This is a genomic window from Streptomyces sp. NPDC045695, from assembly GCF_056432025.1.
The window spans coordinates 54,024-110,132 of record NZ_JBWKJU010000013.1 but is presented as its reverse complement, the minus strand read 5'-3'; the positions used below and the strand labels follow the sequence as shown (position 1 = coordinate 110,132).

The window sequence follows — 56,109 nt, the reverse complement described above, 5'->3', positions numbered from 1 at the left end:
CGCACCAGCATGCCCGCGCACAGGTCGACGGGCTTGACGACCAGCGGGTAGCCGATCTCGCGGGCGGCGGTCGCCGCCCGGGCGGTGTCCGCGCAGACGGCGAACCGCGGGCCGGGCACGCCGGCCGCGGCCAGCACCCGGCGGGTGCGGTCCTTGCGGCAGGCGTCCTCGACGGCCGTGGCGGTGGGGCCGGGCAGGCCGAGGCGCTCGGCGATCCGTGCGACGGCGGGCAGGTAGTAGTCGCAGGAGGACACCACGCCGTCGAAGGGGAGGACCTCGTGCAGCCGTTCGACGAGCGGGAGCAGCGTGTCCGTGTCATTGGTGTCGGCCGTGACGACGTTGCGCGCCGCGAGCAGCGGGTGCGGGCCGTCGGCCGGGGCGGAGCGCAGGTAGTGGTGCAGGTCCCGGGTGAGGAAGCTGAACTCGTGGCCGCCTTCACGGATGGCCCGTGGCAGGAGCCTGCTCATCGACCCCACCCAACTTTCGACAACCAGCAGATGTCCCACGGGACTTCCTCTCCGACCACGGTGACGGCCCGCGCGGGCCGCTTGCAGACCGGACGTTATCTGAAATCGTTTTCATTTCCAATAGCGTGGTTTTCCGCTACGGTGGAGCGATGGAGGATCTGAAGCACCATCAGGCACCCGGGACCACGGAGTCACACGGGGCGCTCCTGCACCGGAGAGCCGCGGCCTACGAGGTGCGCCACGCCGGGCCGCAGGACGTACGGGGCGCGCGCAGTGTCATGCTCGACACCTTCTACCGGGAGTTCACCTACGGGTACGTACCCGACTGGCACGGCGACGTGGTCGACATCCGCGGCACCTACCTCGACCACCCGCGGCACACCCTCGTCGTGGCCGTGCGGGACGGGGAGGTGGTGGGCACGTGCGCCCTGCACTCCCGGGGGCCCGCCCACCCGCCGCATCCGCGCTGGCTGGCCGAGCGCTACGCCTCGGGCCGCACCGCGCAGCTCCTGCGGGTCTACGTGCGCCCCGCCCACCGCAGGCACGGGCTGGCCCGCGCCATGGTGCGGGAGGCGTGCGCGTTCGCGGCCGGGGTGCCGGGCTACGAGCGCGTCTACCTGCACACCAATGTGGACGTGCCCAGTGCGGAGGGGTTCTGGCGGAGCCTGGCCACCGAGGTATTCGACGCCCGCACGACGGGTGAGCACGGCGGCTACGGCACGGTGCACTTCGAGATCCCGCTGCCGTAGCCGGGCCGGTGCCGGCCCGACGGGCCGCGCCCGGGGAACGTACCTATGCTCGAAGAAGGGGCTGATCCGAGCCCTGGAGGGCGGCTGGCATGAGCGAGGCGAGCGACGCGGTCCGGACCGACCGCTCCCTGAAGGCCGCGCACCGCGCCATGTGGGCGCTGGGCGACTACCCCTCCGTGGCCTCCCACGTCTTTCCGGACCTCGGGGCCCTGCTCGTCCGGGAGTGCGGCGTGCGGCGCGGCGACCGGGTGCTCGACATCGCCACGGGCTCCGGCAACGCCGCCATTCCGGCCGCCCTGGCCGGGGCCGACGTCGTGGCGTGCGACCTCACGCCCGAACTGCTCGAAGTGGGGTGGCACCTGGCCACCGTACGCGGCACCCGGGTGGAGTGGACGGAGGCGGACGCGGAGGCGCTGCCCTTCGCGGACGGCGAGTTCGACACCGTCATGTCCTGCGTCGGCGTCATGTTCGCCCCGCACCACCGGCTCGCCGCCGACGAGATGCTGCGCGTCTGCCGCTCCGGCGGCACCGTGGGGCTGGTCAACTGGACTCCCGAGGGGTTCATGGGCCGACTGCTGGCCACGTTGGAGCCGTACGCGCCCCCGCCGCCGCCCGGGGCCGAGCCGCCGGCGCTGTGGGGGGACGAGGAACACGTCCACGAGCTGCTGGGCGACAGGGCGGGCGACGTGGTCTCGCGCCGGCAGACGGTCCGGGTGGAGCGGTTCGCCAAGCCCTCGGAGTTCCGGGAGTTCTTCAAGGCCCTGTACGGGCCGACGATCGCCGCCTACCGCGCCGTCGCCAAGGAGCCCGACCGGGTCGCCGCCCTGGACAGGGAACTGGACGCCCTCGCCGCGGAGCACACCGCGGACGGCGTCATGGAGTGGGAGTACCTGCTGCTGACGGCTCACCGCCGGGACTGATCTGCAGGTCCGGATGGGCGTCCCACCACTCCCTGTGGAAACGGTTGTTGTCCACGTTGGCCAGGTAGGCGCGGGCCGCGGCGCGGTAGAGCAGGTCCGCCTGGCCGGCCGAGACCGCCGAACGGTTCCAGGCGAGCCGGATGCGGCCGGTGATCGGGGTCCCCGTGAGCGGGCGCATCACCGTACCCGCCACCTGCGGGGCCGTGGGCTGGCTCAGGGAGATCGCGCGGCCGGCGGCGATCAGGTCGTACTGCATCATGCGGTCGGTGATCCGGTAGCGCAGTGACGGGGTGAAACCGGCCTTCGCGCAGGCGTCGACGAGGGCCTCGGGGCCGCCGTCGTCGTCCTCCACGGGCGTCATCCAGGCCTCCGCCGCGAGATCGGCGAGGTCGATGCGGTCCCGGCCCGCGAGCGGGTGCTTCGCCGACAGCCGGATGCAGAACGGCTCCTTGGGGACGAGCGTCCTGGCGAGGGCGCCCGCGGGGAGCCGCACCTCGTGGTCGTTGACCTCTCCGTAGACGATCGCGTCGTACTGCCCGGTGCCCAGCATCCGCGCCAGCGCGGTCACCGAGTGCTCCAGGTCCACGGTGATCTCCTGGCCCGACATGGACAGGTCCGTCTCGGCGAGCAGACCGTCGAGCAGGACCAGCAGGATGCAGCCCAGCCGCAGCGGGCTGCCGGTCCCGATCGCGCGCGCCTCCGCTCCGAGCGCGTCCATCTCGCTGAGCACGCGACGCGCCTTGGCCAGCACGAACTGGCCCAGTGCCGTGGGCTCCACGCCGCCCCGTCCCCGCACGAACAGCTCGCCGCCGGTGACCTGCTCGATGCGCCGCAGCTGGGCGGAGAGGGCGGGCTGGGACACTCCGAGCCGCCGCGCCGCGCCCCCCAGGCTGCCCGCTTCCGCTATCCGGCAGACGGCTTGCAGATGCCTCAACTCCAGCTGCATCCGGGCAGCGTACGCAGCGGGCCGCCGCCGCACCATAACGCGGGACTTATGCCTGCCGGGATGTCCCAATCTCGTCATGTTCACGCTCATACTCGGCCGCGAACGCACACTCATCCCCGACCCCCCACGATCGGAGTGGACGTTGCAGCCCACCAGATGGACGGCAGCCGTGGCGGCCATGGCGCTGACCGCGAGCCTCGCCGGCGCCCTGGCCGGGACGGCATCCGCGGCGCAGCAGGCGCAGCCCGCCCCGTCCCCGCAGGACACACCGGCCGCACGTGCGGTCGCGGCCGCGGACCGCGCCGTAGACAGCGGCCTGGACTCCCTGGTCAACTCCTCGCAGGAACACTACGAACGGCGCATGGTCACCCCTTGGGTGCAGGACCTCTACTCCGTCGCGTACGAGCGCAGCTACCGCGGCCTTCCGGTCGTCGGCGGCGACGCGGTCGTGCTCGCGGACGGCTCCGGCAAGGTGCGCACCCTCCAGTCCGCCTCCTCCGTACGGATCGACGTCGCGACCCGGCCGTCGGTGACCGCGAAGGACGCCGAGTCGACGTCGCGGGCGAAACTGACCGCCGTCGACAAGGTCGACAGCAGCCGGCTCGTCGTCCGGCTGAAGGACGACAAGCCGGTGCTGGCCTGGGAGACGGTGCTGATCGGCCGGACCAAGACGGCTCCCAGCAAGTTGCACGTCTTCGTCGACGCGCGGACCGGCTCCGTCGTCGACAGCTACGACGACGTGGTCGCGGGGACCGGCAACAGCAAGTGGAACGGCCCGAACCCGCTCACCGTCGACACCACCAACTCGGGCTCCACCTATACGCTGCGCGACCCGAACCGCACCGGCCTGAGCTGCGCGGACTACAGCAGCGGCACGGTCTTCACGAAGTCCTCCGACTCCTGGGGCACCGGCAACCCCACGAACAAGGAGACCGGCTGCACGGACCTGATGTTCGCCGCGCAGAAGCAGTGGGACATGCTCGGCCAGTGGCTGGGCCGCAACGGCATCAGCGGCAACGGCCGCCACTTCCCCGGCAAGGTCGGCCTGAACGACCTCAACGCCTACTGGGACGGCAGCTCGGTCACCATCGGGCACAACCAGGCGAACGAGTGGATCGCCGGCGTGGACGTGGTGGCCCACGAGTACGGGCACGCCATCGACTCCAACACCCCCGGCGGCACCAGCGGCCAGGAGTCCGGTCTCGGCGAGGCCACCGGCGACATCTTCGGCGCGCTGACCGAGGCGTACATCAACGAGCCGTCTCCGTACGACACTCCGGACTACACCGTCGGCGAGGTGATCAACCTCGTGGGCGAAGGGCCCATCCGGAACATGTACAACCCGCCGGCCGTCAACAACGACCCGGCCTGCTACAGCTCGGCGATACCCGGCACCGAGGTGCACGCGGCCGCGGGCCCCCTGAACCACTGGTTCTACCTGCTGGCCGAAGGCACCAACCCGGGCGGCGGCAAGCCCAGCAGCAGCACCTGCAACCAGACCACGCTGACCGGCGTGGGCGTGCAGAACGCCGGCAAGATCTTCTACGGCGGCATGCTGCTCAAGACCAGCAGCATGTCCTACAAGAAGTACCGCACGGCGACGCTGAGCTCCGCGAAGTCGCTCGACGCCACCTGCGGGCTCTTCAACAAGACGAAGGCGGCCTGGGACGCCATCAGCGTGCCCGCCCAGTCGGCGGACCCGACCTGCACCCCGAGCGGCCAGAACAACGACTTCTCGATGACACTGAACCCGTCGTCGGGCACCGTCCAGCAGGGCGGTACGGTCACCACCACCGTCGCCACCACCGTCACCACCGGCACCGCCCAGTCGGTGACGCTGACCGCCACGGGCCTGCCGTCCGGGGTCAGCGCCTCCTTCAACCCCGCCACGGTGCAGTCCGGCCAGTCCTCGGTCCTGACGCTGACCGCCACCTCCAACGCGGCGCCCGGCGCCTCCACCGTCGTCATCAAGGGACAGGGCGCCACCCTCTCCCACACCGTCGACTACACGCTCAACGTGGGCGGGACCCAGCCCGGCAACGACCCGCCGGACATCAGCGTCGCCAACGTGCAGGCGCACCTGGCGCAGTTCAACACCATCGCCACCCAGAACGGCGGCCACCGCCGGGCCGGCAGCGCCGGCTACACCCAGTCCCTGGCCTACGTGAAGGGCAAGCTCCAGGCCGCCGGCTACACCGTCACCGAACAGAACTGCTCCTCCTGCACCTACCCGTCGAACAACCTGATCGCCGACTGGCCCGGCGGACCCGCCGACCAGGTCGTCATGTTCGGCGCCCACCTCGACAGCGTCTCGGCGGGCCCCGGCATCAACGACAACGGCTCCGGCTCGGCCACCCTGCTGGAGAACGCGCTGGTCCTCGCCCAGAAGAACCCGACGATGTCCAAGCACGTGCGCTTCGCCTGGTGGACGGACGAGGAGCAGGGCCTCAACGGCTCCGAGTTCTACGTCGGCCAGCTCAGCAGCGCCCAGAAGGCCGCCATCAAGGGCTACTACAACTTCGACATGGTCGCCTCCACCAACGGCGGCTACTTCATCAACAACGTCAACTCCACCACCGGCGCCCCGCTCAAGGCGTACTGGACCTCGCTGAACCTGGCGCCGGAGGAGAACACCGAGGGCCAGGGCCGCAGCGACGACTACTCCTTCCAGCAGGCCGGCATCCCCACCTCCGGCTACGCGGCCGGCGCCAGCGCCCGTAAGACCTCGGCGCAGGCCACCAAGTGGGGCGGCACCGCGAACGCCGCCTACGACCCCTGCTACCACAGCTCCTGCGACACCACGAACAACATCAACGCCACGGTGCTGGACCGCAGCGCCGACGGCGTCGCCTACGCCGTCTGGAAGCAGGCCGTCGGCGGTGAGACCCCCGCGCAGGACTTCTCCATCGGCGTCTCCCCGTCCGCGGGCAGCACGGCCCCCGGCGGATCCACCTCCGCCACGGTCAACACCTCCACGGTGAGCGGCGCCGCCCAGACCGTCGCGCTCTCCGTCTCCGGCGCGCCGGCGGGCGTGAGCGCGACGCTCAACCCGGCGTCCGTGCAGTCCGGCAGCTCCTCGGCGCTGTCCGTCCAGGTCGGCGCGGGCACCGTTCCCGGTACCTACACCCTGACGGTCACCGGTTCCGGCACCGTCAGCCACACCACCACCTACACACTGACCGTCACCGGGAGCGGCGGCTGCACGCCGCGCCAGCTCGTGGTCAACGGCGGCTTCGAGAGCGGCTCCAGCCCGTGGACCGCGACCTCCGACGTGATCACCAACCAGTCCGGCCAGCTTCCGCACAGCGGCAGCTACAAGGCCTGGCTGAACGGATACGGCTCCTCCCACACGGACAGCGCCTCCCAGTCGCTGTCCATCCCGTCGGGCTGCGCCTCGTACCGGCTCTCGTTCTTCCTCCACATCGACACGGACGAGAACGAGAACGTCGTCTACGACCGGTTCACCGTCTCGGTGGGCGGTCAGACCCTGGAGACCTTCTCCAACCTGAACGCGAACTCCGGCTACGTCCAAAAGACGTACGACCTGGCGGCGTTCGCGGGCCAGAGCGTCACCCTGAAGTTCAACGGCGTGGAGGACCAGTCCCTGCAGACCTCCTTCGTCGTGGACGATGTCACCGTCCAGGTGAGCTGATGTGTCCAGGTGAGCTGATGTCCGCCTGACCCGCGCGAGCGGCACGCAGTCCGGCCCGGTCCCGCACCTCGGGGGCCGGGCCGGACGTGCACCGGCCGGTACGCGCCGCCGGCCGACCGGGGCTCGCGCCCCGGAGCCGACGAGTGGCACCGGGCCGCCGGCCGGAAGACAATGGGGGCACCGGCCCGGTCGACGTCCGTGGGGCCCTTCGTCAGCGCCCCCCTCGCACCTGTGGTGACCGGGCCTTCGCCAGTACGCATGAGTCCTCGGAGGAGTCATGGGGAGTACGGAGCACACGGGATCGTTGCAGTGCTCAGGCACGAACGACGACTTCACGGCGGAAGTGACCTACGAAGACGACCGGCGCCGCGTCACCATCGACGGCACGCTGTCCTGTCCACGCCCCGCATTCGAACTCGCACTGGACCACGGGAATCCCGGCATCAACCCGGACCCGAAGGAGCTCGTCCTGGTGCTCGTGGAGACCGAGCCGACGGGAACCGTTATCCAGGTGGTGACCGAGACCAAGGTGCACGGCGAGTTCACCATCAAGCCCGAGGTGGAGCGGGTGCGCATCCAGAACCTGGTCCTCACGCTGCCACTGGACCAGAAGCGGCCCGAGCCGGAGGCGGTCTGAGTCAGGACCGGTCGGTCACTTCCGGCGCGCGCCCCGGCCGCCCTCGGGGGCGATCATGGCGGTCAGTCCGTAGTCCAGCTCCGCGCCGTCGACCAGCAGGGCCTCGACCGTGCGCGTCGCCGGGTCGATGTCGGCCTCCACGCCCTGTCCGCGGTAGCGGGGGTAGCCGGAGGTTCCCCTCTCGCCGGTCGCCTCGACCACGGCCGATCGCAGGGCCTTGTCGGCCGCGGAGGCGCCGCCCAGGTTCTGGATGTGCTCGGGCACCAGCAGGATCTCGAAGCTCTGCGGCTCAGTGGTCATGCTTCGAAACTACCCGATCAGGTGCCCCGGAGCGGGCGGGCACACGCCCCACCTCGTACGCTCTGCGGGACCCGGCACGCAGACGAAGAGGAACACGATGAGCGGCGCTTCCCCGGACAAGATCCTTCTCGTGGCGAAGGAACCCACCCTCCGGGGCCTGCTGGAGCGCCTCCTCGTGGCCAGAGGGTTCACCGTGGTCGACGGCGCGAGCGGGAAGGACGTCATCGCCCTGCTGGGCAGCGAGGCCCCCGTCGCCCTGGTGATCTGCGAGCGCACCGGGCCGGGCCTGGACGAGGTGGCGATGTTCGAGGAGATCCGCCGCCATCTCGACCACGGGCGCGTACCCATCCTCGCGCTGCCCCCCGCGGACCCGGAGTGCACGGTCCGCGCGCTGGAGGCCGGCGTGAGCGACTGCCTCGCCAAGCCGTTCCACCCCACCGAGTTCCTGGCCCGCGTCGAGCGCCTCGCCCGGCCGGCGGCCGCGGCCGGTCCGGCCTGACCGGGGAAGGCGCCGCTCGGGCCGGGGGCGCCTCAGACCGGGCGGTAGCCGCGGTCGCGGACCAGGCGGGCGGCGAAGGCGGTGAAGGCGCGGGAGGCGGCGCTCTCGTAGGCGCCCTCCCGGCGCAGCAGGGTGACCGTGCGGGAGGGGAGGGCGGGGTCGAGCGGTACCGGGCGCAGGTACGGGTGGTCGTGCGTGACGGCGTCGGGCAGGACGGTGGCCAGCGGCGTGCCCCGGAGGATCTCGGTGAGGGCCTGGACGGAGTTCGCCTCCACCGCGATGTGCGGGCGCACACCGTGGGCGGCGAGGTAGGCGTCGACATGGACGCGGGTGGCGAAGTCCCCGCTCAGCAGCGCCAGTCGGCGCGCCGCCAGCTCGCGCACGGGCAGCGGCCCGGGCCCGGTCTCGGCGGCGGTGACCAGGCTGAGGGTCTCCGTGAACAGGGGGGTCGCCTCGATGCCCGGCAGGTGCGGCCGCTGGAAGGCGAGGCCGAGGTCGTGCTCGTCGGCGAGCAGGCCGGCCTCGATGCGGTCCTGGGGCGTCTCTCGGACCGCGAGGGTGATGCCGGGGTGGGCGGTGTACAGCCCGGCGACGAGCGGGCCGACGAGGTACGCGGTGAAGGTGGGCGTCAGGGCGAGGCGCAGGTGGCCGCGGGAGAGGTCGGCCAGGTCCTGGACGGCCCGCTCGGCGGTCGCCAGCTCCCGTAGCGCGCCGCGCGCGTGGTGGACGTAGGTCGCACCGGCGTCGGTGAGCCGCACGGTGCGCCCGGTGCGGTCCAACAGCTGGACCCCGACGGTGCGTTCGAGCTGCTTCACCTGCTGGGACAGGGTGGGCTGGGAGATCCGCAGCTCCTCGGCGGCGCGCGTGAAGCTGCCGTGCTCGGCCACGGCGATCAGATAGCGCAGGTGACGCAGTTCCAGAGCCATGGCCCCGACTATAGATGAAAACAATGGCTGAGATGGGTAGGGCGTCTTGGACACAATAGATGCAGTTCATGCATGGTGGAACACGTCAAGCCCCCCGGGGCGCATCCCACCAGAGGGAGTGACCATGCAGGCCCAGCACGATCTTTCGGACGGCGTCGCACGCTTCCAGCACGAGGTCTTCCCGGCGAAGGTGGAGCTCTTCGCCCGCCTGGCCGAGACCCATCGGCCGGACACCCTGTTCATCGGCTGCTCCGACGCCCGCGTGGTGCCGGAACTGATCACCCAGAGCGAGCCGGGCGAGCTGTTCGTCATCCGCACCGCCGGAAACCTCGTCCCCGCCTACGCGCCGGGCCCCGACGGCGTGACCGCCAGCATCGAGTACGCCGTCGCCGTCCTCGGCGTCAGCGACATCGTGGTGTGCGGGCACTCCGCCTGCGGAGCGATGACCGCACTGGCCGAGGGTACGGACCTGAGCGCCACCTCCTCCGTCGCGGGCTGGCTACGGCACGCGGACGCCTCGGTGGCCCGTACGGCGGGCGCCGGACCGGACCGGCTGGCCGCGCTGGTCCGCGAGAACGTGCGCGCCCAGCTGGCGAACCTGGCCACCCATCCCTCGGTCGCCCGCGCCCGGGCCGCGGGCGCCCTCACCCTGCGCGGCTGGGTCTACGACATCCGGACCGGCGGGGTCGCGGAGGTCGCCGGCGCGGACCACCCGGCCGCCCTGGCCCTCTGACCCCGCCCACCCGCCCCCGCTTCCCCCACCGCTCACCTTCACACAAAGGACACCTTCCGCATGCTGCACGCCCAGTTCGACCCCACCGCCCGCCAGGACCTGGCCGCCGCCATCACCCTGGCCAAGGCCCGCAAGGACCTCTCCTGGCAGGAACTCGCCGATGCCGCGGGCCTGTCGGTCGCCTACGTCACCGCCGCCCTGCTGGGCCAGCACGCCCTGCCCGAGACCGCGGCGCGGTCGGTCGCCGGACTGCTGGACCTGGACGAGGACGCGGTACTGCTCCTCCAGACGATCCCGACCCGCGGATCGATCGGCGGCGCCGTCCCGACCGACCCGACGATCTACCGCTTCTACGAGATGCTCCAGGTCTACGGGACCACCCTGAAGGCGCTGGTGCACGAGCAGTTCGGCGACGGCATCATCAGCGCGATCAACTTCAAGCTGGACGTCAGGAAGGTCGCCGACCCCGACGGCGGCGAGCGCGCCGTGATCACGCTGGACGGGAAGTACCTCCCGACGAAGCCCTTCTGATCTCCGACGGCTCCCGGTACCCCTATTCGGGCATGCATGCCACAGAGCCTCCGGCCCAGTCGGGCCGGAGGCTCTGTGACGTGCAGTGCAGTGTGGTGCGGTGCCCACGGTGACGGCCGCTTTCGGCCGGCGCGCGCCGGTGGTCGGAACGGATCCGCGGATGCAGGTGGAACAAGCCGGGGCCCCGTGGGCACTCGCGCAGGCGTCGGAGGCCCCGGCTCGCAGAGGGGACTGCGTCAGCTGCCGGCCGAGAGGTTGCCCGACAGGACCGGGATGTTGTCCAGGATGTGGGAGAGCGGCTCGTCACCCTTGGCCTGGGTGGAGTTCTCGGTGCACTGCTGGTTCTGCGGGTTGGACAGGACGTTGACGTCCTGGACGCCGATGTTGGCGATGAGCGCGAACACGGACTGAACGTTGACCTTGGCGGGCAGGCCGATGCAGGGCTTGTTCAGGGTGCCCTGGACCAGGCCGAGCTGCGGGCTCAGGTCGCCGTGGGTCTTCTGGTTGCCGTAGATCTGCTGGGAACCATTGCCGTTGACCGTGTTGATCCCGTTGTCGTTGCCAATGGCCATCGCCGGAGCAGCCAGGGCGGCGCCCGCGCCGATGATCGACGCGGTAACTGCGGCGGTGGCCATCATCTTCTTGATCATCAGTGGTCCTCATGTCGCACGAGTGCATGGTGGTGAGCGCTTTGATCAACGCCCGGCGCGACCACAGGTTCCGCCGCTTCACCCGAACAGCGGCATGTCGAATGAGGCGGGCGGGTACGGGGGACGATGGGCAACGGGGACGATGGGCGGCGTAACGGGCGGCCGCGGAACCGAGGGAACGAGTCCGGGACGCGTGCGTGACGCCGTCCATGACGCGGGCGCGGGAGAGGCGGGTCGCAGGTGGTGGCCGCACGGTACGTCACAGAGCTGGTTCAGGCGTTGGAGCGGTACGCGGGACGGCCCGCGATCGGGGCCGGGCCGGTCGTCATGGAGTTCCAGGAGGTGCTCGACCACGCCGGCCGGCTGGCCGGGGTGCTCGCCGACGCGGGCGTCGGCCGCGGGTCGGGGCTGGCCTGCGTGGCGGGATCGAACCGGGCTGAGGTGCTGCTGGTGCGGATCGCGGCCCACCTGCTGGGCGCCCGGCTCACCCAGGTGTTCACCGGACCGGCCCTGCACGGCCTGGACTTCATCCTGCGGGACTGCCGGCCGGACCTGGTGGTGCACGACGGGCCGGCGCCCGGGACCGCGGCGCCCCGGCTCGGCCTGGACGAGCTGGTGCGGCGGGCCGCGCAGCGGGAGGCCGCGGCGGTGCCGGTACGGGCCCGCGAGGACGACATGGCCCGGGTGACCTACACCGGCGGGACCACGGGGCGACCCAAGGGGGTGGCGTCCACCTTCGCGGCCATGGCCGCGCGCAACGCCGTACGCCCGGCGGGCTGGGCGGAGTCGGTCCACCTGTCGGTCACGTCGCTGGCGCAGCGCGCCGGCGGGCGGTGCCTGGAACAGCTGCGGGCCGGCGGGCGGGTGGAGCTCCTGGACCCGTTCGGCACGCGGGAGTTCGCGGCCGCGTGCCGCCGCCTCGGGCCGGTGTCCACGTACCTGACGACCTCGATGGTGTACCGGCTGCTGGACGACCCCGTGACGGCCCGCGGGGTGCCCGGGCTGGAGACGGTCTCGTACGGCGATTCGCCCATCCTCCCGGACCGGCTGCGGGAGGCGGTGACCCGCTGGGGCGGCCGCTGGCAGCAGGGCTACGGCATGAACGAGGCCGCGGTGATCTGCCGCCTCACCCCCGCCGACCACGACGCCGCGGTGGGCCGGCGGCCCGAGCTGCTGGCCTCGGTCGGCAGGCCCGTCGCGGGCGTGGAGGTCGAGGTGCGCGACGATGGGGGCTCGGTACTGGCGGCCGGACGCAGCGGCGAGGTGTGGATGCGGTCGGCGGCGATGATGTCCGGGTACTGGGGCCGGCCCGAGCTGACGGCCGAGGCGCTGCGCGACGGGTGGCTGCGGACGGGGGACGTCGGGCACTTCGGCGAGGACGGCTACCTGTACCTCGACGACCGGGTCAAGGACGTGGTGATGGTCGACGGGGACAACGTGTACTGCTTTCCGGTCGAGGCCGCGCTCGCCCGGCATCCGGCCGTGGCGCGGGCGGTGGTGGTGGGGCGGCACAGCGACCTGACGGGTGAGGAGGTGTGCGCCTTCCTCGTGCCGGCGACGGGGTGTGCCCCCAGCGCCGAGGCGGCCGCCGAGGCCTGCGACCTGGTGGAGAAGGAGCTGGCCCCGGCGCACCGGCCGACCACGGTCTTCTGGGAGCGGACGATCCCGCTGACCGCGCGGGGAAAGCCCGACAAGCGCCGACTGCGGGAACACGCCGAGGGCGGTGCGGACGCGCCCCGGCGGTAGCGCCGGGCTCCTAGGCCGTCTAAGCGGCCGGTACGACCGAGGCCCTTATCGCGGCGGCCCACTCCCCCAGCAAGGTGGCGTGCCGGATGCGCTCCGCGTCGGTGAGACGGCCTTCGGCGCGGGCGAAGAGGCAGCGGATGTCGCCGTTGATCTCGGCGAGGGAGCGTTCCGGTGCGGGGCTGTGGTCAGGGGTCGGGCTCACGTGATCAAGAGTAGGCGGCAGGTACGACACCCGTGGACCATGTCCGTCATGCGGACGCCAGGTTCCGGACTGCGGATCATCGCTCCGCGAGCCGGGCGGCCCTCGGCGACCCGGATCAGCCAGCCGCGCGGATGGCCGGGACGGCCTCCTTGGGCCACTGGCGGGCGGCGGTCCTCGCTCGCGGGCCGGGATCGGCCGTCATGTCTCGGTCCCCGAGGTGGTGTCGACGGGCTGCACGACGACCGGGTAGTGGGGCGCGCCCTCGGGCAGCGGGCACGCGTAGGCGCGAGCGGCGATCTCGGCGGCCCGGGCGAAGTCGGGGACGTCGACGATCCAGTAGCCGGCCAGTACCTCCTTGGCCTCCCCGTAGGGTCCGTCGGAGATCACGGGGGCGCCGTCGGCGCCGGTGGTCACGAGGCGGGCCTGTCGGGGTTCGGCGAGGCCCTGGCCGTCGACCCATTCACCCGACTCGGCGAGGTCGTCGTTCAAGGCGCTCATGTGGTCGAACATCGCCTTGAGGTCCGCCTCGGACCAGGCCGGGCTGCCGCTGCTCGCCTTGCCGGACATGGCGTCGTAGTCGGCCTGCTTGCCGAGAACCATCAGCATGTACTTCATGGGGTGCCACCCTTCTGCCGGCCGGCCCCATTCCGGGGCCTCTCGCACGGGACGTCGGAGCCGTCGTTCCCATTGCGACACGTCGGCCGTGTCCGCGCGCGGGGGACGGGAGGCCGGGCAGGGGGCCGGACGGGGCGGGCAGGGGGCCGATTACGCTGGCCCCATGAAGATCATTGACCTGGAGCCGAGCGATCCCCGGCTGACCGATGACCTGCTTCCCGTACTGCTCGAACTGCGGCCCCACCTCACCCCGGAGCTCTTCCGCACGATCCTCGCGGAGGGGCAGGGCCAGGGGCTGCGCTTCACCGCGGCGTACGACGCGGACGGCGGATGCGTGGGCGCGGCGGGCTGGAGGATCGTCGCCAACACTTCCACGGTCCGCATGCTCTACGTCGACGACCTGGTCACGGCCTCCGCCGCCCGCTCGACCGGCGTGGGCCGCGCGATGCTGGCCCATCTGGAGGACCACGCCAGGGCGGCCGGCTGCACGGTCCTGACGTTGGAGTCCGGCACGCAGCGGACCGACGCCCACCGCTTCTACTTCCGCGAGCGGATGGCCGTGACGGCCTTCTCCTTCGACAAGCCGCTCGTCTGACGGGGACCGGGCGCCCGGTGACTCCGCGGTTCCGTGACGCCGTGACCTGTGACCTGTGACGCCGTGACCGAACCGTCCTCGTCCCGAGTCCGGATCGGCCTCGCCGGGCCGGTGGCCGCTTGTTAGGTTCCTGCCACTGTCGACCGCGAGGGGAACCGTTTCATGCCAGTATCCGCAGGGCCCCGCAGGGGCCCGGGCGTCGTCGCCGTGGCGGCCGTCCTACTGGCGGGCGCCGCCGGGTGCGCGGACGGGGCCGGCAGGGGCACGGCGGCGGCTCTGGCCCCGGCGTCCTCTTCCGCGCCTGCGTCGCCCTCTCCCTACGCCACGGCCACGGCCTCGGGCTCCGCGCCCGCTTCCGCTTCCCCGTCCGGGCCCGTCACGCCGTCGGCCCTGAGCACGACCCGGGCGACGACACCGCCCGCCGTCCCCACCGGGCTGACGGTCGCGGTCGACACCCGGGGCGGCCGGCTCGCCCTCGCACGGGGTGGCGCTCCGCAGGAGTTCACCGTCACCCTGCGGAACGGGAACTCCGCCGCGTACCGCCACCTCGTGGTCGCCTTCCAGATGGAGTTCCTCGTCGGTAAACCCGGCGACCAGCCGGGCAGCGGGCCGGGCTTCCTGCTGGAACGTTTCGATACGGCCTCGGGCGCCTGGCGCCCGGCCACCCTCCGCATCGCCAACGACGCCGAGCCACCATCCGCGTTCACGGGCGGTGCCCCGCTCGCCCGCGAGACCGTCCGCGTCGAGCGCTACCGGCTGAGCGCGACCGCGGGCGGGCCGACGGGCACCACCCCGGTGATGGTGTCCTTCATCGACGCGGACGGCGACCGGGAGGCCGCGGCGCACGTGAACCTCGGGCACAGCACCCGCTGAGGACCGTCACGCAGTGCGCGCTACCGCTCCCGCGCCCCGGGAGCGTCCTCGGACGCGCAGGGCGTACCCGACACCGGCTCGCCGAGGGCGCGCGCGGCGGTCCGCCAGGCTGCGGTGACGGCCTTCCGGGCCCGCTCGGTGGCCTCCAGTACCCGGTCGGGACGGTCGGGAAGGTGGAACGGGGAGCCGATGTGGACGTGTACGCAGGGCCTGCGGAGCGGAGCGGTGAGCACTCCGGCGAGCTGCTTGGCGCCGCTGCCCGAGCACAGGCGGCGAGCGCCGGCCTGGCCGACGGGCACGACGGGGGCGCCGGTCGCGGCGGCGAGCCGGGCCAGGCCGCTGCGGAAGGGACCCGGGGCCGACTCGCCCGCGTCGAGGCGGACGGGCAGCCCGCCTTCGCCGTACAGCAGCACGCTGCGGCCGGAGGCGAGGGCGACGGCCGCGGCGTCCAGGGAGCCGGCGGCGCGGGCGGTACCGCGGTGGACGGCGATGTGCCCTTCGCGCCGGAGCGCGGCGCCGAGCAGCGGTACGCGCCACAGGCCGCCGGTGGCCAGGATGACGGGCTCGATCCCGTACCGGCGCAGCGCGGCGACCACGACGGCGGGGTCGGCGAGGGAGGTGTGGTTGGCGACGAGGATGCTGCCCGGAGCGGGCCGCGGCCCGGGGGCGGCGGTGACCGTCAGGTTCCCGAAGGCGGGTACGACGGCGGCGGCGATTCGGCTGAGCATGGACGGCCCCGTTCGGTGGTGCGGCGACGTGCTTCGGTGGTGCGGTCCATGGTCGGACGGGGGCGGTGCGGGGTCATGAGTAGGCGTACTCAACCCCGCCTGGTGCTGCGGGGGTCGGCGCGTGCGGTGCGTCGCCCCCGCGGGGGAGGTCGGAGTATGACCGAACGGTCACAAGATCGGAGGCGGGGAACGACCACGGGCGCGGCGGACATCTAGCAGGTCGGCGTGGCTCCGCGACGGGGCTTCGCCGACGGAATCGGAAGAGACCGGCGGGCTGTTCGCCACCGCGTGGGCGGTGGGGCGGCCGGCCGGGTGCGAGCGGCAAGGCGGGGCTTGGATGAAGGCGATAACGGTGGCGGGCGGCTCTTCGGACGATCCGGAGGTCGAGGGAACCGCGCTCCCCGCAGAGGGCGAGGCGGACGAGGCAGCCGAGGCAGCGGCAAAGCGCCCCGCCGAAGCTCCCCGAACCGACCCGCACCCCGGTCCGGGCACCGACACGGCGGCCCAGACGCCTGCCGAGACCCCCGAAGCCGAAGCGGAAGCCGAGGCGCCGGACAACACCGACGCCCCGGTGGAGCCCGACCGGGCCGAGCCGCAGCCTCCCGCCGAAGCTCCCGAAGACGAGGCGGATGCCCAGCCGGAGGGCGACACCGCGGACACGGCCGCGCAAATGCCTGCCGAACCGGCCGCCGACGGCGAAGCCGACGCCACGGTCGGGGCCGACGCCACGGCGCACACGGCTCCCGAAGCTCCCGCGACCGAGCCGACGCCCCTAGTGGCGCCCGACGTGGAAGCCGAAGCCGAAGGGCCGGACACCGACGCCACGGTGGAGCCCGACCAGGCCGAGCCGCAGGCCGACGCAGCGGCGCAGGTTCCCGCCGAAGCTCCCGAAGGCCAGGCGGACGCCCAGCCGGATGGCGACACCGCGGACACGGCGGCGCAGACGCCCGCCGAAGTGGAAACCGCAGCCGACACCGAAGTGCCGGAAACCGACGCCACGGTGGAGCCCGACCAGGCCGAGCCGCAGGCCGAGCCGCAGGCCGACGCAGCGGCGCAGGCTTCCGCCGAAGCACCCGGAGACGAGGCGGACGCCCAGCCGGATGACGACCCCGCGGACGCGGCCGTGCAGACGCCCGCCGCAGCGGCCGCCGACGACGTCGAAGCGCCGGATGCCGACACCCCGGTGATGCCCGACCGGGCCGAGCCGGAGGCCGCCGACACGACGGCCGAGGCTCCCGTAGCCGAGCCGGCCGATGATGCCGGGGACGGCCCGGAGCCCGAGCCGCAGGCCGGACCCGCGCAGGCCAAGTCGGCCCGGCCCGCGCCCTCCTGGGCGCGGGAGGTGGAGGCCGATGCCGAGCGGACCAGCCGGTTCGTGAGGCTGAAGGGGCTCGACGCCGCCGCGCCCGCGGCGGCTCCCGCACAGCCCGATCGGCCGGCGGCCCCGCTCGACCTGCTCGCCTCGCTCACCGACAGCGCCGCCGCGCCGCAGAGCCCGCGCCGGACCGCGCTGCGGCGCGTGAAGGTGTGGACGCCGGTCCTGCTCCTCCTCGCCGGTGCCTACGCCGGCGCCCAGCTGCTGCGCCCGCTGCCCACCCCGCACATCGTCGCCGCCGAGACCGGCCGTACCGGCAGCGTCGAGGGGCAGTTCTCGATCCCCTGGCCCGCGAAGGGCCAGGGCGCCGTCCGCATCTCCGGCTCCGGCTCCGGCTCCGGCGACATCGGCACGTTCGGCGAGCAGAAGCCCGTCCCGACGGCCAGCGTCGCCAAGGTGATGACGGCGTACGTGGTCCTCAAGGGCCACCCGCTGCGCAAGGGCGAGCCCGGGCCCGTCATCACCGTCGACGCCAAGGCCGTGGCCGACGGCACCGCCGAGCACGAGTCCCGGATCGTGGGCCTCACCACCGGTACCAAGTTCAGCCAGCAGGACATGCTCAAGATGCTCATGATCCCGTCGGGGAACAACATCGCCCGCCTGCTGGCGCGCTGGGACACGGGCACCGACAACGAGGCGGCCTTCGTCGCGAAGATGAACGCCGCCGTCCGCGAACTCGGCATGAAGGACACCACGTACACCGACCCGAGCGGCTTGGACGCGGGCACCGTCAGCACCGCCGCGGACCAGCTCAAGCTCGCCGAGGCGGTCATGAAGGACGAGGCGTTCCGCGCGATCGTCGCGCTGCCCAACGCCACCATCAAGGGGCTGCCCGAGCCGATCCTCAACAACAACGAGAGCCTGCTCACGGCCCAGGGCCTCAGCATCCGGGGCATCAAGACCGGCTCCAGCACGCCTGCGGGCGGGACCCTCATGTGGGCGGCGTACAAGTCGATCGGGGACGAGACCCCGCTGATCCTGGGCACGTTGATGGACCAGCGCGTGGACGGCCCGGACCCGGACGCCATCAACAGCCTGGCGCTGGTGAAGACGAACAGCAAGAAGATCATCGAGGCGGTGCGGACGGCACTCGCGTCGGCCCCGGTCGTCCGCAAGGGCCAGACCGTGGGGTACGTGGACGACGGGCTCGGCGGCCGTACCCCGCTCGTGGCCACCAAGGACCTGAACGTGATCGGCGTACCGGGCCAGCAGGTGAGGCTGTCCCTCGTCGCAGGCGCCTCACCGCTGCCGCACACCGCGAAGGCGGGCTCCGAGGTCGCGGTCCTGACGGCCGGCGACGGGGAGGGGGCCAAGAGCGTGCCGGTGGCGGTCCGGGGCGCCCTGGCCGAGCCCTCGCTCGGGACGAGGCTCACGCGCCTCGGCTGATCGGACGGGCAAGGAGGTGACCACGTAGGGAAGGGCGGCCGCGGCGCCGGGCCGCGGCCGCCCGTCCCGTCAGGCGCCGGGCGGGACGCGGGAGGGGCGGCCCGCGCCGCGCGTCAGGGAGTAGCCGAAGATGCCGGCGATCGCCCCGAGGATTCCGCCGGCCGCGGTCCAGATCCAGCGGTCCGACCACCAGCCGCCGGACCAGCCGTCCTCCGGCTCGCGCAGGGTGCCGGTGACGGTGGCGGGGACCAGCGGCGTGGAGAGGGCGCCGTCCACCGCGTGGGCGCCGCCGGTCTCCTTCACTTCCGCCTCGACGGCCGCGCGTACGGGCAGGCCCTTGTCCTCGTCCGGCAGGTCGACGACCGTCAGGCGGACGTAGTAGCTGCCCGGCAGCGGATCGTTGGCCCACGGCTCGGCGCCGGCGCGGACCGTGCGCAGGGTGCAGGACAGTGCGACCGAGGCGGCGTCCTTGGCCGCGGCCTCGCTCTGCATGCCGTAGGTGCACGCCTGCCGACGGCGCAGTCCGTCGTACACGTCGAGCTGCCACGTCGACGCGCCGTGCCGGGAGGCCGGTTCGGGCAGGGTGACCGTGGCCTTCACCGTGACGCGCTGCTGGGCGTCGACGGGGAGCACCCAGTAGAGGTAGTCGCCGGAGGAGGCCTGCGCCGTGGCCTTCTGGCCCGGGCGGAACGCCGTGGCGGTGCGGAAGCTGGTGCCCGCCTCGGTCGGTGCTTTCTCGCCCGCGTCCTTGCCCGCGTCCTTCCCGGCGTCCTTGCCCGAGCTCGCGCCGGGAGTGGCGCTGGGCGACGGCGTGTCCGCGACGGCCGTGCCCACGGCCGCTCCCGCCACCGTGAGGGCGGCGGCCGCGGCCAGCAGGGCGGCGGTCAGTGTGCGTACGGTACGCATCAGTTGGTCCTCCAGACGGAGATGCGCCAGCGGGAGATCCATCCCCACACCAGGCCGGCCAGCAGCCCGCTGAGCGCCAGCACGGCAAGGAGCCACCAGCCCCGCCCGAGGCCGAAGGCGGCGGCGTCGGACGCCTCGTCGGGGCCGTCCACCAGATCGATGGTCAGCTCGACGGGCATGCCCGGGGTGGTCTTGACGGACGCGGGGGCGGAGAAGGAGTTGCTGACCTGGAGGCAGACCGTCTCCGCCGCGTTCTTGGAGTCCGAGTCCTCACCGTCGGCTTCGGCCTTCGGGTAGCGCAGGCCGGTCGACAGGACGTCGGTACGCCCGTCACCCCCCTCGGAGCCGCGCACGATCTCGCGTCCGTGGACGGTCGTGGCCCGCAGCAGGACGCCGTAGTCGTTGTTGACGGCGCGGTCGGCGGCGATGCTCGCCGAGGCGCGCAGTTCCTGGCCCGGGCGGACGTCCACCCGGTACCAGCGGTGTTCGCCGAAGCTCTCGCGGTCGCTGTAGAGGCCGGGCTTCAGCAGCGGGGCGCCCTCGCAGCGCTTGGCGCCCTCGGTCGCCACCGGGTTGACGACGGGGTCGGCGGCGCGGTCCACCAACTGGCGGACCCTGCTCGACAGTTCCGCCTTGTGCTGTACGGAGGTGTAGGTGCCGCCGGTGGCCTCGGCGATGCAGGTCAGCTGGGCGCGGGTCTTGGCGTCCGGGACCAGGCCGAGGGTGTCGATGACGAGGTGGATGCCCTTGGCGGCGATGTCGCGCGCCACCTCGCACGGGTCGAGCGGGGCGCAGGTGTCCTCGCCGTCGGTGATGAGGACGATCCGCTTGGTGGCGTCGCCGCCCTCCAGGTCCTGGGCCGCCCCGAGCAGGGCCGGTCCGATCGGCGTCCAGCCGGTGGGGGCGAGCGTGGCCACGGCCGTCTTCGCCTCGGTCCGGTTGAGCGCGCCGACCGGGTACAGCTGCTTGGTGTCCTTGCAGCCGAGCGCCCTGTCCTCGCCCGGGTAGGTGGCCCCCAGCGTCCGTATGCCGAGGCGCACTTCGTCGGGCACGGCGTCGATGACCTCGTTGAAGGCCTGCTTCGCCGCGGCCATCCGGGACTGGCCGTCGATGTCGGTGGCCCGCATGGAGCCGCTGACGTCCAGGACCAGATCGACCTTGGGGGGTTCCTTCGCCGTCGGTCCGTCGGCGGCGGTGGCGCTCGCCGGGAAGAGCCCGACGGCCAGGGCGGCGAGCAGGCCGCACGCCCTTGCCGCCAGCCGTTTCGTTGTGATCATCGCCGGATCGTATTGAGGATCGTCCGGCAATCCAAAACGTGATCCGGGCACCGGCTTTCAGGAGGGCGGGGCCGTTATCCGGACGCCTCGGCGCTCGCGGCGAAGACGGCGGCGAGGTGGGCGGCCAGCAGCTGCGGGGACGGTGGGGACAGGCGCGCGCCGAGGTATCCGTCGGGGCGGATCACGAAGGCAGTGGGCTGTTCGGCCGCGTAGCGCAGGGCGAACTCGCCCAGGGCGTCCCAGCAGGCCGGCAGCTCGGTCGCGTCGGCCGGGGCGTCGACGGGCAGGACCGCGCAGACCTCCACGCGGCCGCGGGAGGACTCCCTCGCCGTCAGGGCGAGTTCGTCGAGGCCCGTGCCGTACAGCAGCAGTACGTGGTCGCGGTCCCGCAGCAGGTCGTACAGGCGCATCGGGTACGAGGCGATCTGCCGGGTGAGGCCGCCGCAGTCCGGCGCCCGATCGCCCGGCCGCGGCCCCTGGCCCTCGCCGGGCGGGTCCACGACGGGGCTGCCGCGGTAGCCGACGAGCAGTTGGGCCTCGCGCAGCAGCACGGTCAGCCGGTCGTCCGGGTCGGCCTGGACCCCCTCCGTGGCGTGCCGCACGGTGCGGGCGACGACTTCCTCGCCGACCGGCCGGCGCTCCGCGTCGTAGCTGGCGAGGAGGCCGGGGTGGGCCGCGCCCTCGACGGCGAGGGCGAGCTTCCAGGCCAGGTTCCAGGCGTCCTGGATACCGGTGTTCATGCCCTGGGCGCCGGTGGGCGGGTGGATGTGCGCCGCGTCGCCGGCGACGAAGACCCGGCCGTCGCCGTAGTGGTTCACGATGCGGTGGCTGATGCGGAACACCGAGGCCCACCGGATGTCGGAGGCGGTGGCCGGGCGGGGCGAGAGCCGGTCCAGGACGGCCTGGATGTCGGCCAGTTCGGGAGCCCGTCCGTCTTGCAGGCCGTGCGCGACGCCGTCGGAGCCGGTCGCGGCCCGGGCTTCGGTGGACAGTTCGGGCGGCACCGTCATCGACGTCCGGTACCGGCCCGCGCCGGGCAGCGGGATGCACACAAGGCCGTCGTCGATCGCGCCGGAGGCGTCGCGGTGCAGGGAGCGCACGCCGTACTCGTGCGGCAGGTCCCAGTCGAGTTGCACGTCGGCGAGCATGTACTCCTCGGGGAAGGCGGCGCCCTCGAAGGTGAGCCCGAGACCCTTGCGGACGATGCTGTGCGCGCCGTCGCACCCCACCAGGTACTGGGTGCGCACCTCTTCCTCCGTGCCGGAGGGGGTGTGCAGCCGGCAGGTGACCCCGTCGGCGTCCTGGGTGAATGACACCAGCTCGGTGCCGCGTTCGACCGTGGTCCCGAAGCGGCCCAGGAACTCGTCGAGGATGCGCTCGGTCTCGTACTGGGGCAGCGCCGCGAACCCGTAGGGCACCTCGGGCGGCACGGCGAGTTCGAGGCGGGGCTGCTCGACGCCGTTGACGTAGGTGAGCTGCCCGCGCAGCGGGACGGCGGCGTCCAGGGCGGCGCGCAGCAGTCCCATGCGGTCCCAGAGCTCCAGGGTGCGCGGCTGGATGCCCACGGCCTTCGCGAACAGCAGCCGGGCGGGCAGCCGGTCGATGATCCGGCAGGAGACTCCGCGTCTGCGGAGCTCCGCGGCCGTGGTCAGCCCGACCGGGCCGGCGCCGGTGACCAGTACGTCCGTTGCGTAGCTGTGCGCCACTGGCGCCTCCCGGCGTGCGGCCCCCGTGCGGATCGGTGCTCCTCCATGGTGGCCGCCCGCCCGGCGTCCGGCATCTTCACCCGGTGACGGGGTCGGCCGTCTTTACTCGATGACGAGGTCGACCTCGATGTTGCCGCGGGTGGCGCGGGAGTAGGGGCAGACCTCGTGCGCCTGCTTGACGAGCAGGGCGCCCGTCTCGCCGGCCAGGGACTCCGGGAGCTCGACGCGCAGGGTGACGCCCAGGCCGAAGCCGGCGCCGTCCTTACCGATGGAGACCTCCGCGGTGACCGAGACCTCGCTGGTGTCGGCCTTGGCCTGGCGGCCGACCAGGCCGAGCGCGCTGGCGAAGCAGGCGGCGTAGCCGGCCGCGAAGAGCTGCTCCGGGTTGGTGCCCTGTCCGTTGCCGCCGAGGGCCGGGGGCATGGCGAGGGCGAGGTCGATCTGGCCGTCGGAGCTGACGGTGCGGCCCTCGCGGCCGTTGGCGGTGGCGACAGCGGTGTAGAGCGCGTCCATGAGAGTCCCTCTCGCAGAAGTGAACCGTGGTGGCGGCCGGTGTCGGCCGCGCTCCTCTAGTAGAGCACGCAATTCAGTTGTGCACAATTCAATGCCGCTCAAGGCCGCCCGGGTACACTGGGTGACATGACCGAGCAGCCGACCGCCACCCACCCCGACCAGGACTTCCTGCGCCTGGACGGCCAGATCTGCTTCGCGCTGAACGCCGCGAGCCGCGCCTTCGGCGGCCTGTACCGCGTCATCCTCAAGGACCTGGGCCTCACCTATCCGCAGTACCTGGTGATGCTGGTGCTGTGGGAGCACGGCGAGCTGCCGGTGAAGGAGATCGGGCAGCACCTCCGGCTGGACTCGGGGACGCTGTCGCCGCTGCTCAAGCGGCTGGAGGCGGCCGGCCTGGTCCGCCGCGAGCGCAGCGCGGCGGACGAGCGCTCCGTACACGCCCACCTGACCGAGGAGGGCGCCGCGCTGCGCGCCCGCGCGGCGGAGGTGCCCCGGCGGATCGCGGCCTCGACCGGCTTCGAGCTGGGCGAGATCCTCGACCTCCAGGCCCGGCTGAACCGCCTCACCGCCGCCCTCGACGCGGCCGCGCCCCAGGAGGCGCGCGGGGCACAGGAGGAGTAGGGCCACAGGAGCGGGTCCGGGGCACAGCAGGCGTGCACGCCTCCCGCGCCGGACACTGGTCCGGGGGCCGGGAGGCTGGAGGTACGCGATGGACCCGGTGGCCGCGCTGGACCGGATCGCCTTCCTGCTGGAGCGGGCGCAGGCGCCCACGTACCGGGTGCGGGCCTTCCGTACGGCCTCGGCCGCGCTCGCACGGATGGGTGAGCACGAGGTGGCCGACCGGGCGCGGGCCGGTTCCCTGGAGGCCGTCAAGGGCATCGGCCCCAAGACGGCCCAGGTCGTGCGCGAGGCGCTCGGCGGGGCGGTGCCGTCCTATCTGCAGAAGCTGGAGGACGAGGCCGCGGCGCACCCCGAGGGGCCGCCCGCCACGCCCGCCGCCGCCGCGCTGCGGGCGGCGCTGCGCGGGGACTGCCACGTGCACTCGGACTGGTCGGACGGTGGCAGTCCGATCGAGGCGATGGGCCGCACGGCGGCCGAGCTGGGCCACGAATGGGCCGTGCTGACCGACCACTCGCCCCGCCTGACGGTCGCGCGCGGGCTCTCGCCGGAGCGGCTGCGCGAGCAGCTGGAGGTGGTGGCCGAGCTGAACGAGACCTGGGCGCCCTTCCGGCTGCTCACCGGGATCGAGTGCGACATCCTGGACGACGGATCGCTGGACCAGGAGCCGGAGCTGCTGGAGCGGCTCGACCTCGTCGTCGCCTCGGTCCACTCGAAGCTGCGGATGGACGCGCCCGCGATGACCCGGCGGCTGCTGAAGGCGGTGCGCAATCCGCTGATGGACGTACTGGGCCACTGCACGGGCCGGCTGGTGACCGGGCGGACCCGGCCGGAGTCCCGGTTCGACGCCGAGGCCGTCTTCGCCGCCTGCGCGGAGGCCGGCACCGCCGTGGAGATCAACAGCCGGCCGGAGCGCCTGGACCCGCCCCGGCGGCTGCTCCGGCTCGCCGTGGCGGCCGGGACCTTCTTCGCCATCGACACGGACGCACACGCCCCGGGACAGCTGGACTGGCAGATCCTGGGCTGCGAACGGGCCGTGGAGTGCGAGGTTCCGACCGAGCGCCTCATCAACACCTGGACGGCGGACCAGCTCCTGTCCTGGACCCGCACCCGGCGCGCGCCTTAGGCGGTGTCCGGGTCACCGCGCCTTCGGCGCCCACGCACCCACGTCCGAAATTGTACGGGCCATGTCGTTCCGGACACTCGCGCCCGTCGGCCGCCACCGCCAGGATGTACGTAGTTGAACATTCGACGACAGCGGGAGAACGTGATGACGACGGGTCAGACGGTGGCGGTTTTCGGCGCGTACGGGCACACCGGGCGCTTCGTGGTGGCGGAGCTGCGCAGGCGCGGGTTCGTCCCGGTCCTGTCCGGACGCGACGCGGACAAGCTGGAGGCGCTCGCGGCGTCCCACCCGGGTCTCGACGCCCGGCGGGCCACGGTCGGCGATCCGGCCTCGCTCGACCGCGCGCTGGCCGGCGCGGCCGCCGTCGTCAACTGCGCCGGGCCCTTCGCCACGACCGCCGCCCCGGTGATCGAGGCGGCCCTGCGCGCGGGGATCCCGTACGTGGACGTGGCGGCCGAGATCGAGGCCAATCTCGACACGCTCACGCAGTTCGCGGAGCGTGCCCGCGCCGCGGACACCGTGGTGATCCCGGCGATGGCCTTCTTCGGCGGCCTCGGCGACCTGCTGGTCACCGCGGCGATGGGCGACTGGACGGCGGCCGACGAGGTGCACGTCGCCTACGGGCTGAACAGCTGGCACCCGACGGCCGGAACACGCGACGCGGGAACGGTCTCCCGGGAGCGCAGGGACGGGCGGCGGGTGCGCTACAGCCAGGGGCGGCTGGAGTACGTCACCGACGCCGCGCCGACCCTGAAGTGGTCCTTCCCCGACCCGATGGGAACGCGGGCGGTGATCGGGGAGTTCAGCATGGCCGACGTCGTCACCGTCCCCAGCCACCTGTCCGTCCCCGAGGTGGTCTCGTACATGACCGTGGAGGCGGCCGGCGACCTGGCCGCCGCGCAGACGCCGGCGCCGACCGCGGTCGACGAGCAGGGGCGTTCCGCGCAGACCTTCCTCGTCGACGTGGTCGTACGCTCCGGCGGCGAGGAGCGGCGCGCCGTGGCGAGCGGCCGGGACATCTACGCCGTCAGCGCCCCGCTCGCCGTGGAAGCGGTCCACCGCGTCCTCACGGGACGGACCAAGGCGGTCGGCGCCCTCTCCGCCGGGGCGGCCTTCGACGCGGCCGACTTCCTCCGCGCCCTGTCCGCGGACATCTCACTGGAACTGCACCCGTAGCGGCGGGGCGTCCTGGTCGGCTCGCCGCGCAGGCCGCCCTCACCCCCCGAGCCCGGCCACCAGCAGCACCACGTCGAGCCCGGCCACGGCCATCGTGGCCAGGAACGGCAGCCGTCCGCCGGGCCGCCGGCCCGCGAGGAGCAGTGCCGCGGCCGTCGCGACCAGCAGCACCCGGCCGTACGCCGTCACCGGGCCCGGCGGCCCCAGGACCAGGGCGGCGGTCGAGCCGAGGACCAGCAGGCCGGCCAGCGCGGCCGAGACCCGTACGCCGAGCCGCTGCGGCAGCCCCACCACCCCGGTCGCGAGGTCGTCCTCGATGTCGGGCAGGACGTTGGCGAAGTGCGCGCCCGCACCCAGCAGGACCGCGGCGGCCGTCAGCCACGGCGGCGGCCAGGGCGCGCCGGGCAGGGCGAGGGTGACGAAGGCCGGCAGCAGGCCGAAGGCCAGGGCGTACGGGAACCAGGAGGCGGCCGTGCTCTTCAGCCGGAGGTTGTACGCCCAGGCGGCCGCCACGGCGAGGAGGTGCACGGCGCCGGCGAGCAGCCCACAGGCCAGCGACAGCGCGACGCACAGGAGCAGCGCCAGGGCCGCCGCCCGGGTGACGACGGCGGCTGGGACGGCGCCCGTCACCAGGGGTTTGTCGCGTCGGCCGGTGGCGAGGTCGCGTCGCAGATCGGCCCGGTCGTTGCACCAGCCCACCGACAGCTGCCCGGCGGCCACGGCGGCCACCGTGAGGCCCGCCCCCGGCAGGCCGCGGCCCGCCGCGACCGCCAGGGCGGCGCTGAAGACGGTCACCGCCGCCGCGGGAAGCGGGTGACACGCCGCCAGCAGGCCGGTCACGGTGCTCGCCGGCGCTGCGCTCTCGGGGAGCCGGGTCTTGTGCTGGGTTCGCGGGGACACGGCGACACGCTATGCGGCGCCGCGCCCGGTACGCCCGATTCCTGTCGATGTGTCAGTTCTTTTCTATGGTGAATCAATGACACGTGTCCTGGCAGTGCGCAGCGTGTTCCCGCCCCACCGCCACCTCCAGTCCGAGATCACGCAGGCGCTGGCCGGCTTCCTGCCGTCCGGCCCCGAAACCGCCCTGTTGCGCCGGGTCCATGCCTCGGTGCGCGTGGAGAGCCGTCACCTCGCCCTCCCGCTGGAGCGGTACGGGCCGGGGAACGACTTCGGCACGACGAACGCACTCTTCCTGCAAACGGCCCTGGAGCTCGGCTCCCGGGCCCTCGAACTGGTCCTCGCCGACGCCGGCCTGGCGGGGCGGGAGATCGATCTGGTCATGTCGACCACCGTGACCGGGCTCGCGGTCCCGTCCCTGGAGGCCCGCCTCGCCCCCGGCGCCGGGCTGCGCCCCGACGTGCGGCGGGTGCCCCTGTTCGGCCTCGGCTGCGCCGCCGGGGCCGCCGGGGCCGGGCACCTCCACGAGTACCTGTCGGGCCGTGCCGGGCACGCGGCCCTCCTGCTGTCGACCGAGCTCTGCTCGCTCACCCTCCAGGCCACCGACACCTCGATGGCGAACCTGGTGGCCGGGGCCCTCTTCGGTGACGGCGCCGCCGCCCTGGTGGCGGTGGGCCGCGACCATCCCCTGTACGCCACGGGCGCCGGACCCGAGGTGGTGGCCGCCCGCAGCCGTCTCTACCCGGGCACCGAGCACCTCCTCGGCTGGGACATCGGCCACTGGGGCATGCGCATGCTGCTCGGCCGCGAACTCCCCGACCTCGTCCGGCTGCACGTGGCCGAAGAGGTCGAGACCTTCCTCTCCGCGCACGACCTCAAGCCGCCGGACGTCGACGCGTGGATCTGCCATCCGGGCGGCCCGAAGATCCTCGACGCGCTCGCGGACGCGCTGGCACTGCCCGATACGGCCCTGGCGGCGAGCCGGCGTTCGCTGGCGACCGTGGGCAACCTCTCCTCCGCCTCGGTCCTGCACATCCTGGACGGCATCCAGAGCGCGGGGCCACCACCGCCGGGTTCGGTCGGGCTGATGCTCGCCTTCGGCCCCGGCTTCGCCTCCGAACTCGTCCTCCTGCGCTGGTGATCCCCATGAACCCCGTGAACCCCGTGAGCCCCGTGAACCCCATGAATCCGATGGACCCCATGAACCCGTACCTGCTGCTCATCGGCCTCGTCGTCGCCGAACGGCTCGCCGAACTGATCACGGCCCGCCGCCACACCGCCTGGAGCGTGGCGCGGGGCGCCCGCGAACACGGCCGCGGCCACTACCCCGCCATGGTCGCCCTGCACACCGCGCTGCTCGTGGGCTGCGTAGTGGAACCCTGGGCGGCCGACCGGCCCTTCCTCCCTTGGCTCGGCTGGCCGGCCCTCGCCGTCACCGTGCTGGCCCAGGGCCTTCGCTGGTGGTGCGTCGCCACGCTCGGACAGCGCTGGAACACCAGGGTGTTCGTCGTTCCGGGCCTGCCCCTGGTGGAGGCCGGACCGTACCGGCTGCTGCGCCACCCCAACTACGTGGCGGTGGTCGCGGAGGGGATCGCCCTGCCGCTGGTGCACACGGCCTGGCTGACCGCGCTCGGCTTCACCGTCCTCAACCTGCTGCTGCTGCGCGTGCGGATCGGCTGCGAGGACGCCGCCCTGACGGACGCGGGCCGGCTGCGCGCTCCCGCGTCCGTCACGTCGGCGAACACCGCGTCGTGATCGACCTGCTCATCGCGGGCGGCGGTCCGGCCGGGCTGGCCACCGCCATCCACGGAGCGCTCGCCGGCTTGGAGGTCGTGGTCGTCGAGCCGCGGCCCACGCCCATCGACAAGGCCTGCGGGGAGGGCCTGATGCCCGGCGCCGTACGCCACCTGCACGCCCTGGGCGTGCCGGTGACCGGGCAGCCCTTCCGCGGCATCCGCTACGTCGACGGCGTGAGCGGCCGGCACGCGGAGGGGCTCTTCCACAGCGGCCCCGGCCTCGGCTCCCGCCGCACGGCGCTCCAGGCGGCGCTGGCCGAACGGGCCGCACAGCTCGGCGTACGGGTTGTGCGCCAGCGCGTCGAGCAGGTGCGCCAGGACGAGCACCAGGTCAGCGCGGCCGGGCTCACCGCCCGCTACCTCGTGGCGGCGGACGGCCTGCACTCCCCCGTCCGGCGCGGCCTCGGCCTGTCGGCGCCGCCCGCGCCCGGCCGGCCCGCGCGCTACGGGCTGCGCCGCCACTACGCCGTCGCACCCTGGAGCGACCTCGTCGAGGTGCACTGGTCGGCGCAGTGCGAGGCCTACGTGACCCCGCTGGCGCCCGACCGGGTCGGCGTGGCCGTCCTGACCACCCGACAGGCCCCGTTCGACGTACAGCTCGCCCGTTTCCCCCTGTTGGCGCAGCGTCTGGCCGGACGCGCCGACACCCCGGCGCGGGGCGCCGGACCGCTGCGCCAAGGGGCTCGCGTACGGGTGGCGGGGCGCGTGCTGTTCGTGGGGGACGCGGCGGGGTACGTGGACGCGCTGACCGGGGAGGGGATCACCCTGGCGGTGACGGCGGCGGGCGAGCTGGTGCGCTGCGTACGGGCGGGCCGGCCGCAGGCGTACGAGCAGGCCTGGCGGGACCTGTCGCGCGGCTACCGCGTCCTGACCGGGTCCCTGCTCTGGGCCCGCCACCAGCCGCGGCTCGCCCCGCGGATCGTCCCGCTGGCCGCCCGCCTCCCCCGGGTGTTCACGCGGGCGGTGAACCTGCTCGCGTGACCCCCGTGCTCCAGCGGCCGGCCCCGGTCACCCGCCGTCACGCCCCCGGCGCCCCGTAGGCGCCCGCCCGCCCCGCCGCCGCGGCGCCGGCGGCGGCCCGGCCGGGGAGGGCCGGGTCCGGGGCCGCCCGCAGCAGGAGCAGCTCGTGGTAGAGCGGGGCGGTCGCCGCGACCAGCAGCGCGCGGGCGTCGGCCGGGCCCGGCAGTTCGCCCCGCCCGGCGGCGCGCGTGACGACCACCGCGCAGCGTGCGTAGCGGTCCTCCCAGAAACGGGCCAGGGCGCCCGCCGCCTCGGCCGAGCGGAAGCCGGCGGCGATCAGCGCCGTGGTCAGGCTGGGCCCGCCGCCCGCCAGGGCCTCGTAGACCTCCTGGTTGAGCGCGGTGAGGTCGCCCTCCAGTGATCCGGTGTCGGGCGGGCTCCACGTGTCGTCGGCCGCGGCGTCGAGTACGTCGGCCAGCAGGCCACCGACGTCGCGCCAGCGCCGGTAGACGGTGGTGCGGTGTACGCCGGCCCGCTCGGCGACCGCGTCGATCGTCAGCCCGTCGTACCCGCCCGCCATCAGCAACTCGCCCACCGCCGCCAGCACCCGGGCCCGGACGCGGGCGCTGCGGCCTCCCGTCCGGCGCCGCGGTGCGGCCGGATCCGGATGGCCTTCGTGGCCGGAACTCTCGCTTGTGTATTCAGCAGCGTCCATGGAACGATCTTAAAGCAACATTCGTCGCTATAAGGAGTCCCCGATGATCCTCACTCGCCCCTGCCGCCACCACGCCGCCCTCCCTTCAGCCCCCGAACCGCCGGAGCCGCTCCATGACCGCCCAGCTCACCGCGACTGACCTCGGCAAGTCCCACGCCGGCCGCACCGTCCTCGCCTCCGTCGACTGCTCCGTCACCGACGGAACCCGCCTCGGCATCGTCGGCGAGAACGGATCCGGCAAGTCGACCCTCCTGCGACTGCTCGCAGGTGCCGAACGTCCCGACACCGGCACGGTCACCGTCCGCGCCGACGGCGGCATCGGCTACCTCGCCCAGGAGGAACACCTCCCCGCCGACCTCAGCGTCCAGCAGGTCCTCGACCGCTCCCTCGCCGGACTGCGCGCCATGGAGGACCGCATGCGCGGCCTGGAGGCACGCATGGCCGACGGCGACACCACCGACGAGACCCTCACCGCCTACGCCGACCTCCTCACCGCCTTCGAACTGCGCGGCGGCTACGAGGCCGACGCCCGCACCGAACGCGCCCTGCACGGCCTCGGACTGGTCGGACTGCCCCGCGACCACACCGTCGGCGGCCTCTCCGGCGGCGTACAGGTCCGCCTGCGCCTGGCCGCACTGCTGGCCTGCGCCCCCGAGGTCCTCCTCCTCGACGAACCCACGAACCACCTCGACCACACGGCCCTCACCTGGCTGGAGGACCACCTCCGCGCCCGCCGCGGCATCACCGTCGCCGTCTCCCACGACCGGCAGTTCCTCGAACGCGTCACCACCGCCCTCCTGGAGGTCGACGGCGACCTGCACCGCACGGTCCGCTACGGCAACGGCTACGCCGGCTACCTCGCCGGCCGCGCCGCCGAGCACCAGCGCCGCTCCCAGGCCCACACCGCGTGGCGCGAGGAGACGGACCGGCTGCGGGAGTCCGCCGCCGTCACCGCCCGCAAGGTCGCCCCCGGCCGGGCCATGAAGGACGGCAACAAGATGGCCTACGACCGCGCGGCCGGCCGGGTCCAGCAGTCCCTGGCGAGCAGGGTCCGCAACGCCGAGGAACGCCTCGCCCGCCTGCTGGCCAACCCGGTCCCCGCCCCACCCGACCCGCTCCGTTTCACCGGCGTGCCGCGCACGACGTCCACCGCCCCTGCGCCGGGCCCGTCCCTCACGGCGTACGACGTGTCCCTGACGGGCCGTCTGGCACCGGTGGACCTCAGCCTGCCGCCCGGCGGCCGGCTCCTCATCACCGGCCCGAACGGCGTCGGCAAGAGCACGCTGCTCGGCGTCCTCGCCGGCACCGTCACCCCCGACCGGGGCCACGTGGTCCGCCCCGGCCGGACCGGACTGCTGACCCAGCACACCCACCCCGGACCGGCCCAGCGCCCCCTCCTCGCGGCCTTCGCCGCGGGCCGCGCCGGCACGCCCGAGGAGCACGCCGAACAGCTCCTCTCGCTCGGGCTGTTCGCCGCCGAACAGCTCACCACCCCGGTCGGCTCCCTCTCCGCGGGCCAGCGCCAGCGGCTCGCCCTGGCCCGGCTGGTCACCGAACCGGCCGACGTCCTGCTCCTGGACGAGCCCACCAACCACCTCTCACCCGCCCTGGCCGAGGAGCTCGACGAGGCCCTCGCCTCCTTCCCGGGCGCCGTGGTCGTCGTCAGCCACGACCGCCGCCTGCGCACCCGCTGGCAGGGCGACCGCCTCTCCCTCCGAGCCGCAGCCCCGGCCGCCGCCTGACCTCCACTTCGAAAGGTCCCCCTTGACCCAGACCCCGCCCCGCCTGATCCACACGTACGCCCTCACCACCCCGGGTGCCGGTCCCTACGCCCTCACCGCCGGCCCCGACGGCGCCATGTGGTGCACCCTGGTCCACGCGGGCCGCATCGCCCGTCTCACCCCCGACGGCCGGATCGACGAGTTCCCCCTCGACTCCCCCGACTGCGCCCCCACCCTGATCACCGCCGGCCCCGACGGCGCCCTGTGGTTCACCCGCTACCGCGACCACCGCATCGGCCGCATCACCCCCGACGGCGAAGCCCGCTCCTACCCCGTCCCCGGCTCCGGCCCGGGCCCGTACGGCATCACCGCCGGCCCCGCCGGCGCCGTCTGGTTCACCACGCTGCACACCGCGACCGTCACCCGCATCACCCCGGACGGCGAACTCGCCGAGCACGCCCTGCCCGACGGTTCCTTCCCGTCCTTCCTCACCACCACCTCCGACGGCGCCCTGTGGTGCACCCTCAACCAGGGCAACGCCCTCGCCCGGATCACCGTCACCGGCGAGACCGCCCTCCACCCCCTGTCCACTCCCGGCGCCGCCCCCGTCGGCCTCGCCGCGGCCCCGGACGGCGCCCTCTGGTTCGCCCAGATCGGCACGGGCCGCATCGGCCGCCTCACCCCCGGGGGCCTCACCGAACACCCCCTGCCGGATCCTCAGTGCCGCCCGCACGCCGTGGCGGTGGCCCCGGACGGCTCCTGCTGGTACACGGCTTGGGCCACGGGCCGCATCGGCCGCGTCACCCCGGACGGCACCGTGACCGAGTTCCCCCTCCCCAGCCCCACGTGCGAACCCCACGGCCTCGCCTTCGCCCCCGACGGCACCCTCTACGTCGCCCAGGAGAGCGGCGAGGTCACCCGCTGGAACGTCACCTGACGGCACGGCGGTGAGCTGACCACCGCCAACGGCGGAGGACCGGACCGGCCGGCATGAGCGGCTCGATCCGGTCCCCCGTCACATCAGTGCTCACTCACCGGACGGATACGTCCGATCAACTGACCGACCGATCACAGGGACACGCCTCCGGCTAGGTCGTCTGGCGGTTCGGTCTTCCGGTTGCGCCGCCGCGAGGATGATGGGGTCATTCATGGAAAGCTCCGTTCGCCGACGCGCGGGTCTACACATCGCGCGCCGGTCATCGTGCGTCATGGGAAGCGCACGCTTTGTTACATTGACTGACAGTTCTGCTCACTGCGCCATTCGGGGCGGGCAAACGGGTGTCGGCCCCCGCACCCCAAGGGGAAAGGGGCGAGGACCCTGCCCGACCTCGGCAAGATCCGCCGCTGGTGCGTCGCGCTGCTGCTGCCCCTGGTGATGCTGTCCTCGACGACGCTGCCGGCGGGCGCCGCGCCCGGTGCCGAGCGGCCCGTCGTGGACACCGACCGGGGGCCGGTGCGCGGACGCTCGCACGGGGCCTACCGCACCTTCGAGGGCATCCCCTTCGCCGCTCCCCCGACCGGCGCGCTGCGGTGGCGGCTGCCGGAGCCGGCGCCCCGCTGGAAGGGCGTGCGCGACGCCGGAGCCGCCGGTTCCCGCTGCGTGCAGCTGCCCGTGCTCGCGCCCGGCGGGCCGCTCGGCTCCGAGGACTGCCTCTTCCTCAACGTCACCGCTCCGACCGGCCCCGGGGCGCGGGGCGGGCTCCGGCCCGTCATGGTCTGGTTCCACGGGGGCGGTTTCTTCAGCGGCGCGGGCGATCATTACAAGCCCGAGCGGCTGGCCGTCGAGGGCGGCGCCGTGGTCGTGACCCTCAACTACCGGCTGGGCGTCTTCGGCCTGTTCGGCCATCAGGAGCTCGGCGGCGCGCCCGGTTTCGCCCTGGCGGACCAGCGGGCGGCGCTGCGCTGGGTGGGGGCGAACGCGGAGCGCTTCGGCGCGGACCCGCACAACATCACCGTCTTCGGTGAATCGGCCGGCGCCCTCAGCGTCTGCGCACACCTCACCTCCCCGGCGTCGGCAGGCCTCTTCCACAAGGCCGTCGTGCAGAGCGGATCGTGCTCGACCACGACACCGCCCCGCGCCCTGCTACCCGGCCTCGGCACCTACGAGCCCTTCGTGCCCGAACGGCGCACGGTCGCGGACGGCGCCCTCGCGGCGGCCCGGCTCGGCTGCGACCGCCCCACCGGCGTGATGGACTGCCTGCGCCGGCTCGACGCCCGCACGCTCGCCACCCCGGAGCTGATGCAGGGCTTCTCGCTGGTCTCCTACGGCAACAGCGCGCTGCCGGTGGAACCCCGGCGGGCGCTGGAGGCCGGGCGGTTCCACCGGGTGCCGGTGATGCAGGGCACCACGCAGGACGAGATGCGCCTCTTTCTGGCCCAGACCCTGGCGGCTTACCCGATCGATGACGCGAGCGCCTACCGGGCCCGCCTGGAGCGGTCCTTCGGCATCTCGACCGCCCGCGCCGTGGAAGCCGCCTACCCCGTGTCTGCCCACTCGACCCCGGCCGTGGCCTGGGCCACCGTGCTGACCGACGCGTCGTTCCTCTGCCCGACGCTGCGGGACGGCGAAGCACTGGCCCGCCACGTGCCGACGTACGGCTACCGGTTCAGCGACCGTGACGCGCCCGACTTCACCGGTCTGCCGCCGGCTCCGGGGCTGCCGTTGGGGGCGGCCCACGGCTTCGAACTGCCCTACCTGTTCACGATGGCGCCGCTGTCCGGTCCGCAGCGGGAGCTCGCGGACCGGATGACCGGCTACTGGACGGAGTTCGCCCGCACCGGCGTGCCGCGGGCGCCGCAGGCCCCGCACTGGCCGAGGTACCGGCCGACGGGTCCGGTGCTGTCGCTGGCGCCGGGGGCGGACCGGATCCGCACGGTGGACGCGCGCACCGAGCACCACTGCGCGCTGTGGGACGCGCGGTGGCCGGGGGTCACCAGCTCTGGGTGATGACGGTGCGTTCGGGGGTGCGCAGGACCACGGTGCCCTTGTCCCCGTAGACCTCGTGGCGCCACGCGGTGAACACCTCGGCGATGCGGCGGGCGTCCTCGGCGGCTCCCTTGCCCACGGAGCGGGTGGTGAAGGTGATCCAGGCGTCGCCGACCGTTCGGACCTTCCGGACGTAGGTCTGCTGGACGGCCATCTCGTCCGATTCCCTGCGGTGCTCGGCGTAGTAGGTGGCGAAGTCCTTCGTCATGTCGAACCAGTCCGCCGGGCCGCAGGGGCCACCGCCGTTGGGCGCCTCACCGTCGGTGGGCGGACCGGCGTAGGAGCCGCTGTCCTGATCGGTGGGCGGACCGGCGGGCGCGCCGGTGTCCTGGTCCGTGGGAGGGCCGGCTGGCGCACCGGTGTCCTCATCCGTGGGCGGGCCGGCCGGGGCGCCGGTGTCCTGGTCCGTGGGCGGGCCGGCGTGCGCGCCCGGGTCCTCGTCCGTCGTCAGGTGGAGGTCGCATTCGGCCGGTGCGGCGGTCGGTGCGGCGGTGGGTACGGGGGCGGGCGCCGCGGCCTGCCCCGCCCGTGTCGTGCCGCACCCCGCCAGCACTGCGCACAGCAGCCCAGCCACCACCGCTCGCCCCGTTACGGACCCCGCTGTCATCGTCATGACCTTCCCCCTTTGCTCATCAAGAGCTGATTGGACCGGTCGCGGTTCCACTCGCCGCGCCCCGGCGACCTACGGTGGAGCCATGACCGCTGCCGCGTCCCGCCCGCTGCTCTACCTCGACGTCGACGGACCGCTCATTCCGTTCGGCGCGGGCCCGTACCCGCAGGGCGACGATGCCCATCCCCTGCTCGCCCGGGTCGATCGCGCGCTCGGACCACAGCTCGCGGCGCTGGCGTGCGAGCTGGTGTGGGCCACGACCTGGGGCGAGGAGGCCAACGAATGCGTCGCGCCACGGCTCGGCCTGCCGGATCTGCCCGTGGTGGCGTGGCCGGAGCCCTCCGACGAGGACGGGCGGGGCCCGGTCCACTGGAAGACCCCCGCGCTGGTCGGCCACGCGGCCGGACGCCCCTTCGTCTGGGTCGATGACGAGATCACCCGCGCCGACCGGGCGTGGGTGGCCGCACACCACCCCGGCCCGGCCCTTCTGCACCGCGTCGATGCGGGCCGGGGGTTGACCGACGCGGACGTCACCGTACTGCGGGCGTGGTTGCGTCGGGAGGGGTCGTAGCCGTCCAGGATGCGGCGATCAGGGAGCGTTCCGCCGCCGCGAGGTGGGTGGCGGCGGCCAGCCAGGCCCAGGCGTAGCCCTCGGGCGAGGGGTCCGCGAGGCGGCCGAAGGCGTCGCGGGGCCGGCGGTCGGCCTCGGCGGCGAGGGCGGCGGCCAGGTCCGCCGCGGCCGTGAGCCCGGCCCGGCGCAGCGGGCCGTACGCAGCGAGGGGCTCGGTACCGCGGGCGGCCTCGGCGACGGCTCGGCGGCCGCCGGCGACCCCGGTCTCCAGGAGGCGTCGCACCCGCCACAACGGGGAGTCGGCCAGCGGGTCGGGACCGGCGGCCACTGGCTCCCCGGCGGGGACGGCCGGGCCGGACGGGGCGGCCGTCGGTGGCGGGAAGTGGCTGCCCTGCAGACGGTCGTAGCCGAGGTCGGCGCGGCCCAGCCACTCCTCGGGCAGCCGCAGCGTGTAGGGCGCGCCGGGCACCGGACCGACCGCGAGGGGCCGCAGCGTGGCGGCGCGGTCGAGGTCGGGGCGGCCCAGCACGCGCACCAGTAGGCCGGGGTACGCGGCGATGCGGCGCAGGTTCGCCGTGTGCGCCAGCTCGGGGTGCGGATGCGCGGGCAGCAGCCGCAGCAGCGGCGCGTGGGGCCGGGTCTCGCGGACCAGCAGGTGCTCGCCCGACGCGCCGACGACCATGACGTCGCAGCCGAGCAGCGGGGGCTCGGCCGCGTCCGCCGCGGGGGCCGGATGGGCCGCCCCGGCCAGCAGTTCGGCGACGGCTTCGGCCGGTGGGCGGGCGAAGAGCGGCGCGGCGGGCCCTTCGGTCCAGGGCGTGCCGCGCAGCGGGGTGGCCTTGACCGCGCGTCCGGCGCCGAGCCGGCCTTCGGGGGAGACCGTCGCCCCGACGATGCGCAGGCCGCCGCGGGCGAGACCGGCATGGTCGAGGGCGGCGCCGCCCAGGGCCACGGAAGCGGAACCGGCTCCGCGGGCGCGGGCCAGGCCGCCGGGACGGACGTCGGAGACGGAGTGACGGGCGCCGTCCGCGGCCATCAGGTGGGTGACCACTCCGCCGTATCCGGTGGCGGAGAGCACCGGTTCGCGGCACAGGCCGTACACCTCCAGGCTGCCGCCCGGGGTGTAGGCGCGGCGTGCCGTCCCGGTCAGCGCGGGGTCGGCGGAGCCGGAGGCCAGCACCGCGGCGGTGTGCAGGAGTTCGCGGAAGGCGCGGGTGAGGTCGCCGAGCCGCTGCGCGGCCTGACGGTCCCGGGCGCCGCGCAGGCCCCGTACGACGCGCAGGGCGGCCGCCTCGGCGCGCGGCAGCCCGGCGAGGCGGGCGGTGTGCGCGGCGCGCAGCAACTCGGCCTGGACGACGGCTCCCCCGGCCGTGACTCCGGCGGCCAGTACTTCGGCGGCCGCCCGCCAGAGCGCGGCCGCGGCGCCGGTCTGGGCTGCGGTGAGGGCCGGGGCGGGCGCGGCGGGTGTCGCGGCGGGCGACCCGGCGGACCCGGCGGGCGTCGCGGCGGGCGACCCGGCGGACCCGGCGGGTGTCGCGGCGGGCCCGGTCGCCGAGGCCGCCGAGAGCGGCGTCTCCGGTCCCGGCCCCGGCCCCGCCTCGCCCTGGGGGTTCGCAGCGGGCTCCTCTCCCGGCGCCGGTTCCGCGGGCGCCGCGTCCGCGAGCGGGGCCGCGCCCAGGGCCGCTGCCCGGTGCAGGCAGCGGGGCGCCAACAGGCAGCTGCACGCGGCCTGTTCGGGATCGGTGACCGTCCCTGACGGGCCGGGGCGCAGGGTGACGAGGGCGTCCTCACCGAACCGGACGGTGATGCTGCCGTCGGCCGCGCGTGCGGCGGCCGCCGCGCAGGCCTCGATGGCGGCGTCGAGCTTCTTGCGCAGGCGGGCGGTGAGGTTTTCGACCGCTTCGGCGAGCACCTCCGGGGCGACGGAAGGCAGTTCGGGGGTGTCGGTGCTCAACGGGACTCTCCACGGAGGCGGTCGCCCACCCAGCGGGCGAGGGCGAGGGGGCTGAGGGCTGCCACGGGCATGCCGGCCGCGACGAGCTGCCGTGCGACGGGTACCGAGTAGCGGGGCGTCCCCGTGTCGTCGAGCGCGGCGCAGCCCAGGAGGTGGGCGCCGGAGGCGGCCAGCGCGCGGACCTCCCCGAGCAGTCCGCCGATCGGGGCGCCCTCCTCGAAGTCGCTCACCACGACGACGAGGGTCCGGCTCGGGACGGTGATCAGGGAACGGGCGTGCGCGAGACCGGCGGCGATGTGCGTCCCGCCGCCGACGCGGACCTCCAGCAGCAGCGAGAGCGGGTCCTCGACCCGGTCGGTGAGGTCCACGACCTGGGTGGAGAAGGCCAGGAAGTGGGTGGACAGGGTGGGGACGCCGCCCAGTACGGCCGCGGTCAGGGCCGACCAGATGACGGAGGCCTCCATGGAGCCGGACACGTCGACGACCAGGATCAGCCGCCAGTCGGCCTCGCGGCTCGCCCGGGTACGGAAGACGGGCCGCTCCGGGACGACGACCACGCTGCCGTCGCCCCGGCGCCTGGTGTGCGCGAGGTTGGCGCGCAGGGTGCGGGCCAGGTCGAGCGTGCCGCCGGGGCGGCGGGTGGGACGCGGGGTGGCGAGGCCGGAGAGGGCAGGGCGCAGCCGGGTGGCCAGTTCCTTGGCGAGCTCGTCGACGAGCCGCCTGACCAGAGGGCGAAGTGCGGCGAGCTGGGCCTCGGGCAGGCCGCCGGCGAGGGACAGTACGGAGCTCAGCAGTTCCACCGAGGGCCGTACGGTCGCCGGGTCGAGCTGGGTCAGCACATCGGTGCGGCCCGCTTCGGCCGCTCCGGCGAGCACCTCCTCCCGTACGTCGGCGCCGAACAGCGCCTCCAGCTCCTGCGACCACTCGCGGGCCGTGGGGAAGGAGGCCTCCTGACCGCCGCCCCGGCCGTGCCCCCGGCCGCCGTCGATGCCGCAGGCGCCCTCGCCGCGCCCGGAGCCGTACAGCTCGTCCAGGGCGTGGGCGTAGCGGCGGGCGCCTGCGGGGAGCCGGTCGCGTTCGCGGCCGAGCAGCAGCCGCCAGCGGTCGGCGGGGGCGAGCCGCCGGCCGTCGCGGTCGTCGGTTTCGGGGACCGCCGGGCGCGGGGCGTCTGGGGTCTGGGGCGCGGGGCCGGCCGGTGTGTCCGTGCCGGGCCGCGGGAGGGCCTTGAGCGCGGCGAGTCCGGCGGCGTCGGCGTCGGCCCAGAGGGCGAGCAGCGCGGGCGGGGCGTCCAACGCGAGGTCGATCCGGTCGCCCAGCCGCTCGGTGACGGTGTCCAGCAGCCGGTCGCGGGCGGCGGGGGCGAGGGCGTCGAAGCCGCCGCGCAGGGCGGGGAGCCGATCGAGGAACTCCTCGTCGGCGAGGTGCTCGACGCGGTCGAGCAGGGGGGTGAGGGCGGCCGGCGAGGACTGGAGGAGGGGGCCGGCGGCGGTGAGGAGTCCGGCGAGCCGACGGGTCAGGGCGCGTCGGCTGTCGGCGGTGCCCGCGCCGTCGATCCAGCCGGCGGCGCGGGCGCCGAGCTCGGCGGCGGGGTCGAGGTCGAGGAGGACCCGTACGGCCAGGGCCGCGCCCTGCATCAGCGGGGAGGCCGCGGCGGCCAGATCGGCGAGGGCGGCGTCCGTGCGCAGGCCGAGGTGACGGGCGGCTGCGCGATCGGCGAGGGCCACGAGGGCGCCCGCGTCGGCGGCGTCCTCGCTGCCCGCGAGGCCGGGCAGGGAGCGTACGGCCGCTTCGAGGAGGTCGCCGGTGAGAGCGGCCGCGGTGGCCCGGGACGCGGGTGAGGTACCGGGGAGGTGGCCGCGGTGCAGGGCCTCCAGGAGGTCCAGGGCGTCGAGGAGTTCGGGCAGGGTCGCGGTCTGCGGCAGGACGGTGGCCGCCTCCTGGAGGCGTACGTCGACCAGCGCGGGCAGATCGCACCGCGCGGCGGCGGCCAGCCCGGCGAGGATCTGCGCCGGGGCCGGCCCGCCGTCGGCGGCGGCTCGGCGGGCGGTGTCGCGCAGGGTTCCGGCGGCCGCCTGGGCGGCGGTGACGCCGCGGACCCCGGCGAGGTCGAGGCGTGCCGGGACGGAAGGCGTCCAGGACAGCCGCCACTTGGTGCCGAGGGCGGTGCCGTCGCCGGTGGCGGCGACGGTGAGGGGCTCCCCGTAGGAGGCGCCGCAGACGAGGAGCCGTTGGAGCAGGACCTCGCGGCGGCCGTCGAGGGGGGAGCGGAGCGGGTCGAGGCGGATCTCGCGGGGGGTGGGGTCCTCGGGGGACGGCAGCCTCAGCGCGGCGAGTTCGGCTTCGACGCCGGGGCCGAGGCCGGAGCGGGGTGCGTGCGGGGTGATCCGCCCGCGGGCGGTCCCGACGAGCACGGCTTCGAGGGCGCGGGCCAGCGCTCGGCCGCGGCCGAGCGGTTCGCCCTGGCCGAGGACGGTGGTGACGGCCTCGAGGAGCTCGCCGCGGCCGGGCGCGGGCAGCCCGCGCAGTACGGCGAGGTCGCAGGCGAGCCGCAGTGTCTCGGCAGCCTCTCCGGTGCCGGCGGTGTGCCCGGCGCGGCGCAGCTCCCGGCAGAGCCGGGTGAGGGCGACGGAGGCGGCCTCCCGGACCCGCCCGGGGTCACCGGCGGCCTCCAGCACGGCCTGCTGCCAGAGGGGATCGCGGATCCCGGCGGGGTATCCGGAGCGGGAGTCGAGCAGGTCGAAGGAGTAGGGCACGAGCGAGGTGACGCCCCCCTCCCCCTCGGGCCCGAATCCCGCCCGCCCGGACGCCGGGCGCGCGGTCACATCCGGCCCGAGCCCGACCGAACCGCCTGCGGGCCCCGCACCCGCGCCTTCGGCGCGCGCAGAGCCCTCATCGCCAAGGCCCCCGCGCGCGACGGCATCCGCCGCGTCGACGCCGAAGGCGGGCCCGGAGCTCCTGCCAGCTGGAGTAGGCCGCGCGGTGACAGCTGTGCCCGTCTCGGCCGGGCCTGCATCGAAGCCGGTGTGGGGAACGGTGGCGGAGCCCTGGCGTCCCGGGCGCGGGCGCGCGGCGCCGTCCGGGGCGGGCACGGAGGCTCCCTCCCCCGCAACATCCGGGCCGTGCTCGGCCCGAGCCGGTGCGCAGGGGGTGCCGGAGGCAGCCGCGGGGAGCGGCGTGTGCGGGGCGGCCTCGACTCCGTGGGCTGGGCCCAGGAGGGCCGGCGCGTGGAACGCGCCGATGACCGCGGCCACGCGGTGGCCGTTGGCGGTGGCGCGCGCGATCACGCCGCGCATATGGGCCTCGCGGGCCAGGTCCGGCGCGGGGACGGTGGCGGTGTCCGCGCGCAGCGCCCATCCGACGGCCAGCGCGGCGCGCCGCACGGCCTCCGGGGAGCAGCCCGGGGCGAGCACCTCCACGGCTCGGTCCCACAGGTCCTCGCCCTCCCGCCCGGTCCCGGCGGCGACGAGGCCGTCCGCGTAGGAAGCCGGGGCGCCGACCGACAGGGACAGCGTCCGGCCCAGGTCCTGGCCCGGGTGCTGGTCCGGGTGCTGGTCCCGCGGCGAATCCGGGCCGGTGCTCTGTGCCGGGACCCCGGCGGAGGCCGTGACCGCTGCCCGGGCCGCGCCCGAGGGCGCGGACGCGCCCCGGCCCGGGGTCGACGCCGCGGCGCGCACCGCAACCTCGGCGGAAGCAGCGGGGGCCGGGTGCTCGGCCGTGGCCGGGGAGGTCCAGCGGCGGTCGGACAGGGGGAGGTCGCAGCAGAGGACGGCCGCGCCGGACCGGTGCGCCCAGCGGATGGCGGCCAGTTCAGGGGAGAAGTCCGCGAAGGGGTAGAAGGCCAGGTGGCCGGCCTCGCCCGTGCCCGCGAGGGCGACCGGGGCCACGGTCTCCGGGTCGGCCAGGTGTTCCAGCCACGGCTGGAACTCCGCCGGGAGCTCCACGCACACCACGTCCGCGACGGACGCGTCCAGCAGCGCCGGGACCACCGCCGCCAGGGCGGGGCTGTGGTGGCGTACCCCCAGCAGGTACGGCTCGCGGGACGCGGCGAGCGCGTCCACGGCGACGCGCGGGTCGGTGGCCGTCAACGAAGGCTCCCGCGCAGGTCCCAGAGGCGGCGCCACATCGCCGAGCCGTCCTCGGCGCGGCGGCGGACCGGGCCGTCCCAGTAGCCGAGGAGGCGGCCGTGGTCGGCGGGGTCGTCCTTGCGGACCACGCCCAGGAGGTGCCCGGGCAGCAGGTCCAGTACGTCGCCGCCCGGCAGGTACGCCGCGGCGACCCCCAGCGAGGTCGCCACCTGCACGGCTTCGGCGGTGGACATGACCGTGCCGGGACGCTCCACGTCCCAGCCCTCGGCGGAGCGCCCGGAGCGCAGGTCGCGGAAGACGGTGACGAGTGCGTCGAGCACGGCGTCGTCGACCCCGAAGGCGGCGCCGGCGCGCTGGACGGCGGCGACCGCCTGACGGCGGATCAGGGTGGCTTCCGCGTCCGCGTCGGCGATCGGGGCGACGGTCTCGAAGTTGAAGCGCCGCTTGAGGGCGGCGGACATCTCCGAGACGCCGCGGTCACGCAGGTTGGCGGTGGCGATGACGGTGAAGCCGGGGGCGGCGCAGACCACCGCGTCCTCGGTGGCGGTCAGTTCGGGCACGCTGACCCGCCGGTCGGACAGGATCGACACGAGCGCGTCCTGCACCTCGGGCAGGCAGCGGGTGATCTCCTCGACGCGGGCGACCCGCCCGGTGCGCATGGCGGAGAGCACCGGGGAGTCGACCAGGGCTCCCGAACTGGGCCCCTGCGCGAGCAGCAGCGCGTAGTTCCAGCCGTAGCGGAAGGCGTCCTCGGTCGTGCCGGCCGTTCCCTGGACGGTGAGGGCGCTCGTGCCGCAGACGGCGGCGGCGAGGAGCTCGGACAGCATCGACTTGGCGGTGCCGGGCTCGCCGGTGAGGAGCAGGCCGCGCTCTCCGGCGAGCGTGACGACGCAGCGTTCGACGAGGGCGCGTTCGCCGACGAACTTGGGGGCGATGGCCCGCTTGGCGCCTCCGCCCGGCAGGGCGAGCTCGGTTCCGTCGCTCCCGCAGACGAAGGTGACGACGGCGCGCGGGGTCAGGGCCCAGCCGGGCGGGCGGGGGCCGGGGTCCTGGGCGGCGAGGAAGGCGAGTTCGGCGGCGAAGCGCTCCTCGGCCGGCAGCACCTGCCGTGCGGGGGCGATCTGTTCGGTGTCGGTCATGCGGGTCCTCGAAGGTCTCGGAAGAGGTAAGGAAAGGGGGAAGCGATGGTCCGGCCATCCGGCGGGCCGGGGCCGCGCCGCACGCACCGCACGGTGCGGTGCGGTGCGGTGCGCCGCGGCCCCGCGGTCACCGCCTGCGCGTGCGCTTGACCTTGAGCTCCGCGAAGCGCGGTACGTCACCCTCGCGGACCCGCTGCCAGGCCCGGCGGTAGAGCTCCGCGGCCGGTTCGGCCGGTACCAGCGGCCCCCGCAGGGGGTGGCCGTACATCGGGAGCTTCCACTGCTCCACCGGCAGCACCGGGGAGGCCAGCTCCGCCCATCCGCCCGGCAGGAACAGCGAGCGCCCGGCCCGGCTCCGCTCGGCCGACACCACCAGGTCGGTGGCGGCCAGTTCGGCGCGGGCCGCCTTGAGCCGGGCGGGCTTCCAGCCGGTCCAGCGCGCGGTGTTTCGGTCGGTGGGGTCGGGCATGGCGAGCAGCGCGAGGTACAGGGCGGCCGCGTCCGCGCCCAGCCCGTACTCGGCGCCCACCTGCGCCACCAGCTCGGGAACCGACCGGCTCGGGTCCTGCGCCCACCACGTGCCGTCCGGGTCGGCGGCGCCCGCCGCCGGGGCACCCGGGTCGGCGAGCAGGGCGGCGAAGCGCGGGTCGTGGACGGCCCGCAGGGCCGTCTCGACCGCGGTGGGCCGCTGGTCGTCGCCGCGCAGGACCGCCAGGTACGGGTCGGAGCCGGTGGAGTCCAGCAGCGCGGGGCGCAGCGCGGGCTGGGGCTGGTCGTCGTGGGTGGCCATGATCACCGCGCCGTACCGCTCGAAGCCCTCGCCGGTCTCGGTCGGCGTGCCCGCCGCCTTGCGGAAGTCGGGGAGCCGCGCGTAGTGCTCGCCGGCGAGCAGCAGTTCGGGGGCGGCGAGCCGCTCGCGTACGGCCGTCAGCGCGGGCGGCAGGGCCGCTCGTAGCGGATCGCCCGCGGGCAGCCGGTGGGCGAGCCAGGCCATCATCGCCGTGGCGCCGGTCAGGACCGCCGAGGTGAAGGGGTCGGTGGCCGGCTCGCGGGGCTCCGCGCGGTCGCCCTTCACCGTCCACGCGACGTCGACGGACAGCTCCCGGGAGGCGGCCGGGTCGAGGAGCGCGGACAGGGCGCGGGGCACGGCCCATCCGGTACGCATCACCCGTGAGGCCTCGGTGAGCAGCCACTCGGGCACGGGCGTACGAGGGCCCACGCGCCGGTTCCACACGTCCGCGGCGGCCGCCGCGTCGGGGCCCTCGGTCCACAGGAGGGCCGGTTCGGCGGGCAGCAGTGCGGCGACGACGTCCCGGCGGACCACGGTGTCGAGCCTCGCGAGCTCGTCGCGGGCCTGGTCGGCGGCGGCGACCTTGACGCCGAGGAGGGTCCGCAGCTCCGGGGTGAGGAAGCTGCTCCAGGGGGTCTCGATGGACGGCAGGCCGGCGACCACCAGCCGCGCCAGTGCCGCGGGCACCCCGGTGAGCCGGGCGAACTCGTCGGCGGCTTCGGGGAAGAAGGGCGCCGGGCCGCGGTCGGCGGCTTCGGTGAGGAAGCGGGACAGCCAGTCGTGCCCTCGCTGCGGGTCGCCCACCGGCGAGGCGCAGCGCACGGTGTACGGCCCGGGGACGGTGAAGCGGCCCGAGGGGTCGTGGAGCAGGGCCCCGAACTCGTGGCCGTCCGGGACGGGTTCGCTGTGCTCGGTCGTGGCGAGGACGGCTCCGCCGCCGAGCGGGAGCACGGCGCGCCGGTGCAGGTCGCGTTCGCTTCCGTCGGCGGTGCGCAGGTGGCGCTGGTCGAGGCGGACCAGGACCCGGCGCCAGCGGTCCGCGGATCCCTCGGCGCTGGCCAGACCCAGCGCGTCGATCTCGCGGAGCAGGCTGAGGACGGCGGCGCGCTCCTCCTCGCCCGTCGCGACCGCGACCGCGCGGTAGGCAGCGGCGGCGGGCTGGTCGAGCAGGGGTGTCCAGATCAGTGCGGAGTGCGGCAGGGCGGGCACGTCGAAGTGGAGCCTGCCGAGTACGCCGGCCGCCCCGGTGTCGGCGCTCGCGGCGGCGAGTTCGCGCAGGAAGCGGTGGGCTACGTCGGTGGGTGCGCCCTGGCGGTAGTAACCGGTGCCGGTGAGTCCGCTCAGTGCCTGGTCGATCAGCTGGTCGCTGGGGCCCTGCGGGCCGGTCCCCGCTCCGGCGTCCTGCCGCAGCCGGGCGGCGACCCCATCGAGGGCCTCCTGCTGGACGAGGGCGAAGCGCAGGACCTCGACGATGCCGCCGATCAGCTCGGGGGCGGTGACCCGGGGCAGGGCCGCGCTCACCAGGGCGGGCAGGTCGCCGGAGGGCGCCGTGGCGGCGGCCTTGAGCAGGGCGCCGACCGTCTCCCGGTCGGCGGTGCGCAGCGCGGCCGAACCCTCCGGGTCGCGGGGGCGCAGGGCGTACCAGTGGGAGAGCGGGGGGAGTTCCACCGCACCGGTGCGGCGGTCGTCGTCGCGCGCCTTCGCGGTGATCACCCCGTCCGGGTCGCTGATGGCCAGCTCGTGGTAGCGGTTCGACAGCGCGCGCGGGCGGTCGTCGCCCGGGAAGGTCAGCGCCGCGAGCGGCATGGTGCCGTCTTCGGGGACGGTGACCGTGCGGCCGCCGGTGTCGGCTCCCCTCCAGCCCTGGCCGGGGATGCGGGCGGTGCGCCAGCCGAGCAGTCCGCCGACGGGCGCGCCGAGCACCGAGCCCGGTACGGCGGGCGTCGGCCGCAGCCGGCAGGAGGACCCGACGGAGGCGGCGTCCACCGGGTACCCGTCCAGCGGACCGGACAGGGCTCCGGACGGAGCTCCGGACAGGGCTCCGGGCAGGGAGTACCGGCCGAGGTCGCCGGTTGCGGGGTCGTACTCGCGCCAGCCGCGCTCCGCGCCTTCGGCGGTCCGGTCGCGCTCCTGCCACACCCAGTACGAGGTGCCGTCGGACAGCATCGCCCGCTCGTCCGGGAGCTTGGTGTCACCGCGGTGCAGGACGCCGCCGCCGGTGGTGCGCCCGCCGTCCGGGAGCGGCAGGCTGAGGTGTTCGGAGCGCAGCTGCCAGTGGGCGCGGTCGGTCGCGAGGCTGAAGACGGTGCCGGGCGAGGTGTGCCAGTAGCCCCGCGTCTCGTTGGAGCTCCAGGAGTTCCAGAAGACCAGCAGTTCACCGTCGACGTAGTGGAAGCCGTAGCGGTACTCGGAGCCGGTGGGGACCCGCAGGTCGTGCGTGAGGACGGTGGAGTCGGCGTCGATGACGCGGACCTGGTGGGAGTTGGCGACGATCAGGTACGGCCAGGCCTCGACGACGGTCAGGCCGCGCCGGTGGTGGGCGGCTGCCAGTTCGGCGACGGTGCTTTCCCAGGCGGGCCAGGTCAGTTCCTCGAAGAGGCCGCCCCGCAGGGTACGGGCCAGGGTCTCGCCGAGGTCGGCGGCGGCCGCGGCGGCCACCTCCTCGGGGGCGAGCTCAAGTGCTTCGGCGGGCAGCCAGGTCAGGCGGGCGATGGCGTCGGGGACGCCGGGCAGGCCGGCGGCGGTGGAGGCGCGTGCCACGCCGCGCACCCACTCGGTCAGCACGGGCCGGCCGCCGGGTGAGGCGGCGACGCGGCGGATGACGTCGTGGCCGTCGTGGCCGAGGCAGTTCAGCGCGTGGTGGAACGCGGGGTGGAAGCGCCGGTCGGCGGCGACGGCCAGCAGGTCGCGGCGCTGCTCGGCGCCGGCCCAGTCCGTCAGGTTGAGCCGGCCGTGCCGGTAGTTCTTCTCCTCGGTGTCGGGGTCGGCGACGGGGATCTCCAGGCTGAGCAGCAGGTCGAGGAGGTCGGCGTCCTCCACCCCCACCCGCAGGCCCGGCTCACGCCCGGGCCGGGCGAGTTCCGCGCGCAGCTGGGGCGCACAGCGCTCGACGAGGTCGAGGAGCGCCGCGGGCGTGGGGCGCGGGCCCCAGCCACTGTGGCGGGCGGCGTGGAAGCGCTCCAGCCAGCCGGCCGCGCCGTCGGGGCAGCGCTCCTCGTCGGGCAGGTCCGCGCAGGTCAGCCCGGCGGTCGCGCCGCACTCCTCCAGGACTTCCAGCCACAGGTCGGTCAGCTCGGCGCCGTCGCCCCCGCTGGGCGGCGTCAGCCCGAGGAGCGTGCCGCGTACGGCGGGAACGCGGCGGGCGAGCGCCACGAGGGCCGTACGGTGCGCCTTCCACCAGCCGGCCGCGGCGCGCAGGGTGGCGGGCAGCGGCAGCAGCTCGGCGAGGTACTCCTGCTCGGACTCGGTGCCGGTCAGGCCCGCGGCGCGGGCCAGGCGGCGCAGTTCGACCGCGGCCTGGGCGGAGGGCGGCAGCCCGCCGGCGGTGCGGCGCACGCACAGGCGGCGGAAGCGGTCGTGGGCCTCGGCGGGGGTGACACGCCCGGACAGTGCCTTGCCGTAGCCGGTGAGCACCTTCACCGGCAGGGCGCCGGCCAGGGCGAACTCCAGGAAGACGGCGTCGAGGCGGTCCTCGTCGACGCTCAGGCCGTGCTCGGCCTCGGCCGCGCGGGCGCGGCCGAACAGCTGGGCGGCGTAGGTGGTGTTCTCGACGCCGAGGAAGACGCGGGCCGCCTGCTCGTGGAAGACGGGCAGGAAGTGCGGGACCGAGGCGCCGAGGCGGCCGGCCAGTTCGAGGCAGTCGTCGAGGGCGGCCTTGGGCTTGGCCTTGGCCTGCCGGGCGATCCGGTCGAGTTCGGGGACGACGGCGAGGGCGTGGTGGCCGTCCTCGGGGTGGTGCACGAGGACCCATTCGGGGAAGCCGAGCGCCTGGCGCCGGGTCAGACCGACGACGGGCGGCTCGCCCTCGTCCCGTACGAGCCCGAGGAAGCCGGCGGCGAGGTCCTCGGCCTCCCCCAGTTCACCGGCCGTGAGCCGGACGACGACGCGGTCCTCGCCGAGGCCGGGGTGGCGGTAGGTGCGCGCGGTCAGGTCGACTGCGGTGGGGCCGGCGCCGGTGGTGCCGCGCGGAAGTACGGCGCCGGCCTTGAGCAGCAGTGCGGCCTGGTCCGTCGCGTCGTCGGTCGTCGCGTCGTTCTTCATCTCGTCGTTCGTCCCGGTGCTGTTCTCGGCGCTGGTCTCGGTCGTGCTCTCGGTGCTGCTCTCGGTGCTGGTCACGCGTTCCGGCCCTCCTCGATCGTGCGCCCGGCGTACAGCGCCGCGGCCATCCGCATCCCCTCGGACCAGGCCACCGGTCCGACCTGGGCCAGGGGCACCGTCCGGCCGTCCTCGTCGTGCCAGTTGAGGGCGCCCGTGGTCGTCTCGTCCTCGTAGTAGGGCTCGCCGATCCAGACGGCCGCTTCCGTGCCGGGCCCCGCGTCGCGAACCTTGCAGGTGGCGTAGCCCCCGGAGACCCGGTAGCCGAGGCCGGTCGCCCGGGCGGCCAGGCCGAAGCGGGTGGGGAAGACCCCGCCCGCGTAGTCGCGGACCTCGGTGGCGGTGGCGGACAGGCCTGCCGGCTTCTGCCAGGTGGCCCGGTGGATCTGCTCGACCCGCTGCACGATGCCCAGCTCGGCCGCGAACTCCCGTACGTCGTCCAGGTCGGGCAGCAGCACCGGGTGCGGGAGGGTCACCGTGCGCGGGGAGAGCCGTACGGTCTCGCCGTCGAGGTTGACGGCCTTGAGCTCACCGGAGGCGGTGGCGTCCCGCAGGAAGCCCACCTCGTCCGGGTCGTCACCGACGACCGCGACGTCGCGCAGGGCGCTGCGCCACGCCTCGTCCGGCCAGACCCGGGCGAGCAGCTCGGTCGGCACGGGCAGCGAGGACACCATCCAGCTGTCGACCTGCGCGAGGCAGGCCGCCTCGTGCCGGTCGAGCCATGCCGCGAGCCGGCGCAGCCGGTCCACCTCGGGATGGTCCTTCAGCGCCTTGGGCAGGGTCTTCAACTGCCGCCCCGCCGCCCGGCCGGTGGCGGCCCTCGCCGCCACCCGTCCCTCCACGAGGGCGATCTCGTACGCCTCGCCCGCCGCCAGCCATGCCACCATCAGCCGTGCCCCTCCCGCATGTACCGATCCGCTTCCGCGCAGCCCTGACAGGGGGGCCAAACCCCCCTGAGCTGCGGTATGTCGGGAGACTAGCGAGGGCCACTGACAATGCCCGTCGCCGGGTCGTCGGCCGGTTGATTGTCCGGTTCTGGGTACTCTTTCCCCGACGGTGTGCGGAGCGGTACCGGCTCGGGGTGGGGTTATGGGGCGTCATATACGGGTGCGCGGTGCGGCGGTCGCGGCCGCGCTGCTGCTGGCGGTGGCGGTGGCCGGCTGTTCCGATCCGTCGGCGCCGGGTTCCCCGGACCCGAAGGCCTCGCGCCCGCGGTCGGCGCCCCCGGCCGGCGGCGAACCGGCGGGCGGGGACGTGCTGCCCGGCATGGTCGGCGCGGCCGAGGCCCGGACGCGGTTGGCGGGGCTGAAGGTGGCGCCGGTGGGCACGATGGCCGGGTACAGCCGGGACAAGTTCACGCACTGGGCCCAGCAGGGCAACAAGTGCGACACCCGGGAGGTCGTCCTCGAGCGCGACGGCACGGACGTCACGCGGGACGCCGAGTGCCGGGCGGTCTCCGGCACCTGGAAGAGCCTCTACGACGGGGTGGTCGTCACCGAGGCGGCGAAGATGGACATCGACCACATAGTGCCCCTCGCCGAGGGCTGGCGCTCCGGCGCGGCCGGCTGGGACGCCGCCAGGCGCAAGGCCTTCGCCAATGACATGACCCACCCGCAGCTCCTGGCGGTCACCGCCGCCTCGAACCGCTCCAAGGGCGACCAGAGCCCCGACCTGTGGCAGCCGCCGGACAAGTCGAGCTGGTGCCAGTACGGGCGGGCCTGGACCACCGTCAAATCCGTCTACGGACTGACCGTCACCGAACCGGAGAAGAAGATGCTCACCACGATGCTGGACACCTGCCCCTCATGACCGGCGCGCGCCACGAGCAGTGGCAGGACGAGGTGCTCGCCGGGCCGGGCGGGGCCATGACCGACGAGGTCGGCGTCATCACCGGCCCGCTCACCCTGCGCACCACGGCCGTGGCCGGGGACCTGGCCCGGTTCGACGTCCAGTACAAGGACGCCGACGAGTGGTACACGCTCTCGGGCAGTCCGCTGCCCCATCACGGCGCCCCGGACGCCCTGCACCGCGCCGCCCTCGCCGCGATCCGCGCGGGCCACGCCGCCCGGGCTCCGGGCACCGGATCCGCCTGAGCGGGCCTCAGAGGACGGCGACGCCCAGCCGCGTACCCGCCGGCCGCCCACAGGATCCGCGCCATGCCGTCGAAACCGCGGCGGGCGGCGTGCTCGTACGGGGTGACCCCGTCGTGGTCGGCCCGTACGGGATCGGCTCCCGCCGCGAGCAGAGCCGCCACGACCTCCTCGTGGCGCGGGCCCCCGGCGCCGAGGATCACCGCCTCCAGCAGGGCGGTCCAGCCGAGCCGATTCACGGGGTCGACGTCGATGTCCGTCTCGTCGAGTACGGCCCGCACGTGCGCGGTGTGACCGCGCTCGGCGGCCGGGACGAGGGAGGTCCCGCCGAAGCGGCCCGGCTGCTTCAGGTCGGGTCCGGCGGGCAGCAGCAGGCGCATCATCCGGACGCTGCCGGTGACTCCGGTGACCAGCCAGGCACTGTCCCCGCGGGAGTCGGGGGCGTTCGGGTCGGCTCCGGCGGCGAGCAGCAGCTCGGCCACGGCCAGGTGGTCGCCGAGCGCGGCGAGCAGCAGGGGCGTGCGCAGCCGGTCGTCGCGGGTCTCGACGGCGGCCCCCGCGGCGAGCGCCGCGCCGACCGCCTGCGCGTCGCCGCGCCGGGCCGCGTCGAGGAGCAGTGCATCGTGCGCGTTCATGGTGTCCCTCTCGGCTCCGGGCGGGGAGGACGGCGTACGTCCTCCCGCTCCCCCGGTCCATGCTCGCCGCGCGGGGGTCCCCGGCCGGTCGGCCCGCCGGCCGGAGCGCCCGAGCGGTCCGGTGGACCCCCGGGTCCACCGATCGGCCGATGTGCCCGGTGGTGCGCCGCCGACGGCGGACGGCCGGCAGACCGGGTCAGGCCTCGTACTCGGTGAGGTCGATGCCGTGGATCTGCAGGAGGTAGTGGTGCTCGGGCTCCGTGGTGTCGCGTTCGAGCACCATGCCGAGCTTGCGGATCACGTTCTCGGAGTCGTCGTTGCCCGACCGGTTGATGGCGATGACCCGGTCGAGACCGCGGTCCTGGAGCGCGAACTCAAGGGTGGCCTGGGCGGCCTCCGACGCGTAGCCCTGGCCCCAGTACTGGCGTCCCAGGCGCCAGCTGATCGCGATGTCCGGCAGCGCCTCCGGCAGGTACTCGGGGACCGAGAGGCCGACGACGCCGATCAGCTCGCCCGAGGCGAGGAGTTCGACGGCGAAGAGTCCGAAGCCCTCCTCGTCCCACTCCTCCTCCCAGCGCTCGATCTCCTCGGCGGTCTGGTCCAGGTCGAGGGTGGAGCCGTCACCGATCCAGCGCATCACCTCCGGGTCGGCGTTGATCTCCGACAGGGGGACGAGGTCGTCGTCGGTCCAGCGGCGGAGGAGGAGTCGGGGGGTACGGATCTCGGTCATGCCCCACATCCTGCCGAAATTCCGCCGACCAGCGGTAATCGGCCATTGCGGGGATGTTTCAGATTCGTGGCCATGGCGGTGGGAAGGTTTCCGCGGCCCGCCCCGGGCCCCTACGGTCCGTCGGGAACCCCGACCAAGGAGTGACCCCGTCATGCCGCACGACCTGTCGGACGAGAGCCACTACGACCGCACGCGCCTGCGGCAGTGGGCGCGCGGCCGCGCCCGCTCCGCCGGAATGGACCGCCGTGACCTGCTCAAGCTGTTCGCGGCGGGGGCGGCCGCCGGATCCATGGGCCTGGCCGCGGGCGCCGGCACGGCCTTCGCCGCCACGGACGCCGCGGCGGCCGCAACCGAGGCCGCGGCCGCGGCCGCGGCCTCAGGCGAGCCCGGCGCCCTCGCCGCGCCGGGCATCCTCAAGCCGCTGCCGGCCGAGCTGTTCACCCTCCGCGGCACGAACGCGGAGACGAACTTCGCGGCGCTGCGCGGCACCGGCCTGCTCACCCCGGTCGACCGGTTCTTCGTGCGCAACCACACCTCCACCCCGCGCGTCGACGCCGGCCGATGGCGGCTGAACGTGTGGGGCGACGGGCTCGCGAGCGGCCCGGTGGAGTTCTCGTACGAGCGGCTGCGCGCGCTGCCGGTGGTGGAGCGGACGCTGTTCCTGGAGTGCGCGGGCAACGCCCGGAGCTTCTACGCCACGCAGCAGGGTCAGGCCGTCACCGGCACGCCGTGGACCCTGGGTGCGATCGGCGTCGCCCGCTGGCGCGGGGCCCGGCTGTCGGACGTCCTGCGGCAGGCGGGCGTGACCCCTGGGGCCGTCGACATCATGCCGCGCGGGCTGGACGACGAGGTGACCGCGGCTGGGGTGAACCTGGGGCGGGTGCGGCGCCCGCTGCCGGTGGCGAAGGCGCTGGACGACGTCCTGCTCGCGTACGAGATGAACGGGCAGCCGCTGCCGGCGGACCACGGCGGTCCGGTCCGCCTCGTGGTGCCGGACTGGGTCGGGATCTCCTCGATCAAGTGGGTCGGGGACATCGAGGTGAGCGCCGAGCCGCTGTACTCGCCGTGGAACACCGAGATGTACCGGCTGTTCGGGCCCGGCCATCCGCCGGAGGGCGGTCCGGTGGTGACCCGGCAGACCCTCAAGAGCGCCTTCGAGCTGGACCTGGGGGCCACGGTCCGCGTGCACCGGTCCCGGCTGCTGACCGGCCGCTCCTGGTCGGCTGCGGCGCCCGTCACCCGTATCGACGTCAGCACCGACGGCGGTGGCCACTGGCGGCGGGCCCGGGTGCACGACACCCCGAGCCGGGGCGGCTGGGTGCGCTGGTCGGTGCCGTGGACCCCGCGGGTGACGGGCGCGACTGCCCTGCTGGCGCGGGCGACCGACGCGACCGGGCGGACGCAGCCCGAGACGTCGGTCCACAACACGCAGGGTTACCTCTTCGACGCCGTCGTACGCCACCCGGTCACGGTGGTCCCTTAGAACACCCCCTGACTCCCCTCGTGGAAGCGGGCCTCCGGCGCGTCGGGGGACGGCCCGTCGAGGACGGGTTGCGGTACGCCCCTCAGGTGCTGGTCGAAGAAGGCGCCGACGTAGCGCCGGGTCAGTTCGACGGAGCGGCCCCCGGGCAGCGGGACCTCGGGGTCCGGGAGGCCCAGTTGCTCGCCGATCGCCGGGAAGTCGGAGAAGGAGAAGTGGCCGGAGCCGTCGAAGGTGATCCAGCGCTTCCAGCCGTCGAGCCGGGGCCAGGTCTCGTCCCAGCTCTTGTTACCGCCGGGGCGCCGGGCCTGTGCGCCGAGCAGCATGAAGGGGCGTCCGCCGAGACCGGCGTCGGCGACCGGTGCGGAGAATCCGCCGTCCATGTTGACCCCGGCGAGGATCCTGGGGTCGGCGGCCATCGCGGTGGCCGCCGAGGCGCCGCCGAGGGAATGCCCCGCCATCGCGATGCGGTTCGCGTCGATGACTCCGGCGTGGCGCCAGGCCGCGCGCGGGCCGGTGAGGCGGTCCAGCAGGAAGGACACGTCGCGGGCGCGGGTGACGGCGACCGCCCCCGTACCGCCCGCCTGATCGGCCTTCTCGCAGGCCAGGCACGTGAGTACGCGGCCGCCGGGAAAGGCGGTACCCACGCTCTCGTACGCGTGGTCGACCGCGGCGACGACGTAGCCGCGCGAGGCCAGGTCCTCGGCGAGCGAGGTGAGGGTGGCGCGCGGGACGGTGAATCCGGGAGAGAGCACGATCAGCGGGTAGCGGCCCGCTACGGGGCGGGCACCGGACCGGGCGTGGGTGGCGACGCCGGCCAGGGTCTCGGCGGGGATCGCCTGGTCCAGTCCCCGGTCCACCAGCAGGAGCCGGGCCTCCTCGCGGGTGAGGTAGCGCGCCGTCCTGCCGGTGTCGCGCCGCGCCGGGTAGCGCATGGTGACCATGAGCTCGCGCGGGCCCGACCCGGCCCAGGGGTCCGTGCGGCTGTGGTCCACCAGGTGCAGGTCCTCCTGGCCCACCGCGAAAGGACCGGTGGGGCGCGGGAGGTGCACGGCCGCGCGGCGGCTCTCGGCGCTCAGGTCCGCGGTCGTGGACCCGGCGGCGGCCGCGGTGCCCGCGGCGGCGAGCGGGGCGGGAAGGAGGAGTGCGAGCAGGGTCAGTGAGGCGGCTGCCGTTCGTCGTCGTGTCATGAACGCCACGCTAGGCGCGCCCTCTTGGCGGGTCGTCAGCTGTGGGAGGGACGGCGCGTCAGACCGCGGGCGGCTTCCGGTGGCCTGCCGGTCATTCCGAAGTCGTAGTCATGGCGATCGAGTCGAGCTTGCCGCGCAGGTACGCGTGCGAGTCGACGGGAGGGTGCACCACGCGGCCGACCGGGGCGGGCAGGGACTCCACCCGGGTGTGCGGGTCGCACTCGTAGAAGTAGACGAGCGAGATCAGTTCTTCGGCCGGCGCGTCGCCGGGCGGGGGCAGCACGCGGTGGCGGCCCGCGCGCCAGCGGTCGCCCGTCCAGCGGGCCATCAGGTCGCCGATGTTCACGGTGAGCGCCGCCGGATCGTAGGGCGCGTCCTGCCAGCCGTCCGCATCGGTGTGGATCTGGAGCCCGCCGGAGCCGAGCTGGCGGTCGAGGACCGTGACCGTGCCGAAGTCGGTGTGCGCCCCGATGCGGAACTGGCCGGGCAGCGGCGGGCCGACTATCTCGGCGCCCGGGTACCAGTTGAGGTTGAACCCCCAGGTGGGATGTGAGGTGTGACGGGTGAAGTGGTCCTGTTCCAGCCCGAGCGCGGTGGCCAGCAGCTCCAGCAGCTCGTCGGACAGGGCCCGCATCAGCCCCAGGTACTCGGTCACCAGCGGCCGCAGCTCCGGCACCTCGGCCGGCCAGGCATTGGGCCGGAACCACTCGGCGTCGACGGCGGGGTCGCCGGTGGGCTCGTCCGCCGCGAAGGACCAGGATTCCTTGAGGTCGGGCGGCGAGGGCTCGCCCTCCGCGTAGCTGTTGGCCTCGGCCCCGGGGCCGAGCCAGCCGCGGTCGCCGACCGTGACCGCGTACGGTTCCTTCGCCGCGGCGGGGAGCCGGAAGAACGCGCGGGCGGCATCCCGGATCCGCGCGGGCAGCCAGGGGTCCACGCCGTGCCCGGTGACCAGCAGGAATCCGGCCGCGCGCAGGGCCTCGTCGACGCGGGCGGCCGTACGGGCGCGCGCCGGTGCCCCGCCGGACCGCCACGGCCCGAGATCGATCACGGGGACCTGGGAACCGACCATGGGAGACCTGCCTTCCGAGGCTGCGGGTGGGGGCCGTCCGGGACCGAGATTAGCGGCGTGGACCGTCGGGGGCGTCCGACACGGAGCGTGATTCTCGGCCACCTTCCGTGGGCTTTCGCCGCTGTCGAGCGCGAGGATCATCCGGAAATGTCCCGGAAGGCCCAGAATGGGACTGGGACTCACGAGGGACGGAGCGAGCGGTGGAGATTTCGACGCGGGAGGTCTTCGGCGCACCGTGCTGGGTGAGCCTGATGGCACGCGACCTCGATACGGCGCAGCGTTTCTACGGGGCGGTCGCGGGCTGGAGGTTCCGCCCCACCCGTCTCGGCACCGCCTTCACGGTGGCGTACCTGGACGGTGTTCCCGTCGCGGGCATCGGCGCGCTGGCCAGTGACCTGGGGGTCGCCGTGGCATGGACGCCGTACTTCGCCGTGGACGACGCCGATGTGGCGGTGGACCGCATCCGGGAGCGGACCGGGACGATCGCCGTCGGTCCGGTCTCCTTCGAGTCGGGCGGCCGCGGGG

General features: G+C 74.6%; 49 protein-coding genes (2 of these 49 running past the window's edge). 25 read left to right on the top strand and 24 right to left on the bottom strand.

The annotated features are described in order from the left end of the window. On the bottom strand, positions 1-506 hold the 5' portion of the coding sequence (locus tag AC07DU_RS22515) for an ATP-grasp domain-containing protein (RefSeq protein ID WP_479113134.1). 775 nt of this gene lie to the left of the window's left edge; only the first 506 of its 1,281 coding nucleotides appear in the window; its start codon is at positions 504-506; its stop codon lies off the left edge, out of view. 110 nt (positions 507-616) lie between these two features. Here AC07DU_RS22515 and AC07DU_RS22510 point away from each other — a divergent pair, with 110 nt between their 5' ends. Continuing rightward, on the top strand, positions 617-1,216 hold the full coding sequence (locus AC07DU_RS22510) for a GNAT family N-acetyltransferase (RefSeq protein WP_479113132.1): 600 nt from the start codon (positions 617-619) through the stop codon (positions 1,214-1,216). An 89-nt stretch (positions 1,217-1,305) separates the two neighbouring features. Next, on the top strand, positions 1,306-2,136 hold the full coding sequence (locus AC07DU_RS22505; RefSeq protein ID WP_479033884.1) for a class I SAM-dependent methyltransferase: 831 nt from the start codon (positions 1,306-1,308) through the stop codon (positions 2,134-2,136). Here the strand turns inward: AC07DU_RS22505 and AC07DU_RS22500 are convergent. After that, on the bottom strand, positions 2,090-3,082 hold the full coding sequence (locus AC07DU_RS22500; RefSeq protein ID WP_479113130.1) for a LysR family transcriptional regulator: 993 nt from the start codon (positions 3,080-3,082) through the stop codon (positions 2,090-2,092). The genes AC07DU_RS22505 and AC07DU_RS22500 overlap by 47 nt on opposite strands. Positions 3,083-3,260: 178 nt before the next feature. Here AC07DU_RS22500 and AC07DU_RS22495 point away from each other — a divergent pair, with 178 nt between their 5' ends. Together AC07DU_RS22495 and AC07DU_RS22490 are read left to right on the top strand one after the other, a co-directional pair. Then, positions 3,261-6,734: a M28 family peptidase gene (locus tag AC07DU_RS22495; RefSeq protein ID WP_479113216.1), complete on the top strand. Its 3,474-nt coding sequence runs from the start codon at positions 3,261-3,263 to the stop codon at positions 6,732-6,734. Between the two features lie 277 nt (positions 6,735-7,011). Beyond that, positions 7,012-7,371, top strand: coding sequence for a hypothetical protein (locus AC07DU_RS22490; protein ID WP_479113128.1), 360 nt, complete (start codon positions 7,012-7,014; stop codon positions 7,369-7,371). Positions 7,372-7,386: 15 nt separating this feature from the next. Here the strand turns inward: AC07DU_RS22490 and AC07DU_RS22485 are convergent, their stop codons facing one another. After that, positions 7,387-7,671 carry a hypothetical protein gene (locus tag AC07DU_RS22485; RefSeq protein ID WP_453373608.1) on the bottom strand — a complete coding sequence of 95 codons (285 nt, stop codon included), beginning with the start codon at positions 7,669-7,671 and terminating at the stop codon, positions 7,387-7,389. A 97-nt stretch (positions 7,672-7,768) separates the two neighbouring features. Between AC07DU_RS22485 and AC07DU_RS22480 the strand changes: the two genes are divergently transcribed. Further along, on the top strand, positions 7,769-8,170 hold the full coding sequence (locus tag AC07DU_RS22480) for a response regulator (RefSeq protein ID WP_479113126.1): 402 nt from the start codon (positions 7,769-7,771) through the stop codon (positions 8,168-8,170). Positions 8,171-8,202: 32 nt separating this feature from the next. On the opposite strand, the gene cynR is transcribed toward AC07DU_RS22480, so the two are convergent. Beyond that, positions 8,203-9,096 (bottom strand): transcriptional regulator CynR, encoded by an 894-nt coding sequence (cynR, locus tag AC07DU_RS22475; RefSeq protein ID WP_479033879.1) that lies wholly within the window; start codon positions 9,094-9,096, stop codon positions 8,203-8,205. 124 nt (positions 9,097-9,220) lie between these two features. On the opposite strand from cynR, the gene AC07DU_RS22470 reads away from it, so the two are divergent. Together AC07DU_RS22470 and cynS are read left to right on the top strand one after the other, a co-directional pair. Beyond that, positions 9,221-9,829 (top strand): carbonic anhydrase, encoded by a 609-nt coding sequence (locus AC07DU_RS22470; RefSeq protein WP_479033875.1) that lies wholly within the window; start codon positions 9,221-9,223, stop codon positions 9,827-9,829. Positions 9,830-9,889: 60 nt separating this feature from the next. After that, positions 9,890-10,360 (top strand): cyanase, encoded by a 471-nt coding sequence (gene cynS / locus AC07DU_RS22465; protein WP_453373612.1) that lies wholly within the window; start codon positions 9,890-9,892, stop codon positions 10,358-10,360. 236 nt (positions 10,361-10,596) lie between these two features. Here the strand turns inward: cynS and AC07DU_RS22460 are convergent, their stop codons facing one another. Then, on the bottom strand, positions 10,597-11,010 hold the full coding sequence (locus tag AC07DU_RS22460; protein ID WP_453373613.1) for a rodlin: 414 nt from the start codon (positions 11,008-11,010) through the stop codon (positions 10,597-10,599). A 240-nt stretch (positions 11,011-11,250) separates the two neighbouring features. Here AC07DU_RS22460 and AC07DU_RS22455 point away from each other — a divergent pair, with 240 nt between their 5' ends. After that, complete coding sequence (locus AC07DU_RS22455) at positions 11,251-12,756, top strand: AMP-binding protein (protein WP_479113124.1); 1,506 nt, start codon at positions 11,251-11,253, stop codon at positions 12,754-12,756. 19 nt (positions 12,757-12,775) lie between these two features. On the opposite strand, the gene AC07DU_RS22450 is transcribed toward AC07DU_RS22455, so the two are convergent. Further along, positions 12,776-12,958, bottom strand: coding sequence for a hypothetical protein (locus AC07DU_RS22450; RefSeq protein ID WP_453373615.1), 183 nt, complete (start codon positions 12,956-12,958; stop codon positions 12,776-12,778). A gap of 198 nt (positions 12,959-13,156) precedes the next feature. Continuing rightward, positions 13,157-13,573 (bottom strand): YciI family protein, encoded by a 417-nt coding sequence (locus tag AC07DU_RS22445; protein ID WP_479033869.1) that lies wholly within the window; start codon positions 13,571-13,573, stop codon positions 13,157-13,159. Between the two features lie 163 nt (positions 13,574-13,736). On the opposite strand from AC07DU_RS22445, the gene AC07DU_RS22440 reads away from it, so the two are divergent. Both AC07DU_RS22440 and AC07DU_RS22435 read left to right on the top strand, forming a co-directional pair. Then, positions 13,737-14,168: a GNAT family N-acetyltransferase gene (locus AC07DU_RS22440; RefSeq protein WP_360905201.1), complete on the top strand. Its 432-nt coding sequence runs from the start codon at positions 13,737-13,739 to the stop codon at positions 14,166-14,168. A gap of 162 nt (positions 14,169-14,330) precedes the next feature. Further along, entirely contained in the window at positions 14,331-15,041 is a 711-nt protein-coding gene (locus AC07DU_RS22435) for a hypothetical protein (protein WP_479113122.1), read from the top strand. Between the two features lie 20 nt (positions 15,042-15,061). Here the strand turns inward: AC07DU_RS22435 and AC07DU_RS22430 are convergent, their stop codons facing one another. Continuing rightward, on the bottom strand, positions 15,062-15,769 hold the full coding sequence (locus tag AC07DU_RS22430; protein ID WP_479113120.1) for a lysophospholipid acyltransferase family protein: 708 nt from the start codon (positions 15,767-15,769) through the stop codon (positions 15,062-15,064). Between the two features lie 337 nt (positions 15,770-16,106). Between AC07DU_RS22430 and AC07DU_RS22425 the strand changes: the two genes are divergently transcribed. Next, on the top strand, positions 16,107-18,530 hold the full coding sequence (locus AC07DU_RS22425; RefSeq protein ID WP_479113118.1) for a D-alanyl-D-alanine carboxypeptidase family protein: 2,424 nt from the start codon (positions 16,107-16,109) through the stop codon (positions 18,528-18,530). A 69-nt stretch (positions 18,531-18,599) separates the two neighbouring features. Here AC07DU_RS22425 and AC07DU_RS22420 read toward each other — a convergent pair whose 3' ends face one another. From AC07DU_RS22420 to AC07DU_RS22405, 4 genes are all read right to left on the bottom strand, one after another. Beyond that, the gene (locus AC07DU_RS22420) at positions 18,600-19,436 is read right to left on the bottom strand and encodes a hypothetical protein (protein WP_453373621.1); all 837 of its coding nucleotides are present in this window, start codon (positions 19,434-19,436) and stop codon (positions 18,600-18,602) included. Then, positions 19,436-20,713 carry a VWA domain-containing protein gene (locus tag AC07DU_RS22415; RefSeq protein ID WP_479113117.1) on the bottom strand — a complete coding sequence of 426 codons (1,278 nt, stop codon included), beginning with the start codon at positions 20,711-20,713 and terminating at the stop codon, positions 19,436-19,438. Before AC07DU_RS22415 ends, AC07DU_RS22420 begins: the two co-directional genes overlap by 1 nt. A gap of 74 nt (positions 20,714-20,787) precedes the next feature. Then, positions 20,788-22,419 carry an FAD-dependent monooxygenase gene (locus tag AC07DU_RS22410; RefSeq protein WP_479113116.1) on the bottom strand — a complete coding sequence of 544 codons (1,632 nt, stop codon included), beginning with the start codon at positions 22,417-22,419 and terminating at the stop codon, positions 20,788-20,790. A gap of 102 nt (positions 22,420-22,521) precedes the next feature. Then, entirely contained in the window at positions 22,522-22,932 is a 411-nt protein-coding gene (locus AC07DU_RS22405; RefSeq protein ID WP_360905275.1) for an organic hydroperoxide resistance protein, read from the bottom strand. Between the two features lie 126 nt (positions 22,933-23,058). Here AC07DU_RS22405 and AC07DU_RS22400 point away from each other — a divergent pair, with 126 nt between their 5' ends. The 3 genes from AC07DU_RS22400 to AC07DU_RS22390 all read left to right on the top strand — a co-directional run bounded on the left by AC07DU_RS22400 (position 23,059) and on the right by AC07DU_RS22390 (position 25,852). Further along, complete coding sequence (locus AC07DU_RS22400; RefSeq protein WP_360905276.1) at positions 23,059-23,553, top strand: MarR family winged helix-turn-helix transcriptional regulator; 495 nt, start codon at positions 23,059-23,061, stop codon at positions 23,551-23,553. An 88-nt stretch (positions 23,554-23,641) separates the two neighbouring features. Beyond that, positions 23,642-24,676 (top strand): PHP domain-containing protein, encoded by a 1,035-nt coding sequence (locus tag AC07DU_RS22395; RefSeq protein ID WP_479113114.1) that lies wholly within the window; start codon positions 23,642-23,644, stop codon positions 24,674-24,676. Between the two features lie 144 nt (positions 24,677-24,820). After that, entirely contained in the window at positions 24,821-25,852 is a 1,032-nt protein-coding gene (locus tag AC07DU_RS22390; protein ID WP_479033849.1) for a saccharopine dehydrogenase family protein, read from the top strand. A gap of 39 nt (positions 25,853-25,891) precedes the next feature. On the opposite strand, the gene AC07DU_RS22385 is transcribed toward AC07DU_RS22390, so the two are convergent. Continuing rightward, on the bottom strand, positions 25,892-26,752 hold the full coding sequence (locus AC07DU_RS22385) for a UbiA family prenyltransferase (protein WP_479113112.1): 861 nt from the start codon (positions 26,750-26,752) through the stop codon (positions 25,892-25,894). Between the two features lie 76 nt (positions 26,753-26,828). Here AC07DU_RS22385 and AC07DU_RS22380 point away from each other — a divergent pair, with 76 nt between their 5' ends. From AC07DU_RS22380 to AC07DU_RS22370, 3 genes are read left to right on the top strand one after another with little or no spacing between them, the layout of a single operon-like run. Further along, positions 26,829-27,890, top strand: coding sequence for a type III polyketide synthase (locus tag AC07DU_RS22380; protein ID WP_479113110.1), 1,062 nt, complete (start codon positions 26,829-26,831; stop codon positions 27,888-27,890). Positions 27,891-27,949: 59 nt separating this feature from the next. Continuing rightward, complete coding sequence (locus AC07DU_RS22375) at positions 27,950-28,504, top strand: isoprenylcysteine carboxyl methyltransferase family protein (protein WP_479113214.1); 555 nt, start codon at positions 27,950-27,952, stop codon at positions 28,502-28,504. Further along, entirely contained in the window at positions 28,501-29,526 is a 1,026-nt protein-coding gene (locus AC07DU_RS22370; protein ID WP_479113108.1) for an NAD(P)/FAD-dependent oxidoreductase, read from the top strand. The genes AC07DU_RS22375 and AC07DU_RS22370 overlap by 4 nt, the downstream gene beginning before the upstream one ends. A 37-nt stretch (positions 29,527-29,563) precedes the next feature. On the opposite strand, the gene AC07DU_RS22365 is transcribed toward AC07DU_RS22370, so the two are convergent. Beyond that, positions 29,564-30,220 (bottom strand): TetR/AcrR family transcriptional regulator, encoded by a 657-nt coding sequence (locus AC07DU_RS22365; RefSeq protein WP_479113106.1) that lies wholly within the window; start codon positions 30,218-30,220, stop codon positions 29,564-29,566. A 113-nt stretch (positions 30,221-30,333) separates the two neighbouring features. Between AC07DU_RS22365 and AC07DU_RS22360 the strand changes: the two genes are divergently transcribed. From AC07DU_RS22360 to AC07DU_RS22350, 3 genes are all read left to right on the top strand, one after another. Next, a complete protein-coding gene (locus AC07DU_RS22360; RefSeq protein ID WP_479113104.1) occupies positions 30,334-31,962 on the top strand; it encodes an ABC-F family ATP-binding cassette domain-containing protein in 1,629 nt (542 codons plus the stop codon). A gap of 22 nt (positions 31,963-31,984) precedes the next feature. Continuing rightward, on the top strand, positions 31,985-32,878 hold the full coding sequence (locus AC07DU_RS22355) for a Vgb family protein (protein ID WP_479113102.1): 894 nt from the start codon (positions 31,985-31,987) through the stop codon (positions 32,876-32,878). A gap of 438 nt (positions 32,879-33,316) precedes the next feature. Then, positions 33,317-34,888 carry a carboxylesterase/lipase family protein gene (locus tag AC07DU_RS22350; protein ID WP_479113212.1) on the top strand — a complete coding sequence of 524 codons (1,572 nt, stop codon included), beginning with the start codon at positions 33,317-33,319 and terminating at the stop codon, positions 34,886-34,888. Here AC07DU_RS22350 and AC07DU_RS22345 read toward each other — a convergent pair. Then, positions 34,872-35,540 carry a hypothetical protein gene (locus AC07DU_RS22345; RefSeq protein WP_479113100.1) on the bottom strand — a complete coding sequence of 223 codons (669 nt, stop codon included), beginning with the start codon at positions 35,538-35,540 and terminating at the stop codon, positions 34,872-34,874. The two genes, AC07DU_RS22350 and AC07DU_RS22345, sit on opposite strands and share 17 nt — an antisense overlap. Before the next feature lie 82 nt (positions 35,541-35,622). Between AC07DU_RS22345 and AC07DU_RS22340 the strand changes: the two genes are divergently transcribed. After that, positions 35,623-36,108 carry an HAD domain-containing protein gene (locus AC07DU_RS22340; protein WP_479033820.1) on the top strand — a complete coding sequence of 162 codons (486 nt, stop codon included), beginning with the start codon at positions 35,623-35,625 and terminating at the stop codon, positions 36,106-36,108. Here the strand turns inward: AC07DU_RS22340 and AC07DU_RS22335 are convergent. The 5 genes from AC07DU_RS22335 to AC07DU_RS22315 all read right to left on the bottom strand — a co-directional run bounded on the left by AC07DU_RS22335 (position 36,068) and on the right by AC07DU_RS22315 (position 49,274). After that, positions 36,068-38,062 (bottom strand): hypothetical protein, encoded by a 1,995-nt coding sequence (locus AC07DU_RS22335; RefSeq protein WP_479113098.1) that lies wholly within the window; start codon positions 38,060-38,062, stop codon positions 36,068-36,070. The genes AC07DU_RS22340 and AC07DU_RS22335 overlap by 41 nt on opposite strands. Next, on the bottom strand, positions 38,059-42,147 hold the full coding sequence (locus AC07DU_RS22330) for a DUF5682 family protein (protein WP_479113096.1): 4,089 nt from the start codon (positions 42,145-42,147) through the stop codon (positions 38,059-38,061). The genes AC07DU_RS22335 and AC07DU_RS22330 overlap by 4 nt, the downstream gene beginning before the upstream one ends. Beyond that, positions 42,144-43,286 (bottom strand): ATP-binding protein, encoded by a 1,143-nt coding sequence (locus AC07DU_RS22325; RefSeq protein WP_453374322.1) that lies wholly within the window; start codon positions 43,284-43,286, stop codon positions 42,144-42,146. The genes AC07DU_RS22330 and AC07DU_RS22325 overlap by 4 nt, the downstream gene beginning before the upstream one ends. 127 nt (positions 43,287-43,413) lie before the next feature. Beyond that, positions 43,414-48,336 carry a DNA-binding protein gene (locus AC07DU_RS22320; protein WP_479113210.1) on the bottom strand — a complete coding sequence of 1,641 codons (4,923 nt, stop codon included), beginning with the start codon at positions 48,334-48,336 and terminating at the stop codon, positions 43,414-43,416. Between the two features lie 71 nt (positions 48,337-48,407). Next, positions 48,408-49,274: a DUF4132 domain-containing protein gene (locus AC07DU_RS22315; RefSeq protein ID WP_479113208.1), complete on the bottom strand. Its 867-nt coding sequence runs from the start codon at positions 49,272-49,274 to the stop codon at positions 48,408-48,410. Positions 49,275-49,479: 205 nt separating this feature from the next. Here AC07DU_RS22315 and AC07DU_RS22310 point away from each other — a divergent pair, with 205 nt between their 5' ends. Beyond that, complete coding sequence (locus AC07DU_RS22310) at positions 49,480-50,199, top strand: GmrSD restriction endonuclease domain-containing protein (protein ID WP_479113094.1); 720 nt, start codon at positions 49,480-49,482, stop codon at positions 50,197-50,199. Continuing rightward, entirely contained in the window at positions 50,196-50,483 is a 288-nt protein-coding gene (locus AC07DU_RS22305; protein ID WP_360905225.1) for a hypothetical protein, read from the top strand. Before AC07DU_RS22310 ends, AC07DU_RS22305 begins: the two co-directional genes overlap by 4 nt. Here AC07DU_RS22305 and AC07DU_RS22300 read toward each other — a convergent pair. Together AC07DU_RS22300 and AC07DU_RS22295 are read right to left on the bottom strand one after the other, a co-directional pair. After that, the gene (locus AC07DU_RS22300; RefSeq protein WP_479113092.1) at positions 50,393-51,115 is read right to left on the bottom strand and encodes an ankyrin repeat domain-containing protein; all 723 of its coding nucleotides are present in this window, start codon (positions 51,113-51,115) and stop codon (positions 50,393-50,395) included. The genes AC07DU_RS22305 and AC07DU_RS22300 overlap by 91 nt on opposite strands. 196 nt (positions 51,116-51,311) lie before the next feature. Then, entirely contained in the window at positions 51,312-51,845 is a 534-nt protein-coding gene (locus tag AC07DU_RS22295) for a GNAT family N-acetyltransferase (RefSeq protein ID WP_360905227.1), read from the bottom strand. A gap of 151 nt (positions 51,846-51,996) precedes the next feature. Here AC07DU_RS22295 and AC07DU_RS22290 point away from each other — a divergent pair, with 151 nt between their 5' ends. Next, positions 51,997-53,328: a sulfite oxidase gene (locus AC07DU_RS22290; protein WP_479113090.1), complete on the top strand. Its 1,332-nt coding sequence runs from the start codon at positions 51,997-51,999 to the stop codon at positions 53,326-53,328. Here the strand turns inward: AC07DU_RS22290 and AC07DU_RS22285 are convergent. Beyond that, complete coding sequence (locus tag AC07DU_RS22285) at positions 53,325-54,515, bottom strand: alpha/beta hydrolase family protein (protein WP_479113088.1); 1,191 nt, start codon at positions 54,513-54,515, stop codon at positions 53,325-53,327. The two genes, AC07DU_RS22290 and AC07DU_RS22285, sit on opposite strands and share 4 nt — an antisense overlap. Positions 54,516-54,606: 91 nt before the next feature. Beyond that, on the bottom strand, positions 54,607-55,584 hold the full coding sequence (locus AC07DU_RS22280) for an isopenicillin N synthase family dioxygenase (RefSeq protein ID WP_479113086.1): 978 nt from the start codon (positions 55,582-55,584) through the stop codon (positions 54,607-54,609). A gap of 251 nt (positions 55,585-55,835) precedes the next feature. Here AC07DU_RS22280 and AC07DU_RS22275 point away from each other — a divergent pair, with 251 nt between their 5' ends. Further along, positions 55,836-56,109: the start of a VOC family protein gene (locus tag AC07DU_RS22275; RefSeq protein ID WP_392056717.1), read on the top strand. The gene runs 473 nt beyond the window's last position; the window shows 274 of its 747 coding nt (coding positions 1-274); it begins with the start codon at positions 55,836-55,838; its stop codon lies off the right edge, out of view.

Coding starts and splice junctions, on each gene's coding strand:
- AC07DU_RS22510 (WP_479113132.1), top strand. CDS start 617: ATGGAGGATCTGAAGCACCATCAGGCACCCGGGACCACGGAGTCACAC.
- AC07DU_RS22505 (WP_479033884.1), top strand. CDS start 1,306: ATGAGCGAGGCGAGCGACGCGGTCCGGACCGACCGCTCCCTGAAGGCC.
- AC07DU_RS22500 (WP_479113130.1), bottom strand. CDS start 3,082: ATGCAGCTGGAGTTGAGGCATCTGCAAGCCGTCTGCCGGATAGCGGAA.
- AC07DU_RS22495 (WP_479113216.1), top strand. CDS start 3,261: ATGGCGCTGACCGCGAGCCTCGCCGGCGCCCTGGCCGGGACGGCATCC.
- AC07DU_RS22490 (WP_479113128.1), top strand. CDS start 7,012: ATGGGGAGTACGGAGCACACGGGATCGTTGCAGTGCTCAGGCACGAAC.
- AC07DU_RS22485 (WP_453373608.1), bottom strand. CDS start 7,671: ATGACCACTGAGCCGCAGAGCTTCGAGATCCTGCTGGTGCCCGAGCAC.
- AC07DU_RS22480 (WP_479113126.1), top strand. CDS start 7,769: ATGAGCGGCGCTTCCCCGGACAAGATCCTTCTCGTGGCGAAGGAACCC.
- cynR (WP_479033879.1), bottom strand. CDS start 9,096: ATGGCTCTGGAACTGCGTCACCTGCGCTATCTGATCGCCGTGGCCGAG.
- AC07DU_RS22470 (WP_479033875.1), top strand. CDS start 9,221: ATGCAGGCCCAGCACGATCTTTCGGACGGCGTCGCACGCTTCCAGCAC.
- cynS (WP_453373612.1), top strand. CDS start 9,890: ATGCTGCACGCCCAGTTCGACCCCACCGCCCGCCAGGACCTGGCCGCC.
- AC07DU_RS22460 (WP_453373613.1), bottom strand. CDS start 11,010: ATGATCAAGAAGATGATGGCCACCGCCGCAGTTACCGCGTCGATCATC.
- AC07DU_RS22445 (WP_479033869.1), bottom strand. CDS start 13,573: ATGAAGTACATGCTGATGGTTCTCGGCAAGCAGGCCGACTACGACGCC.
- AC07DU_RS22440 (WP_360905201.1), top strand. CDS start 13,737: ATGAAGATCATTGACCTGGAGCCGAGCGATCCCCGGCTGACCGATGAC.
- AC07DU_RS22435 (WP_479113122.1), top strand. CDS start 14,331: ATGCCAGTATCCGCAGGGCCCCGCAGGGGCCCGGGCGTCGTCGCCGTG.
- AC07DU_RS22430 (WP_479113120.1), bottom strand. CDS start 15,769: ATGCTCAGCCGAATCGCCGCCGCCGTCGTACCCGCCTTCGGGAACCTG.
- AC07DU_RS22425 (WP_479113118.1), top strand. CDS start 16,107: ATGAAGGCGATAACGGTGGCGGGCGGCTCTTCGGACGATCCGGAGGTC.
- AC07DU_RS22420 (WP_453373621.1), bottom strand. CDS start 19,436: ATGCGTACCGTACGCACACTGACCGCCGCCCTGCTGGCCGCGGCCGCC.
- AC07DU_RS22415 (WP_479113117.1), bottom strand. CDS start 20,713: ATGATCACAACGAAACGGCTGGCGGCAAGGGCGTGCGGCCTGCTCGCC.
- AC07DU_RS22405 (WP_360905275.1), bottom strand. CDS start 22,932: ATGGACGCGCTCTACACCGCTGTCGCCACCGCCAACGGCCGCGAGGGC.
- AC07DU_RS22400 (WP_360905276.1), top strand. CDS start 23,059: ATGACCGAGCAGCCGACCGCCACCCACCCCGACCAGGACTTCCTGCGC.
- AC07DU_RS22395 (WP_479113114.1), top strand. CDS start 23,642: ATGGACCCGGTGGCCGCGCTGGACCGGATCGCCTTCCTGCTGGAGCGG.
- AC07DU_RS22390 (WP_479033849.1), top strand. CDS start 24,821: ATGACGACGGGTCAGACGGTGGCGGTTTTCGGCGCGTACGGGCACACC.
- AC07DU_RS22380 (WP_479113110.1), top strand. CDS start 26,829: ATGACACGTGTCCTGGCAGTGCGCAGCGTGTTCCCGCCCCACCGCCAC.
- AC07DU_RS22375 (WP_479113214.1), top strand. CDS start 27,950: ATGAACCCGTACCTGCTGCTCATCGGCCTCGTCGTCGCCGAACGGCTC.
- AC07DU_RS22365 (WP_479113106.1), bottom strand. CDS start 30,220: ATGGACGCTGCTGAATACACAAGCGAGAGTTCCGGCCACGAAGGCCAT.
- AC07DU_RS22360 (WP_479113104.1), top strand. CDS start 30,334: ATGACCGCCCAGCTCACCGCGACTGACCTCGGCAAGTCCCACGCCGGC.
- AC07DU_RS22350 (WP_479113212.1), top strand. CDS start 33,317: ATGCTGTCCTCGACGACGCTGCCGGCGGGCGCCGCGCCCGGTGCCGAG.
- AC07DU_RS22345 (WP_479113100.1), bottom strand. CDS start 35,540: ATGACGATGACAGCGGGGTCCGTAACGGGGCGAGCGGTGGTGGCTGGG.
- AC07DU_RS22340 (WP_479033820.1), top strand. CDS start 35,623: ATGACCGCTGCCGCGTCCCGCCCGCTGCTCTACCTCGACGTCGACGGA.
- AC07DU_RS22325 (WP_453374322.1), bottom strand. CDS start 43,286: ATGACCGACACCGAACAGATCGCCCCCGCACGGCAGGTGCTGCCGGCC.
- AC07DU_RS22320 (WP_479113210.1), bottom strand. CDS start 48,336: ATGAAGAACGACGCGACGACCGACGACGCGACGGACCAGGCCGCACTG.
- AC07DU_RS22310 (WP_479113094.1), top strand. CDS start 49,480: ATGGGGCGTCATATACGGGTGCGCGGTGCGGCGGTCGCGGCCGCGCTG.
- AC07DU_RS22305 (WP_360905225.1), top strand. CDS start 50,196: ATGACCGGCGCGCGCCACGAGCAGTGGCAGGACGAGGTGCTCGCCGGG.
- AC07DU_RS22300 (WP_479113092.1), bottom strand. CDS start 51,115: ATGAACGCGCACGATGCACTGCTCCTCGACGCGGCCCGGCGCGGCGAC.
- AC07DU_RS22295 (WP_360905227.1), bottom strand. CDS start 51,845: ATGACCGAGATCCGTACCCCCCGACTCCTCCTCCGCCGCTGGACCGAC.
- AC07DU_RS22290 (WP_479113090.1), top strand. CDS start 51,997: ATGCCGCACGACCTGTCGGACGAGAGCCACTACGACCGCACGCGCCTG.
- AC07DU_RS22285 (WP_479113088.1), bottom strand. CDS start 54,515: ATGACACGACGACGAACGGCAGCCGCCTCACTGACCCTGCTCGCACTC.
- AC07DU_RS22280 (WP_479113086.1), bottom strand. CDS start 55,584: ATGGTCGGTTCCCAGGTCCCCGTGATCGATCTCGGGCCGTGGCGGTCC.